Annotated in this window: 45 protein-coding genes (2 of these 45 running past the window's edge); 27 read left to right on the top strand and 18 right to left on the bottom strand. The window is 34.0% G+C overall.

All coding sequences use genetic code 11. The annotated features are described in order from the left end of the window. Nucleotides 1-508 carry the 3' portion of an alpha/beta fold hydrolase gene (locus SCB73_RS05435; RefSeq protein WP_320569078.1) on the top strand. Its footprint begins 266 nt before the window's first position, so 508 of the gene's 774 nt are visible here — the last part of the coding sequence; its start codon lies beyond the left edge, outside the window; the stop codon is at nt 506-508. Between the two features lie 553 nt (nt 509-1,061). Here the strand turns inward: SCB73_RS05435 and SCB73_RS05440 are convergent. The 7 genes from SCB73_RS05440 to SCB73_RS05470 form a co-directional block, all read right to left on the bottom strand. Beyond that, complete coding sequence (locus SCB73_RS05440) at nt 1,062-1,736, bottom strand: ATP-binding cassette domain-containing protein (RefSeq protein ID WP_320569079.1); 675 nt, start codon at nt 1,734-1,736, stop codon at nt 1,062-1,064. Between the two features lie 292 nt (nt 1,737-2,028). Then, nucleotides 2,029-4,791: a PD-(D/E)XK nuclease family protein gene (locus SCB73_RS05445; protein WP_320569080.1), complete on the bottom strand. Its 2,763-nt coding sequence runs from the start codon at nt 4,789-4,791 to the stop codon at nt 2,029-2,031. A 64-nt stretch (nt 4,792-4,855) separates the two neighbouring features. After that, nucleotides 4,856-6,334: an OmpA family protein gene (locus SCB73_RS05450; RefSeq protein ID WP_320569081.1), complete on the bottom strand. Its 1,479-nt coding sequence runs from the start codon at nt 6,332-6,334 to the stop codon at nt 4,856-4,858. Between the two features lie 113 nt (nt 6,335-6,447). Then, nucleotides 6,448-7,641, bottom strand: coding sequence for a glycine C-acetyltransferase (kbl, locus tag SCB73_RS05455; RefSeq protein WP_320569082.1), 1,194 nt, complete (start codon nt 7,639-7,641; stop codon nt 6,448-6,450). 79 nt (nt 7,642-7,720) lie between these two features. After that, a complete protein-coding gene (locus SCB73_RS05460; RefSeq protein WP_320569083.1) occupies nt 7,721-10,879 on the bottom strand; it encodes a UvrD-helicase domain-containing protein in 3,159 nt (1,052 codons plus the stop codon). Between the two features lie 139 nt (nt 10,880-11,018). After that, nucleotides 11,019-11,618 (bottom strand): lipoprotein signal peptidase, encoded by a 600-nt coding sequence (locus SCB73_RS05465; RefSeq protein ID WP_320569084.1) that lies wholly within the window; start codon nt 11,616-11,618, stop codon nt 11,019-11,021. A 122-nt stretch (nt 11,619-11,740) separates the two neighbouring features. After that, nucleotides 11,741-11,944 (bottom strand): hypothetical protein, encoded by a 204-nt coding sequence (locus SCB73_RS05470; protein WP_320569085.1) that lies wholly within the window; start codon nt 11,942-11,944, stop codon nt 11,741-11,743. 177 nt (nt 11,945-12,121) lie between these two features. Here SCB73_RS05470 and SCB73_RS05475 point away from each other — a divergent pair, with 177 nt between their 5' ends. After that, nucleotides 12,122-12,478, top strand: a complete 357-nt coding sequence (locus tag SCB73_RS05475; RefSeq protein WP_320569086.1) for a roadblock/LC7 domain-containing protein — start codon at nt 12,122-12,124, stop codon at nt 12,476-12,478. Between the two features lie 34 nt (nt 12,479-12,512). Further along, on the top strand, nt 12,513-12,893 hold the full coding sequence (locus tag SCB73_RS05480) for a hypothetical protein (RefSeq protein WP_320569087.1): 381 nt from the start codon (nt 12,513-12,515) through the stop codon (nt 12,891-12,893). 251 nt (nt 12,894-13,144) lie between these two features. On the opposite strand, the gene SCB73_RS05485 is transcribed toward SCB73_RS05480, so the two are convergent. The 5 genes from SCB73_RS05485 to gdhA form a co-directional block, all read right to left on the bottom strand. Beyond that, nucleotides 13,145-13,525: a TraR/DksA family transcriptional regulator gene (locus SCB73_RS05485; protein WP_012022792.1), complete on the bottom strand. Its 381-nt coding sequence runs from the start codon at nt 13,523-13,525 to the stop codon at nt 13,145-13,147. 6 nt (nt 13,526-13,531) lie between these two features. Further along, nucleotides 13,532-16,933 (bottom strand): isoleucine--tRNA ligase, encoded by a 3,402-nt coding sequence (gene ileS, locus SCB73_RS05490; RefSeq protein WP_320569088.1) that lies wholly within the window; start codon nt 16,931-16,933, stop codon nt 13,532-13,534. A gap of 130 nt (nt 16,934-17,063) precedes the next feature. After that, the gene (recO, locus tag SCB73_RS05495) at nt 17,064-17,777 is read right to left on the bottom strand and encodes a DNA repair protein RecO (protein WP_320569089.1); all 714 of its coding nucleotides are present in this window, start codon (nt 17,775-17,777) and stop codon (nt 17,064-17,066) included. Between the two features lie 72 nt (nt 17,778-17,849). Continuing rightward, the gene (gene porZ, locus SCB73_RS05500; protein WP_320569090.1) at nt 17,850-20,132 is read right to left on the bottom strand and encodes a type IX secretion system anionic LPS delivery protein PorZ; all 2,283 of its coding nucleotides are present in this window, start codon (nt 20,130-20,132) and stop codon (nt 17,850-17,852) included. Nucleotides 20,133-20,262: 130 nt separating this feature from the next. Next, a complete protein-coding gene (gdhA, locus tag SCB73_RS05505) occupies nt 20,263-21,606 on the bottom strand; it encodes an NADP-specific glutamate dehydrogenase (RefSeq protein WP_320569091.1) in 1,344 nt (447 codons plus the stop codon). 326 nt (nt 21,607-21,932) lie between these two features. On the opposite strand from gdhA, the gene SCB73_RS05510 reads away from it, so the two are divergent. Further along, nucleotides 21,933-22,724 carry a THC0290_0291 family protein gene (locus SCB73_RS05510; protein WP_320569092.1) on the top strand — a complete coding sequence of 264 codons (792 nt, stop codon included), beginning with the start codon at nt 21,933-21,935 and terminating at the stop codon, nt 22,722-22,724. 89 nt (nt 22,725-22,813) lie between these two features. Here SCB73_RS05510 and SCB73_RS05515 read toward each other — a convergent pair whose 3' ends face one another. Further along, entirely contained in the window at nt 22,814-23,956 is a 1,143-nt protein-coding gene (locus SCB73_RS05515) for a cystathionine gamma-synthase (protein ID WP_320569093.1), read from the bottom strand. Between the two features lie 199 nt (nt 23,957-24,155). Here SCB73_RS05515 and SCB73_RS05520 point away from each other — a divergent pair, with 199 nt between their 5' ends. Then, nucleotides 24,156-24,899, top strand: a complete 744-nt coding sequence (locus SCB73_RS05520; protein ID WP_320569094.1) for a DUF3298 and DUF4163 domain-containing protein — start codon at nt 24,156-24,158, stop codon at nt 24,897-24,899. A gap of 127 nt (nt 24,900-25,026) precedes the next feature. Here the strand turns inward: SCB73_RS05520 and SCB73_RS05525 are convergent, their stop codons facing one another. Together SCB73_RS05525 and SCB73_RS05530 are read right to left on the bottom strand one after the other, a co-directional pair. Beyond that, the gene (locus SCB73_RS05525) at nt 25,027-26,172 is read right to left on the bottom strand and encodes an ATP-binding protein (protein WP_320569095.1); all 1,146 of its coding nucleotides are present in this window, start codon (nt 26,170-26,172) and stop codon (nt 25,027-25,029) included. Between the two features lie 134 nt (nt 26,173-26,306). Next, nucleotides 26,307-27,062 (bottom strand): SDR family NAD(P)-dependent oxidoreductase, encoded by a 756-nt coding sequence (locus SCB73_RS05530; RefSeq protein WP_320569096.1) that lies wholly within the window; start codon nt 27,060-27,062, stop codon nt 26,307-26,309. 182 nt (nt 27,063-27,244) lie between these two features. On the opposite strand from SCB73_RS05530, the gene SCB73_RS05535 reads away from it, so the two are divergent. Further along, on the top strand, nt 27,245-28,054 hold the full coding sequence (locus tag SCB73_RS05535; protein WP_320569097.1) for a DUF4382 domain-containing protein: 810 nt from the start codon (nt 27,245-27,247) through the stop codon (nt 28,052-28,054). A 73-nt stretch (nt 28,055-28,127) separates the two neighbouring features. Here SCB73_RS05535 and SCB73_RS05540 read toward each other — a convergent pair whose 3' ends face one another. After that, a complete protein-coding gene (locus SCB73_RS05540) occupies nt 28,128-29,003 on the bottom strand; it encodes an aldo/keto reductase (protein ID WP_320569098.1) in 876 nt (291 codons plus the stop codon). 212 nt (nt 29,004-29,215) lie between these two features. Between SCB73_RS05540 and SCB73_RS05545 the strand changes: the two genes are divergently transcribed. The 8 genes from SCB73_RS05545 (at nt 29,216) to SCB73_RS05580 (ending at nt 38,625) form a co-directional block, all read left to right on the top strand. Beyond that, nucleotides 29,216-30,220, top strand: a complete 1,005-nt coding sequence (locus tag SCB73_RS05545) for an AAA family ATPase (protein WP_012022804.1) — start codon at nt 29,216-29,218, stop codon at nt 30,218-30,220. Nucleotides 30,221-30,299: 79 nt separating this feature from the next. Next, on the top strand, nt 30,300-31,163 hold the full coding sequence (locus SCB73_RS05550) for a DUF58 domain-containing protein (protein ID WP_320569099.1): 864 nt from the start codon (nt 30,300-30,302) through the stop codon (nt 31,161-31,163). Nucleotides 31,164-31,311: 148 nt separating this feature from the next. Continuing rightward, nucleotides 31,312-32,943 carry a phenylalanine--tRNA ligase subunit alpha gene (locus tag SCB73_RS05555; RefSeq protein ID WP_320569100.1) on the top strand — a complete coding sequence of 544 codons (1,632 nt, stop codon included), beginning with the start codon at nt 31,312-31,314 and terminating at the stop codon, nt 32,941-32,943. After that, nucleotides 32,943-33,944, top strand: a complete 1,002-nt coding sequence (locus SCB73_RS05560; RefSeq protein WP_320569101.1) for a vWA domain-containing protein — start codon at nt 32,943-32,945, stop codon at nt 33,942-33,944. Before SCB73_RS05555 ends, SCB73_RS05560 begins: the two co-directional genes overlap by 1 nt. Nucleotides 33,945-34,024: 80 nt before the next feature. Beyond that, entirely contained in the window at nt 34,025-35,059 is a 1,035-nt protein-coding gene (locus SCB73_RS05565; RefSeq protein WP_320569102.1) for a vWA domain-containing protein, read from the top strand. A gap of 141 nt (nt 35,060-35,200) precedes the next feature. After that, entirely contained in the window at nt 35,201-35,980 is a 780-nt protein-coding gene (locus tag SCB73_RS05570; protein WP_320569103.1) for a tetratricopeptide repeat protein, read from the top strand. A 131-nt stretch (nt 35,981-36,111) separates the two neighbouring features. Continuing rightward, on the top strand, nt 36,112-37,866 hold the full coding sequence (locus SCB73_RS05575) for a BatD family protein (RefSeq protein ID WP_320569104.1): 1,755 nt from the start codon (nt 36,112-36,114) through the stop codon (nt 37,864-37,866). Between the two features lie 15 nt (nt 37,867-37,881). Further along, entirely contained in the window at nt 37,882-38,625 is a 744-nt protein-coding gene (locus SCB73_RS05580) for a tetratricopeptide repeat protein (protein ID WP_320569105.1), read from the top strand. 183 nt (nt 38,626-38,808) lie between these two features. On the opposite strand, the gene SCB73_RS05585 is transcribed toward SCB73_RS05580, so the two are convergent. Beyond that, a complete protein-coding gene (locus SCB73_RS05585; protein ID WP_320569106.1) occupies nt 38,809-39,378 on the bottom strand; it encodes a 5-formyltetrahydrofolate cyclo-ligase in 570 nt (189 codons plus the stop codon). Beyond that, nucleotides 39,365-40,345, bottom strand: coding sequence for a succinylglutamate desuccinylase/aspartoacylase family protein (locus SCB73_RS05590; RefSeq protein ID WP_320569107.1), 981 nt, complete (start codon nt 40,343-40,345; stop codon nt 39,365-39,367). Before SCB73_RS05590 ends, SCB73_RS05585 begins: the two co-directional genes overlap by 14 nt. Nucleotides 40,346-40,479: 134 nt before the next feature. On the opposite strand from SCB73_RS05590, the gene uvrC reads away from it, so the two are divergent. The 13 genes from uvrC to SCB73_RS05655 all read left to right on the top strand — a co-directional run. After that, the gene (gene uvrC / locus SCB73_RS05595; protein ID WP_320569108.1) at nt 40,480-42,273 is read left to right on the top strand and encodes an excinuclease ABC subunit UvrC; all 1,794 of its coding nucleotides are present in this window, start codon (nt 40,480-40,482) and stop codon (nt 42,271-42,273) included. A 30-nt stretch (nt 42,274-42,303) separates the two neighbouring features. Next, nucleotides 42,304-44,565 (top strand): patatin-like phospholipase family protein, encoded by a 2,262-nt coding sequence (locus SCB73_RS05600; protein ID WP_320569109.1) that lies wholly within the window; start codon nt 42,304-42,306, stop codon nt 44,563-44,565. 314 nt (nt 44,566-44,879) lie between these two features. Beyond that, nucleotides 44,880-46,037 carry a homogentisate 1,2-dioxygenase gene (locus SCB73_RS05605; protein WP_308068048.1) on the top strand — a complete coding sequence of 386 codons (1,158 nt, stop codon included), beginning with the start codon at nt 44,880-44,882 and terminating at the stop codon, nt 46,035-46,037. Between the two features lie 142 nt (nt 46,038-46,179). Further along, nucleotides 46,180-46,539: a four helix bundle protein gene (locus tag SCB73_RS05610; protein WP_320569110.1), complete on the top strand. Its 360-nt coding sequence runs from the start codon at nt 46,180-46,182 to the stop codon at nt 46,537-46,539. Nucleotides 46,540-46,627: 88 nt separating this feature from the next. Next, nucleotides 46,628-47,788, top strand: a complete 1,161-nt coding sequence (gene hppD / locus SCB73_RS05615; protein ID WP_320569111.1) for a 4-hydroxyphenylpyruvate dioxygenase — start codon at nt 46,628-46,630, stop codon at nt 47,786-47,788. Between the two features lie 293 nt (nt 47,789-48,081). Then, complete coding sequence (locus SCB73_RS05620; RefSeq protein ID WP_320569112.1) at nt 48,082-48,852, top strand: DUF3108 domain-containing protein; 771 nt, start codon at nt 48,082-48,084, stop codon at nt 48,850-48,852. Beyond that, nucleotides 48,852-49,793 (top strand): tryptophan 2,3-dioxygenase family protein, encoded by a 942-nt coding sequence (locus tag SCB73_RS05625; RefSeq protein ID WP_320569113.1) that lies wholly within the window; start codon nt 48,852-48,854, stop codon nt 49,791-49,793. Before SCB73_RS05620 ends, SCB73_RS05625 begins: the two co-directional genes overlap by 1 nt. Before the next feature lie 25 nt (nt 49,794-49,818). Next, nucleotides 49,819-51,039, top strand: a complete 1,221-nt coding sequence (locus tag SCB73_RS05630; RefSeq protein ID WP_320569114.1) for a peptidoglycan DD-metalloendopeptidase family protein — start codon at nt 49,819-49,821, stop codon at nt 51,037-51,039. 35 nt (nt 51,040-51,074) lie between these two features. Then, nucleotides 51,075-51,695: a hypothetical protein gene (locus tag SCB73_RS05635; RefSeq protein WP_320569115.1), complete on the top strand. Its 621-nt coding sequence runs from the start codon at nt 51,075-51,077 to the stop codon at nt 51,693-51,695. An 8-nt stretch (nt 51,696-51,703) separates the two neighbouring features. Further along, entirely contained in the window at nt 51,704-52,132 is a 429-nt protein-coding gene (locus SCB73_RS05640) for a hypothetical protein (RefSeq protein WP_320569116.1), read from the top strand. Between the two features lie 42 nt (nt 52,133-52,174). Further along, nucleotides 52,175-52,831 (top strand): hypothetical protein, encoded by a 657-nt coding sequence (locus tag SCB73_RS05645; protein WP_320569117.1) that lies wholly within the window; start codon nt 52,175-52,177, stop codon nt 52,829-52,831. 133 nt (nt 52,832-52,964) lie between these two features. Continuing rightward, nucleotides 52,965-54,608: a glucose-6-phosphate isomerase gene (gene pgi, locus SCB73_RS05650; protein WP_320569118.1), complete on the top strand. Its 1,644-nt coding sequence runs from the start codon at nt 52,965-52,967 to the stop codon at nt 54,606-54,608. Between the two features lie 322 nt (nt 54,609-54,930). Beyond that, a protein-coding gene (locus tag SCB73_RS05655; RefSeq protein ID WP_320569119.1) for a TonB-dependent receptor crosses the window boundary here: on the top strand, nt 54,931-57,671 show its 5' portion. The gene runs 22 nt beyond the window's last position; 2,741 of the gene's 2,763 nt are visible here — the first part of the coding sequence; it begins with the start codon at nt 54,931-54,933; its stop codon lies beyond the right edge, outside the window.

The raw sequence follows: 57,671 nt of genomic DNA on the forward strand, positions 1-57,671 counted from the left end.
TCTAGGTCATTCCATGGGCGGTTATGTTGGTTTGGCTTTCGCCGAACTATTTCCAAACAAAATCAAAAAATTGGTTTTGCTGAATTCAACTTCAAAAGAAGACTCCGCCGAAAAAAAACTAAACCGAACTCGCGCCATAAAAGCGGTAAAACAAAACTATATTGGTTTTGTGAGCCTAGCTATTGCAAATTTATTCAGCGAAAACAACAGAATTCGCCTTGCTAACGAAATTGAAAAAGTAAAAGAAGAAGCCTTAAAAACGCCTTTGCAAGGAATTATTGCATCGCTAGAAGGCATGAAAATCAGAAAAGACAGAGAAAGTCTTTTACATGAAAACCGTTTTCCTGTTTTGCTCATTTTAGGAAAAAAAGACCCTGTTCTAAATTACGAAGACAGTCTTTCGCAAATTGAGGACACAACTGTCGAATTGGTTTCTTTCGAAGATGGACACATGAGCCATATTGAAAACAAAGAAGAACTCAAAAAAATTCTATCCGATTTTTTTTAATTAAAAGACAAAACGACTCTTTAGAAATCAGAAAAGGCCATTTCGAATAAACATCGAAACAGCCTTTTCTTCTTTTGTGGGGGCAAAAAATTATAATAAAGCAATCATGTCTTCTAAAATTTTGGCAAAATTGCTGTTGTTAATTCAAAAACGGTTTTCTTTTTAAGAAGCGTCAAAGATATTTTAATTAACATTATTGGGCGATAAACACTTGTTAAAAATTCATCGAAAAATGCTCTTAAAATCACTTTTATCTATAGTATAATAATTCTCATTTATTAAAAGAAGATGTATAAAAAAATCCAACAAGAAAAAGAGATTTGTTTAAAAACGTAACATTTTCTTTCATTAAATTCATTTAAAAAATTCACAATTTTCTGTAATTAACACGAAATGAAGTTTTTAATGGTAATTTTTCCAAAAAAAGGCGAAACAAAAACGTCAGGAGAGCATTGAATTTGATTTAAAATGGAAGAATTTTTATCTTAAAATAAAGACTTCAAATGCGAAAGACATAAAAGAAAGACTTCTTAAAAAATATTTAATTACGTTTTTAAATAAAAACCGCATTAACAAGATATCCTTTTTCTACCAGTTCGCTTTTTTCTTTTATTTGATGTGTCTTTCCGTCTTTAATTAAAACAAGCTTATTTGCAATTTTTAATACATTCTGATAGTTGTGATCCGTAACGATAACGCCTTTTTTGTTTAAGTTGGCCTTAATCATTTCGGTAACCTTTTCAACCATCAACGGAGAAAGTCCATTATAAGGCTCATCTAACAAAACAAATAATGAAGGATTGCAAAGCACAAGTTTTATTTCGAGATAACGCAATTCACCCATCGATAAATGCTTGATTTTCTTCCCGAGTAAACTTTTAATAAATTCATCTTTGCAAAAACTTGTTCTATTCTCTTTGTCAATTGATAACGAAATGACTTTTTGAACAGAGAAATGATTTGGCACAAATTGATTTTGCCCCAAATAACTAACCTTATTCATCAATACATTTTTAGCATTTAATGAATCCGAATTTATCCTAACACATCGATCAGGAGCATGTTCAAGTCCAGCTATAATTTTTAGCAAAGTTGATTTTCCAGAACCATTTCGCCCTAATATCCCAATTACTTCAGAAGTTTCACATTTTAAGTAAACATCTGAAAGAATTGATTTGTCGCCAAATCTTTTCTGAATTCCGCTGATTTCTAAAATGTGTTTCTTCAAATTAATTTATTTTTCAAAAAGATAATCAAACCTAATAAAACCGCTGTGAAAAAAGTCAAAATATAACTAAAGACCAACAATTGCACTTTAGAAACTCCATTATTGAAATAAAACAGATAATCATTTTTCCGATAATATTCCTTGTAAAGCAGACTTGCAATAAAACCAAAAGTCAGAAAATATATAAAAAAGTAGTCAAAACCGCCTAAAAAAACAGCCGCAAAGCAAACTAGTAAATTCACCCACAAAGTAGTCTTAAAAAACTCGAATACATTTAAAAACTTCCTCATTCTTAATTCATTTTTTCTTCAAAAGGAATTGTCACATCAAAAATTTCATTTAAAAGCAAAACGATTTCTTCCAAATAAGAATTTAGGATTTGATGGGAGACAATCATATCCAAATCCTTATCTTCTTTTAACGCAAAAGGCAAAAATCCCGATTTTAGATTTTTAAAAGAAATAATCCCGACTTCTATTGGCATTTCTCCAGCTTTTTTTTCATACATAAAGGCATAAGCCAAAACTTGAATAATTTTATCGTTTTTAAGCTCTTTTGTCAATCCATTCCATGTTTTCAGTACAACATTGTTCTTTTCAACTTTTCCGGTCTTATAATCAATAATTCTTATCTTGCCGTTTCGTTGTTCGATACGGTCCACATTTCCTTTTATAAGAACCGGAAATGGCAAACTTGGATGCATTAATTCACGTTGAAATGTTTGCTCCAAAGCAATGATCTTAATGGCATCTCCATTTTTAATTGCTTCTAATTCCATTTTCAGAAAATTAAAAACATTTCGTTTTGCTACTTCAAAAGCCAAAAGATTTCGGCCTTTTTTAATTTCGCCTTCTTTATAAACTGCCTTAAACTGTTTTAAAACTTCGCCATCAAGAAGTGCAAAACATTTTACAATATCTTCTTCTGATATAAACCGTCCGATGAAAGGCTCATAAAGTTCTTTTAGAGTTTCGTGAATAATAGTCCCCAGTGTATTTAAAGCAATATTCTCCTCTACTTCTTCAACTTCACGAATGCGGAGTATTTTTTGGAAATAAAAATCAATTGGATTTCGAATATAACTTGTCAATGCCGATGGGGAAAAACCTGCCGAAGCAATTTCTTTCAAACGAACCATAACTTCCTCTGATTTTGGAATCACCATAGGAAGATAAGCCGTTGTTGGCAAAACGGGATTATAAATATCAAAAGTCAATTTATGCTTGACTTGTTTTTCAACTTCCAACTGCGTAATAAATCGGCTTCGCTCTCCGGCATCCAAGCCATCGTTTTCAGTATTATAAATAAGATAAATATTTTTTGCTCTTTGTAACAAGTGGTAAAAATGATAGGTATAAATCGCATCTTTTTCCTTAAAGGTTGGCAAGCCCAATTCCTTTTTCACATCATACGGAATAAACGAATTTTGAGACTTTCCAGCCGGAAACTTCCCTTCATTCATCGATGTAATAATTACCGTATCAAAATCCAATACACGGCTTTCCAGAACTCCCATTATCTGGAGACCACGCAAAGGCTCTCCTTCGAACGAAACTTCAGCAACATCAATAATCTGTTTGTAAATAGCATGAAGCGTCTCAATATTATCAATGTGATTATGATTGGAATAATAATTAATCAGCTTGTTTATGACTTTAAAAACCGCATAAACAAAAGATTTTGCTATTTTTTCGGCATCATTATCATTGTCAAAATTTTTCTTGATCAAAAGCAAAAGTTCTGAAATATTTTCAAGAACCGCTATCGAGCCATTTTCCCATTTATTGAAGAGCAAATCAAATAAGTTTGATGACTTTCCATACAACTCCACAATCCTGGCTTGAGTAATGAATGTATAATTATTCTCCTTGATAATTTTCACCAAATGGTTTGCATTTGCGTAAGGCGCCACGAGAGGATGCGTCAAAATATCCAAAACATCTTTATAATAAAACACATAACTTTCTCCCTTTCGCGAAAGCGCATTGGTATGCATTTTAAATAATTTTGCAATCAAAATTTGTGACGGATTGTTTTTTCCCGAATATCCCATCGTAATATTCAAGGCGCCAACCGAAGAAGGCAGAGAATATAAAACCGGAATCAGCAAGTTTTCTTCACCCAAAACAACCGCAACTTTATCAAGCGATCCCAGAGGATTTTCATCAATAAGTTTTTCTATTATGCTTCCTGCGATTTTTGCCTGACCAATAGTTTTTGGAGATCCAATTACTTGAATGTTTTTAGATTGCGAAAAATCATCTACAATCCATTCAAAAGGATGAAATTTATAATGCTTCCAATTTTCTTTAAATCGTCTTAAAAAAAGCCCTGCATCATGATACGGATCATTCAAAAAAGTTTGATCGGCATCCCAATATATTTTCGCTTGATCTAAAGCCAATAAATGTTGCACAATTTTTTCTTCTGCAGCATTCAAAGCATTAAAACCAGCAAAAATAAAAGAGCGATTAGCGACTGAATTTGAAAAATGATTTAAATTGTTTACCGCTTCACGATAAATCAATCCTTGGTATCCAATTCCTTTATTTAACAAATGATTATACAACGCATCATAATACACAGGAAGTAATTTCCAGAAGTCAATATAATTTTCCAGAAGTTTGGTTTTATTTTCAACCTCTATGCCCCATTTTTTTATATCCTCAATATCTTTCAAATAAGATAAAACATACAATGGATCTAGAAGATATCGATCGATCTCATTAAAGTCCTGCAAAAGCGTTTTTGCCCAATTAGCAAATAATTCAAAAGATTGTTGATGTTGCTTTTCCGTAATCGACAAATACACTTCATAAAATTCGAATAAAAGCTCTATCGAATCTACCGATCTAATTGAGGCCACATCTTGCACAAAATCTTCAATGCTAACTATCTCAGGCGAAAGAATTGTTTTTTGAGTTTCTTTTTTCAAAGCTTCAATCAAAAAAACTTTTGCTCTTTTATTAGGTAGAATAATAGTTGTTTCTGCAAGCTTTTCTTCATAATTCTGAATTACAATGGCCGCAATTTTTTGTAGAAAAGATGTATTCATTTTATAAAAATAAAAAAAGCCATTCAATTAAGAATGGCTTTTAAGTATTTATTTAGAAAGTAAATTATAGTTTACCTTCGTATTTAGAACCAATGTGTCTAATTTCAGTTCTTCTGTTTTGTGCTTTACCTGCAGCAGTTTTGTTGCTTGCAACTGGCTGAGAAGATCCAAATCCTTTAGAAGTTAAGTTCTCTGGGTTAACACCTCTTTGAACTAATGCATCTAACACAGCTTTAGCTCTGTCTTCAGAAAGTTTTTGGTTGATTTTAGCAGAACCTGTACTATCTGTGTGTCCTTCAATAGAGAATTTCGCGTTTGGATAGTTAACAAGGATTTGCTTAATAGCATCTAATCTAGCTTGAGTTTCTTTATCTCCAGTTTTGAAAGTAGCTTTACCTGTGTTGAAGTAAACCGCTCTTGCTTGAACTTTAAGATCTTCTAAAGCTTCAGAAGTAACTTCTGGACAACCTCTGTTGCTAGCAGGTCCGTATACTGTAGGACAATCGTCATCTTTATCAGCAACACCATCTTTGTCAGCGTCTAAGAAAGGACAACCACCATTTTCTTTTGGACCAGCAACTGTAGGACATTTGTCATCTTTATCAGCGATTCCGTCACCGTCTGTATCAGGACAACCTTTTAAAGCAGCTAAACCAGCAACATCTGGACAAGCGTCATCTTTATCAGCAATTCCGTCTCCGTCAGTATCAGGACATCCGTTTAATGCAGCTAAACCAAATACATCTGGACACGCGTCAGAAGCGTCAACGATTCCGTCACCATCAGTATCAGGACATCCGTTGAATTGTTTTAAACCAGCAACATCTGGACAAGCGTCATCTTTATCATAGATTCCGTCTCCGTCAGTATCTTTACCTCCGAATTTGAAGATAAGACCAGCTGTGTGTTGGAAGTGAGATGGAGAATCGATTTCACCATTACGGTCATTTCTTCCTGGAACTCCATCACCTGCAGCAACAGCCCATTTGTACTTAGTAGCAAGCTCAAGACCAATTGCATCAGTAAACCAAAAAGTAACTCCTGCACCTGGGTTTACAACACCAAAACTATCATCTCCTAAGAAAACATAACCTCCACCAATAGATAACGAAGGATCAATTACTTTAGATTTGATTAACTCTTGGAAGCTGTATTTGATAGTAGCATCAATTCCGTAGTACATTAAATCACCAGGATTTGTAACAACCATACCTCTTCCATCATGACCTGGAGCAGTTGGTCTGAAGTAAACTGCTTTATCAATTTTGTTTACAGATCCTTGTAAACCAACTGAGAAACCATGTCCAACGTATCTATTTACTCCAATGTAAGACAAAGAAGGTAAAATGTTCCAGTTGTCTTTTACTGCAAATGGTTGAGAAAAATGTTGATCGAACCAACCATGTCCTCCGCCTGCACTTGTTCTTGTATCCACTGCATTAACTCCAAAAGAGATCGCCCATGGATTGTTGCTGTCTTGTGCGTGAGAACTTAAACCCATCACCATCATCACAGCAACTAAAAGTTTGTTAAGATGTTTCATACTTAATTTTTTTAATTACAATTTAGTTAATTACAAGCAAAAGTAACACCAAATTTTTTAAATACAAAATGAAATGTTAAAAAAAACCTACAAAAATTTACTGAATATGGTAATTATATAACTTTTAACATTTTACCTGTTAATGTAAATGCTTCTATGGCCTTGTCTAAGTGTTCTTTAGTATGCGCTGCAGAAAGTTGTACTCGTATTCTAGCCTTATCTTTTGGAACTACAGGAAAAAAGAATCCGATTACGTAAATTCCTTCTTTTAGCAATTCATTCGCCATAGTTTGCGACAATTTTGCATCATACAGCATAACAGGTACAATTGCCGAATCACCATCTATAATATCAAAACCGGCTTTTTTCATGCCTTCTTTAAAATAGCTGGTGTTCCATTCTAGTTTATCACGAAGCGTTGTATCTTTTTCTAGCAATTCAAACACTTTTATTGAAGCGCCAACAATTGCAGGAGCCAATGAATTTGAAAACAAATAAGGTCTTGAACGTTGACGCAAGATCTCTATGATTTCTTTTTTCGCTGTTGTATAACCTCCCATTGCACCACCCAAAGCTTTACCTAATGTTCCAGTTATAATATCAACACGTCCCATTACGCCTTTTGCCTCAAGGGTTCCTTTTCCTGTCGCACCTATAAATCCGGCAGCATGACATTCGTCAACCATTACCATTGCATCGTATTTATCAGCTAAGTCGCAAATTTTATCAAGAGGAGCCACCAAACCGTCCATTGAGAAAACGCCGTCAGTTACAATTAATTTAAAACGAGAACCAGCTTCTGTTGCTTTAATTAATTGCTGTTCTAAATCTTCCATATTGCTATTTTCATAGCGATAGCGAGCTGCTTTGCACAAACGAACTCCATCTATAATCGAAGCATGATTTAAACTATCAGAAATAATTGCATCGTTTTCTCCTAATAATGGCTCAAAAACACCACCGTTTGCATCAAAAGCAGCTGCATACAATATGGTATCCTCTGTTCCATAAAAATCGGCAATCTTTTTTTCTAAAGTCTTATGAATATCTTGCGTTCCGCAAATAAAACGAACAGAAGACATTCCAAATCCGTGAGTATCCATCGCATCTTTTGCTGCTTGAACAACTTCTGGATGAGAAGAAAGCCCCAAATAATTGTTCGCACAAAAATTCAAAACAGTCTCTCCTGTCGAAATTGTAATTTCAGCTCCCTGAGCCGAAGTTATGATACGCTCTTTTTTGAAAATTCCATTTTCTTCAATAGTCTGCAATTCATTTTGCAGATGCTCTTTAATTTTACCGTACATTTCCTTATATTTAAAACGTTAAAAATTAACAACTTATTCATAAAAAAGCCATTAATTCCTTAACTTCTGATTAATTTTTTCACAAATTTACTACATCGATTTCGGTTCCTATATACACCAAAGCCTTTTTTAACACTTTATACCCTAAATACTCAATTGCATCTTGATATTCTTGAATTTGTTGTTTATATTTCGGATTTACGGCACCAGTTTTATAATCCAACAAATAGGCATTTTTATCGGCAGTTAGCACAACGCGATCTGGTTTAAGGATTTTTCCTTCTTTTTGAACAATAGTCTGCTCGTTTAATATTTTATTGTTTCCTTCAAAACAAATGTCCAATTCAGCGTGATTCACAATCTCTTGTATCGTTTTAAAAACCTGATTTTTCTGACCAAACTTGATCAAACCTTCTTCAATTGCTTTTGTAACAGCCAAATCGACATCGGATTTATCTTTAACAAAAGCCATAATCTCGTGAATCACATTTCCATACGATATTGCTTCCTGCTGATGCGTTCCCCACATTAAAGCTTCGCGTTGGGCAATTTTTATGTTTTTTGGATTTAAAACTTCTTTTACAATCGGAATTTCTTTTACAGAATTTACCACTTCTACAGAAGCCGATAATTTCGCCGAATTTCCAAACTCATATTCTAGTTTTTCTGAATCATAAATATTCTGATGAATCAAATATTTAATAAAAAAAGAAGCCATATTATTCGGCAATTCACCATCTTTTCTTTCTTTCAAAGATTGCGAAATAACATACAACTGCTCTTCGGCACGCGTCAAAGCCACGTATAAAACATTGATATTGTCCAGAAGTTCTTCTTGCTTTTTCAAATTAAAAACTGCCGAAGCGCTTTCGCCAAAACCTTCAACCGCACTGCTGTTGTCAATCAAAGCTTTAGGAACATTTAAATCTGCATCTTCAGTGTCAAGCCATAATTTGTCTTTCGGTTTTCGATTATAATCTTCTTCGGCAAAAGGCATAATCACGACCGGAAACTCCAAACCTTTCGATTTATGAATCGTCATAATTCGGACCGCGTTATTTCCTTCTGGCGACGGAATACTGAATTTCTCTGCGTTTTTTTCCCAGTAAACCAAAAAATCAGCAACACCAGCCTGATTTCTGATATCTCTTTCCAAAACTATATCCATAAAAAACTGGACATAAGCATTTCCTTCAGAAGGCAAAATAAATTTAGAGATGATGATTTCTACGGCTTCATATAACGACTTTTTCCGAACATCTTCAAAAGACAACGAAACATCAAAAGTCAGAAGCCATTTTTCGAAATCAGCTTCTGCTTTATTGGACATTCCCTCAGCAATAAAATCATGAATAGGCATTTCAGAATTTACATTTGAAGCTAAAAAATGAAGGAAATTTGCTTTCGATTCTAAATCGGCGCTATTGTTCAAATATTTTAAAAGATGAATAATTAATCGAACTTCAGTCGCATTTTGAATCATCAAAGTTTCCGAAGATAATAGCGGAATATTTTGTTCTGTCAAATAATTTGCAATCGCAATTCCTTGATCTCTTTTTCGAGTCAGCACAACGATATCTCTATATTGAAACCCTTCTCGAACAACTTTTAAAATCGTATTCAAAGTTGCCAAAACATATAAATCTGATTTTTCAAGTGCTTCCTCTTCATCATCTGAATCTGTCTTTTCAATAATAGGAAGAAATGAGATATTCACATAACCGCCTTCTTTTGAATTTGCATTTTGAAAGCTGTGATTTTCATATAAATCTTTATAATCTTCATTTGAAAACTCCGAGGCAATCAGTTTAAAAAATTTATTGTTGAAATCAATAACTTCGCTATAACTTCTGTAATTGGTATTTAAATGCCGAATTTGCTTATCTGGATTATTAAACGGATTTGTGTCTTTGCTCAAATCAATAAACTGTTCTGCTTTTCCTCCGCGCCAGCGATAAATAGATTGTTTTGGATCGCCAACAATCATCAGCGTTCCTTTATTTCCTAAATCATCTAAACCAGAAAGCGAATTATCGATCAGCGGAATTAAATTTTGCCATTGCATTTCAGAAGTGTCCTGAAATTCGTCAATAAAAAAATGACGATACCGCTCACCTAAACGCTCATAAATAAACGGCGCCGGTTGATTTTGAATTTCGCGGTGAATAATTGCATTGAATTCTGAAATCGACAAAATATTTTGTTCAGATTGAATTTTTGCCAACTCATTACTCACTGTGTTTAGCAACGAAAGTGGCGTTATATTTTTAAGAAAGGCTTTGTAAAAATCTCTTTTTTCGAAATTCTTATAAATTTTGCTCAGAATTTGAAGCAGTTCTGGAATAATATTTTCAATTAAAGCCCTGTCTTTAGCCGTTTTATTAATAGCAATATCATCAAACTCGTGAAAAGTCTTATTTCTTGGATTGAATTTTCCGTCACGAATACTTTCCAAATGATTTGGAAAAGTACCGCGAGAAAAAGATTTTAAATCAATTCCGTTTTTGTCAATTAATTCAAGCGCTTCTTTTGCCCAACTTTCATTCTCTGATTCTAAATCTTTGCAAAGAGCAAGCATTTTCTTTTTGATCTCAATAAACTCTTCGATCGACTTATCGTGAAAATGCAAAATCTCGTTTCGATTATTTTCGTTCAAAACCAATCTTCCGGTTTCCAAAATTTCACGAGAAACATCCCAACTTTTGTCGTCGTCGGTTTTTTCCATTGTAAAATCGATGAGCAATTTTGTCAAAGTTTCATCTTGACCAGCCTGCGCAATAATCGCGTCAACCGCTTCGACCAATAAATTTTCAGTATCCAATGTAACTTCAAAAGTCATGGGAAGATTTAAATCATGGGCAAAAGCGCGAATCACTTTATGCGTAAATTTATCAATGGTAGAAATATCAAAAGCAGCATAATTATGAATAAGATGCTTTATGATATTTTGAGATTTTGTTTTGATTTTAATAATCGAAAGTCCGGTTTCTCGAGACAAATCCTCCATCAAGGCAACTGCTTTTTCTGAAGGTTCCTCTTTTGCAAATTCAGACAAATTGCCAACAATACGGCTTTTCATTTCATGAACCGCTTTGTTGGTAAAGGTTATCGCCAAAATATTTCGATAGGCATCATTTTTTGGCGAAGAAAGAATAATTTTAAGATATTCTTTAACCAAAGTATAGGTCTTTCCAGATCCTGCAGAAGCATCATAAATTGAGAAAGACGGACTTTGCATAGTTAGTTTTTTTTGTCTCGTAAAAATAGCACAAAATATTTAACCCCAATAATGAAAAATTCCAAATTCCAATATCTGTTTGCTGCGAATGCGCTAAATATTGGAATTTAGAATTTTGAAAATTTTGGAATTTTTAAATTTATGCGTGCTTTGGAAATGCTCTTTTATTGAAAACTAACAAAATACCAACTCCTGTAGAAATCGCCACATCGGCAACATTGAAAATGGCATTAAAGAATGCAAAATGTTTTCCGCCAAAAATAGGAAGCCAAGTTGGAAGATTTCCTTCCCAAATTGGGAAATAAAACATATCTACCACCAAACCATGAAACCAAGTTCCGTATGGATTAGGAGAAAAAAGCGTTGCAATATTATGTTCGCTGCCGTCAAATATAACTCCGTAAAAAACTGAGTCTATAATGTTACCCGCCGCTCCTGCAAAAATTAATGCAATTGCAACGATCAAATAAGTAGAATGGTGCTTTTTGACCGCATCTGCAAGCCACCACCCGATTCCGAAAACGGCGAAAATTCTAAACACTGTCAAAATCAGTTTTCCATATTCCCCAGGAATTTTTGTTCCCCAAGCCATTCCTTCATTTTCAATAAAGTGAATTTTAAACCAATCGAAAACAGGAAATTCATCTCCAAGGATAAAATTTGTTTTGACATAGATTTTTGACCACTGATCAACAATTAAAACTAAGAATATAAGGAAATACGCTTTTCGTAATGACATTTTATAAATTTTTGATGGCAAAAATAACAATTAAATCAAAAGAAACGCTCCATAAGGAGCGTTAATTCTTTTACAATAATAGCAATTACAGCCTTAACATTTATTCTAAGCTGTAAAAAAACTTATTTCTTATCTGAAGCGTGTGCCGAATCACCAAAAAAGCCAGAAATAGATTTTACCAAGCTTTTGTCCTCTTTTCCTGCATTTACTTTTTTAGCTTCATCCTTTTTAATAGCTGCCTTTAATTTTAAACGCATTTTTTCAAAATCCTTCATTCTATGCTCAACATCAGAATTTACATCTTTGAATTTCAATATCTTAGTCATAATATGAGTTTTTATATTAAAAATGAAATAATTAACAGTTTGGCATTACAATGATACATAATTTAATCTATATTTGTTCATAAATTTTAACAGTTGTTTATCAAACACCACAAATAAAGCCCCAAAACAGCCGTTAGCCCCAAAACAGTTGAACAATATTTCTAAATCCTACAAAACATGAATGAAATTACTTCTGCTTTAAACAACTTTTTAATTAATACCAAATCTACCTCTGCATTAATTTTAAACGGAAAAGGAAAAATGATTACTTCACTGCATGTCGATTACGGCGACAGTGTAGCAGCAATGAGTGCCGCCATTTTGTCAATGAGTGAAAAGTTTTTGACCGATTTAGAAAAAGGTCCTTTAAAACAACTTCTTCTAAAAACTTCAGATGGAGTTGTAGTTGGAAACAAAATCAGCGGTACCAATTTCATAATTGCTTTTTCAAAAGAGGGAAGCAATCTAGCTTTATTAATGCGTTCAACTGAGGAATTATCAGCTGAGTTGAGCAAGAATTCACTACTGAAATAACATAAATCTATTAACCCAACAAACCCACTAAATTATGAGCAACGATTTCTTAAATGTGTTTTTAAATGAAATGAAAACCAACGTAAATGGCTTTATAGCAGTAGCTGTAACCGAAATTGAATCAGGATTAAGCTTTGGAAACTTAACAATTGACCCTGCTTTTGACCCTGAATTGGCAGCAGCATACAACCTTGAAGTTGTAAAAGCCAAACTGAATGCTGTAAAAGCTCTAGGTTTAGACCAGAACATCGAAGATATTTTGATTACGCTTTCAAATCAAATTCACATTATCGACATTTCTCCAAACAAAAAATTCATGATTTACCTTGCTGCAGATTCAAGTAAAGCAAATCTTGGAATGACAAGAGCGATTTTGAAAAAACATAAATTAGATGTAGAGAAAAATCTAGCATAACAAATTTACTCCTTAAAAAAAAACCGTCTTAGTTAAAGGCGGTTTTTTATGAAATTATTCTAAAAAATCTTAGGCAATTCTACTTGCTTTATTCTTACAAAAAAAGCAAACATTAAAGCACCCGATTTCATTAAATTATAAATAATTTCTCTCATAAACTCCCATTATATGGTTAATTTTTACACCAGCAAACATTAAACAAAAAAGCCCCTAAAATTAGGAGCTTTTACGAAATTTAATATTTTAAAATATTATCTCTGCAAGTTTTTAGCTTCGATACTCATTGTTGCGTGAGGAACGATTTTAAGTCTTTCTTTGCTAATTAATTTACCTGTTACTTTGCAGATACCGTATGTTTTATTTTCTACACGGAATAAAGCATTTTTTAAGTCACGAATGAATTTCTCTTGTCTGATAGCCAACTGTGAGTTCGCCTCTTTTGACATGGTCTCACTTCCTTCTTCAAAAGCTTTAAAAGTTGGAGAAGTATCGTCAGTTCCGTTATTCAAATCGTTCATATAGGCACTTTTGATCAAATCAAGATCTTCTTGCGCTTTTTTAATTTTTGCTTGGATTATTTCTTTGAACTCTGCTAAATCTGCGTCAGAGTATCTTGTAATTTCATCTATCATTTTCTACTATTTTGAAATTAATATAATGGTTCTAATGTCATCAAACTCAATTTCTGTGCCGTTTTCTAACGTGTCAGCAAAAACGAGTTCGTCTGTTAATGTTTCAGACTTAATATAGTCTTCATTTTTTGAAACTGCATTTTCTAAAATACCGTCTCGTTTTATTTTAACTTTAATCTTATCCGTAACCTCAAAACCTGAATCTTTACGGATGTTTTGTATTCTATTAACTAATTCTCTAGCGATACCTTCATTTTTTAATTCTTCGGTAAGAGTAATATCAAGCGCAACTGTTATTCCGTTTGAATTAGCAACCAACCATCCTTCGATATCTTGTGATGTAATTTCTACATCTTCTAATGATAAAGTTACACTATTTCCTGCAATAACAATATCTAGCGTTCCTTGCTTGTCCAGCTGATTGATCTGCTCTGCAGAAAAACCTTGTATCTCCTTAGAAATCAAGCCCATATCCTTACCAAAACGTGGCCCAAGAGCTTTAAAATTAGGCTTAATTTGTTTCACTAAAATACCTGAAGCATCGTCTAAAAGTTCAATTTCTTTCACGTTTACTTCGGCTTTTACAAGGTCAGAAATTGCTTCAATTTCAGCACGCTGATTCTCGTCAAGTACCGGAATCATTACCTTTTGCAGAGGTTGACGAACTTTGATCATCTCTTTTTTACGCAGTGATAAAACCAAAGATGAGATCGTTTGCGCCTTCTGCATTTTGCTTTCTAACGTTTTATTAACAAAGTTTTCGACAAATTTCGGGAATTCAGCCAAGTGAACACTAGCAAAATCCTCGGTTCCCGTAGATGATGTCAAATCTCTGTATAATTTATCCATAAAAAATGGAGCTACTGGAGCGCTTAATTTGCTTATAGTTAATAAACAAGTATAAAGCGTTTGGTAAGCTGCAATTTTATCTTTGGCATATTCTCCTTTCCAGAAACGACGACGACATAAACGAACGTACCAGTTACTTAAGTTTTCCTGAACGAAGTCAGAAATGGCTCTTGTTGCTTTTGTCGGCTCGTAATCTTCGTAGCATTCGTCAACGAATTTGATTAACGAATGTAATTCAGAAATAATCCACTGATCGATTTCTGGTCTTTCGTTTAACGGAATCTCTGCTTCAGCATATTTAAATCCGTCAATGTTAGCATATAACGAAAAGAAAGAATAAGTGTTGTATAAAGTTCCGAAGAATTTACGTTTAACCTCAGCAATTCCTTCAAGGTCAAACTTCAAGTTATCCCACGGATTTGCATTCATAATCATATACCAACGCGTAGCATCTGGGCCGTTTTCTGCAATGGTTTTAAATGGGTCTATAGTATTTCCTTTACTCTTAGACATTTTAATTCCATTTTTATCCAAAACAAGACCGTTTGAAACTACGTTTTTGTATGCAATTTTATCAAAAACCAAAGTTCCGATTGCATGCAGAGTATAAAACCAACCACGAGTTTGGTCTACTCCTTCAGCAATGAAATTTGCTGGAAAATCTTTATTTCCATCAATTTTGTCTTTGTTCTCAAAAGGATAATGCCATTGTGCATAAGGCATTGCTCCAGAGTCGAACCAAACGTCGATTAGATCACTTTCGCGCTTCATTGGTTTTCCAGAAGCTGAAACCAAAGTGATAGCATCAACAACATTTTTGTGCAAGTCAATTAAATCATAATTTGACTCAGACATATTTCCAATCTCAAACCCTTTAAACGGATTTTCTTTTTGGAAACCTGCTTCGATTGATTTTTCGATTGCATTGTACAATTCTTCAACAGAACCGATAATAACTTCTTCTGTTTTATCTTCTGTTCTCCAAATTGGCAAAGGAATACCCCAATATCTAGAACGAGATAAGTTCCAATCATTAGCATTTTTAAGCCAATTTCCAAAACGTCCTTCACCAGTAGATTTAGGTTTCCAATTGATAGTTTCGTTCAGGTCGAACATTCTATCTTTTACATCGGTTACTTTGATGAACCATGAATCTAGAGGATAGTATAATAACGGCTCGTCTGTTCTCCAGCTATGCGGATAACTGTGCACGTATTTTTCAACTTTAAAAGCTTTGTTTTCTTCTTTCAAACGAATAGCGATTTCAACATCTACAGATTTCTCTGGCGCCTGTCCTGCATCGTAATATTCGTTTTTAACATATTTACCAGCCAAATCACCTACATGAGAAGTGAATTTTCCTTGCAAATCAACTAAAGGAACTGCTGTTCCGTTTTCGTCAAGAACCAACATTGGCGGTACTTCTGGTTTTGCTTCTTTTGCTACTTTAGCATCATCTGCACCAAAAGTTGGAGCCGTATGCACGATTCCTGTTCCGTCTTCTGTAGTAACGAAATCTCCGGAAATTACTCTAAATGCATTTTCAGCATTTTGATATGGCAATACGTAAGGCAATAATTGCTCGTAACGAATTTCTACTAAATCTGCTCCTTTTGCCTCAGTTAAGATTTTGTATGGAAGTTTTTTGTCGCCATTTTTCACATTGTCAAAATCAGCATCGTCTTCACTTACGAAATATCCTTTTCCGAATTGTTTTCCAACTAAGTTTTTAGCCAAAATCACATTGATTGGCTCAAAAGTATATTGATTGAAAGTTTTAACTAAAACATAGTCAATTTTTGGACCAACTGTCAATGCTGTATTTGACGGAAGTGTCCAAGGAGTTGTCGTCCAAGCTAAAATATGAATATCTCCAAAACCTTGTAAAAAGCTCGGAAGCGTTTCTGGCAAAGTTTTGAATTGCGCTACGATTGTAGTATCGGTAACGTCACGGTAAGCACCAGGCTGATTTACTTCGTGAGAAGACAATCCTGTTCCTGCTTTTGGAGAATATGGCTGAATCGTGTATCCTTTGTACAACAAACCTTTATCGTAGATTTGTTTCAAAAGCCACCAAACCGATTCCATATATTTTGGTTTGTAAGTCACATATGGATCTTCCATATCTACCCAATAACCCATTTTTTCGGTCAAGTCATTCCACACGTCCGTATAACGCATAACGGTTTTTTTACACGCTTCGTTATATTCTTCGATTGAAATTGTTTTACCAATATCTTCTTTTGTAATTCCTAATTCTTTTTCGGTTCCTAATTCAACAGGCAAACCGTGAGTATCCCATCCGGCTTTTCTTTTTACCTGAAAACCTTTCTGAGTTTTATATCTGCAAAAAATATCTTTAATCGCACGTGCCATTACGTGGTGAATTCCAGGTAATCCGTTTGCTGAAGGCGGACCTTCAAAAAATACGAAAGGTTCAGCACCTTCGCGAGTAGTTACACTCTTTTCAAATATATTTTCTTTCTTCCAAAAATCAAGAACTTCAGACGCTACAGTTGGTAAGTCAAGTCCTTTGTATTCAGTAAATTTTGTACTCATTTTATCCTTTTCTTAAACGAGGTGCGAAAGTAAGGAATTTTGAGGAAAATAGAGAAAAGATAACGGAAAAAAGACTACTTTGAGGTAATTTCAGGTAGATTCCGCAATAAATATTGCTGTTTTTATTGATTTAAGAGAAAACTTCCTTTAAAATCTCCAAAGATTTAGGTTTTTTGAATCCTTCTAAATGCAAACTATAATAATCGATAAGTATTTTCAGAAGAATTTGTCGCTCTAAAACATGGAAGACTTTTTGATCGTTGTCAAATTTTAATTCGACTAGTTTTTTAAGCAGATTGGTTTCTTGTTCTGATAAAACACTTGCTCCTTGAAAAAGTGTAAAAACGCCTTCATTCATTTCAAAATGAGGCAAATTTATTTCTGAAATGTCTGGATAAAAACCGAGATATTTTGTAATTTCTAAAAGCAAAATCAAATGAAAATTAGAAATTTCTTCATGATGATCCAGCCAAGTTAGAGCGGTTTCTAAAAAAAGGAAAAGCTGTTCATTTTTTTCTTCTTCTTGAATGGAATAATGTAGCATTTCAGACAAAAACATTACCATGGTACTTTTCACAATATCAGTATGAATGCTCTGAAATGGAACGGCACTTTTTATTTCTTTGAAATTTTCCAACGTTCCTTTATTTTTATGAACGGCCTCGATTTCTAAAATCGAAAAAGGCTGAAAATAAGCAATTTTCTGACTCGCTTTCCGACTCGAAAAAGCATCGCGCACAAAATACGATTTCAGTCCGCTTGAAAGCGTAAAACATTTTACGATCAAGCTTTTTTCCTGAAATTTTAATGATGAGATTACTATGGCTTTTGTTTTGACTAGCAAAGTTTTTGTTTTTTTTTGTTTCAAGTTTCAGGTTTCAAGTTTGAAACTGAAAACTGAGACTGCGACTGAATACTATCGAATAATCATCACTTTTTTGACTTTTGTCTCGCCTCCATCTTGTGCCGAAATAAAAATCATATAAACGCCTGAAGAAACTTTGTATTTTCCAAAAGCAGTTGTATCCCACTCTATTGTTCCGCCTTCTGAAGTGGCTTCGTAAACTAAATTCCCTTCAATATCTGTAATTTTAATATTGGCTTTATCCAATAATCCAGCAACTTTTACCGTTCCCGAATACGTTGGGCGAACTGGATTTGGGTACACATAAACATTACTCAAATCTTCGTTGGCTTCAGTGGCAATTCCACCAAAAGAAATCATTCCTTTATTGGTTGCTATAAAAACTTCACCCGTTGTGCTATTAATTTTAATATCATTTATGGCATTACTTGGCAAAGGCGAATTGCTGTTTGTAAAATGATATTTGGTTTCCTGACCGTTTGGCGAAACCATAAAAACTCCCGAATCACTTGTTCCAATCCATTTATTGTTTGCGCCATCGACAGCAATAGAAGTTATAAATTGCTCGTAAAGAAGCTCCTGAGCTAAATTATCTTCCATAATAATGATTGGATTTGCTTTTAGCTGACTTTCATTCTGAAAATTACTCACATTCGACAAAACTCGCAATCCTTTTGTTGTCCCAATCCAAAGCTGATTTTTATTGTCAATAGCCAATGCCCTAACATCAGCAATTGGGAGATTTCCCGCATCGGCACCAAAAGTCATTTTTTTAAACGTATTATTGGTTTCATTAAAACCAACCACACCGTCGCGATTTGTTGCAATCCATTTTACATTGTTTCGATCTACTAAAATTGCTCCATAACTACTGGCTTGAGCATCATCTAAAATTGAAGTCATGGCATAACTTCCCCATTGCCCATTGGTTTTTAAAACTTTCAAGCCATTTTTTATTCGGCTATTGGTCACCCACAAATTTCCAGTTTTATCAAAAGCTGTTGCATTGATACGAACATCAATATAATTTGGGCCTTCGGTCGTAATCGATTCTAAACCACTGTTTTTTTCGTTATATAAAAAATTCGGAACATTATTTTCAATTCGCAATAATCCCGAGAAAAAAGAACTCGCATAAACTTGCTTTTCATTCTTTGGATTCACAATAATTCTGGTCATTGATTTTGCATTATAAACATCTGAATACGGAATATTCAACCAACCAGAAGTATTGTATTTGCTAACTCCATAACTATCCAAATCATACGGATTATAATAGGTGTCATAATCTCCATAAACCGCCCAAAGCACACTTGGCGTAACATCCATAGAAAAAATATTATTTCGAGCCGGACCAGAAGGCGTATCATTAACAAAAGCAGTACTATTTGAAAGCGATGAAGAAAACAAACCTTTTTCTTTTGTTCCGATATAAATTGAATTTCCGACAGCAGTTGCAGCAGTAAAATTTATAGTATTATCTAAAACCTGTGTATTTGCAATTTGCCGAATTAGAACCATTTGATTGTTGTAAACATAAACTGTATTTGCAGTCGTAATAAACAAATTATGATTTTTTGCTCTTATATCAACTGCAGTTTGTGGCAATTGAGAAAAACCCACAAATACGCTTGAATTGAATCGATGTACATAGCCCGAATTATTAACTGCAATCAGCTCTGTATCTATAGTTTCTACACCATACCAGTTTCCTTGATTTACAACAGTCCACTGCTTATAGTCATTAAGATTTGCATTTGTGATATCTGCTTTTCTTATGCCACTGGAAGTTGCCACATAAATAAATCCGTTAAAAAAGGCCGTTTGTTTGACACTAATTTCGGCACCATTATCGCCAATAAAATAAGTATCGCCAAATTGTGAAGTCGTCAAATTAAATTGAACAATCCCGAAATCGCAAGAAACATAAACCAGACCATTATGCTCCATAAAATGATTGATCTTTTTAAGATTCGGCGCTAATTGCTTGTTTATAATATCGACTACTTTCAGCATACTGCCATCAGCTTCATTTACAACGATCATCAAGCCGTTTTCATAGCCAATAATTGTTTTTTTGAATGCCTCACTATAATAAACCGATGAGATTGTCTGTCCAGAAAGTCCGTCAATTGTAGTAGTTGTTTTGACCGTATTTGATGAAGCATTTTTAGAAAACAAAGCATTCTCTGAAGCCGCATAAACAGTTGTTGAAGATTCTGAAATATCTTTTATTTCGTTAAACGAAAAATAACCCTGCCATGACAATTTATTTTGCGAAAAGCTAAATTGAAACAGAAATAAAAACAAAATATACAGAAACTTTTCCTTCATTATTTTATGTATTCAGATAACAAATATACTACAAACGGAAGTATTTGTTTTTTGTTCTTTTTATAAATAAAAAAATGCCTTCAATTGTCAGTGACAAATGAAGACATTTCAAAAAAACTATAACTAAAAATTACACTACACCTTGAGCCAGCATAGCATCGGCAACTTTCACAAATCCGGCAATGTTAGCTCCTTTTACGTAGTTTACATAACCATCTTCTTCAGCGCCATATTTTTTACATTGGTTGTGAATTCCAACCATAATGTCTTTTAATCTCAAATCAACCTCTTCACTCGTCCAGTTTAAACGGATAGAGTTTTGAGTCATTTCTAATCCAGAAGCCGCAACACCACCAGCATTAGCCGCTTTTCCAGGAGCAAAAAGCACTTTATTATCTAAGAAAAGTTTAATAGCATCTAACGTTGAAGGCATATTTGCTGCTTCTGTTACGCATAAAACACCATTGTCAATTAATTTCTTCGCATCTTCTCCATTTAATTCATTTTGAGTAGCACATGGAATTGCAATATCAACTTTTACTTCCCAAGGACTTTTTCCTTTATGGAAAATAGCATTAGGATATTTCTCTAAATATCTTTCTGCTCTATTATCACCAGTTGCTCTCATTTCGACCATATGATCGATTTTTTCTCCAGAAATTCCCTCTTCATCATAAATGTATCCATCAGGCCCAGAAATAGTAACTACTTTACCTCCTAGTTCATTTACTTTTAAGGCAACTCCCCAAGCCACGTTTCCAAATCCAGAAATTGCAACTCTTTTTCCTTTGATTTCATGCCCAATAGTACGAAGCATTTGATCTGTAAAATATACCACGCCATAACCTGTAGCTTCTGGTCTGATTAATGAACCTCCGTAAGCCAAACCTTTTCCAGTTAAAACTCCCGTAAATTCATTTCTGATTCTTTTATATTGTCCAAACAAATAACCAATTTCTCTTGCACCTACTCCGATATCTCCAGCTGGAACGTCAAGATCTGGGCCAATATGACGACATAATTCTGTCATAAATGATTGGCAGAAACGCATAATTTCAGCATCTGATTTTCCTTCCGGATCAAAATCAGAACCTCCTTTTCCTCCACCCATTGGAAGTGTTGTCAAACTGTTTTTGAAAACTTGTTCAAAAGCCAAGAATTTTAAAACAGATAAGTTTACGGTATGATGAAATCTAATTCCTCCTTTGTATGGTCCAATTGCAGAGTTCATCTGGATTCTAAATCCTCTGTTTACAATGATTTCTCCTTTGTCGTCTACCCACGGAACTCTAAATATTATTGATCTTTCTGGTTCAGCGATTCTTAAAAGGATATTCTTTCCATCGTATTTCTTACGCTCAGAAATAAACGGAATTACAGTTTCTGCAAATTCTCTAACAGCTTGAAGAAATTCTGGCTCGTTTGGATTTTTTGACTCCACTAGAGCCATAAATTCATTTATTTTTTGTTCCATTTTTAAATAAATTATTCAAATAATAGTTTTTAGCTTAACATCAAATTAACGCACGAAAAATGTTCCAAGAAAACGTTTTCGTATCAACAAGCAAAGATAAGGCAAAACAATCATCAATTGTTATTTTTTTTCGTTTTTAGAAAAGAATTGTGTTATTTCTAAACAAAAATAAAAATACAATTTTAAGCCTCCGATTTTACATCAAATCACAACACTTAAAGTCAGAAAATTAAGTGTTTTGTTACTAATTTTTTAATAGCCTTATTTAATATTTTGTTTAGACAAGGTTTTTTATATATTTGCCTAGATTTCTAAGCCCAAATTTTATGCTCAAACCCGTAATTATCACGCTATTTGCCATTCTTGGCATAAGCACTGTTGCAAATGCTCAATCTGCTCTTGCACAAGAAATAGGAATTTTCGCAGGCCCCGTAACACTGCAGTCAGATTTTGGACAAAGAAACAATTTTGACACCAATGTGGGAAACACTGGATTTGGTGTTGGACTTATACATTTCATCAATTTTTCTGCCGCTAATAATCATGAAAGTTTTTTTACCGAGCATTTTAAAGTAAGATCTGAACTTTCGTATAGCCACACTGAATTGAAACATTACGGAAGATGGGTTGACAAAAAACCAGAAACCCCTGTTGTTACTATGCTTAAAAACATGAATGCAAGTTCAACTACAATAGGATTAGGCTCTCAATTAGAATTTTCGTTTATTAAAATACACGATTTTGAAAACTCAGTTGGTAGTTTTAGTCCGTATCTAAGTTTAGGATTTCAGGTAGATTATTATTCTGCAAAAGTGGGTTCTCACTTAGGAGATTTAACTCTTCCGAATATAACTCCTGGAAAATACTTAACTCCTTCTGATGGAAGACCACACGGATTTTCTACAGAAGATGGAATTGTTGTAGCGGCAACAGGAGGCGTAGGCGTGCATTACAAACTGACAACAATGAGCGATTTAATGTTTGAATCTCGTTTTAAAATGTATAGCAATGACTGGATCGACGGTTTGAATCCGAATAAAGATCTTTATAAAGAAAACAAATCTAACGACTGGCAGGTTTGGTTTAACTTCGGATACATCTATTATTTAGAGTTCTAAAAAAATTTAAATCCTAAAATATAAAATCCCAAATTCCAAAGTAATCAAAATTGGAATTTGGGATTTTAGTTTTTATTGGAATTTCTTTTTTAAGAAAGCGCTTGTTCCAAATCGGCTATTAAATCTGTTGCATCCTCGATCCCGACACTTAGTCGAACCAAATCATCAGTAATACCAACTTCAGCTCTTTTATCAGCAGGAATAGAAGCATGCGTCATCAAAGCTGGATGATTTGCCAAAGATTCAACTCCACCTAAAGATTCGGCTAAAGTAAATACTTTCAATTTCTCTAAAAACGCAATAGAATCTTCTTTTTTACCAGATTTGAAAGTAAACGAAACCATTCCGCCAAAAGCCTTCATTTGCTTTTTAGCAATTTCATGAAAAGGATGGTTTGCCAAACCTGGATAATAAACTGTATCTATTTTTGGATGGTTGCTTAAAAAGTCCACCACTTTTTCCCCATTTTCACAATGTCTTTGAACTCGTAACGCAAGTGTTTTAATTCCTCTTAAAACTAAAAAACTATCCATTGGCCCTAAGGTCGCACCAGTTGCAAATTGTTGAAAATGCAATTGATCACCTAAAGCCTCATCTTTTACAATTAAAGCACCGGCAATAACATCAGAATGTCCTCCTAAATATTTTGTTGCAGAGTGCATTACGATATCTGCTCCTAAATCCAACGGTTTCTGCAAATATGGTGTTGCAAACGTATTATCTACTGCAAATAAAATATTGTTTGCTTTTGTGATTTTGGCTACTTCTTCAATATCGGCCAATTTCATCAATGGGTTTGTTGGCGTTTCAACCCAAATCAATTTTGTATTTTCATTGATTAATGATTTCAATTTTTCGATATCAGTCATATCTACAAAATGAAACTTAATTCCTGAATCTTTATAAATTCGAGAAAACATTCTGTATGTTCCTCCATATAAATCATCCATTGCGATGATTTCGTCACCGGCTTTAAAAGATCTTAAAACACAATCCGTCGCTGCTAATCCAGACGAAAAAGCCAATCCACGCGTACCATTTTCAATACTTGCCAAAGCATTTTCTAAAGCTGTACGAGTTGGATTCGACGCACGGCTATACTCATAATCTGCCAAAGGTTTCCCTGGACTTGTCTGAATAAAAGTTGAAGTTTGATACACTGGAGGCATAACTGCTCCTGTACTTGGATCATGATGCTGACCACCATGTATTACTTTAGTATTGAATTTCATATAGTTACAAATTTTAAATCCTTAAATCTTGTACAAATTTACCGTTTAATTTATTCTAATCCTGATACAACTTCTTACCTTTGTATATAATTAACACTTTTTTGATCTGAAATCGCTACTAGCTAGAACTTTGCAAAAACAAAAAACACAAATAAAGTGCGATCCTACAAATAACGATTAACAAATAACTTTTACATATATGAAACATTATACTTTTTTAGTCTTTTTGTTTTTGATATTCACAAGTTGTAACAAAGAGCTTTCATTTGACAATGAAACATTTGAAAAAGAATCTGCTATTCCGTGCAAAAGCGATTGTCCAAAAATTACGATCGAGGTTCCAATTGCAAAAAATGCAAAAATCACCGCCGACAGCATCAATAAAAAGGTTTTTTCGGTCATAAAAGAAATCGTTTATTTTGGCGAAAATCCCGCAAAAGCAACCGATTATAAAATACTAGCTCAATCGTTTATAGACTCATATGAAGAAATGCATAAAAAATTTCCAAAAGAGACTTTTGGTTGGGAAGGAAAAATAATTGGAAATGTAGAATTTCATTCTGATGAAATTTTAAACATAAAAATTGACCATTATACTTTTACCGGAGGCGCGCACGGCTATCAAGGGTTTAAATCGTTATTGTTTAATCCTAAAACCGGAAAAACAATTTTTACAGATCAATTGTTTACCAACGAAAAAGAATTTAAGGCTTTCGCCGAAAAAAAATTCCGAGAGAAATATAAAATTCCCACAAAAGCCAATATCAATGCGACAGGATTAATGTTTGAAAACGACAAATTTCAATTGCCTCAGAATATATTTTATACCGAAGAAGGCCTGCTTTTATATTACAATTCATACGAAGCCGCATCCTATGCCGATGGTCCGAAAGAGATTCTTTTTTCATACGATGAAGTCAATAAATATTTGAAATATCATTAAAAGATTCTAAGTTTCTGAGATGCTAAGATTTTGAGCTTTCTTTAGAAATGCACTACAGCGCAATAAACTTTTAAGTTTAAGTAAAAAAACTTAGAATCTTAGCATCTCAGAAACTTAGCACCTTTTTTTACTGCACATCATATTTCATCTTTCTCAAAACTCGGAGCGCTTCTTTAAAGGACAAATAAACAGCTGGAAACGGCTTTAGCAATAATTTTGAATCGATTAATTTTTGCTTGGCTTCGTCAAAACCATTCAAATAACAAATCATAAAAGTTGATGGAAGATTTTCGAGATCTGCTAATTCTCGTGAAGACAACGCAAATCCTTTTTGCAGTTTTTGAAGCAATGCTATATTTGAATTGTAAATATGATAAAGCATTTTTCGATTGAATTCCGGAGGCTGAAAAAGCATTTCACGATCAATCTTATAATATCCATTATCAAAAAAATGTATAGTTTGTTTTTCCAAAGGATAAAAGCTTGTTTTGTCGTTTAATCCCAACGGAACATATTCTGTAATGGTAAAAGTATCGTCATTGTATTCGATAGTGACAACATCTAGCGCCGAATAAAATAGCTTGATCTGCTCATTGATCAATTCGATATCGACTCTAGAAAGAAACGTTTTATCTCGAGATTTTTTTGCAACTCCAGCCCAACAAATCACAAACAATTCTTTAAAAACGTGATATTTCGGCGACATATCTTTGTGCCTGAAATTCATAAAATCGATCACGCCGTCTAAAGTATATTGAATGCTGTTTCGAGAACTATTTTCAATTCCAATTACCGTTTCGGTATTTTGATAATTTTTCTCGACTTCCTCGTGCTCTTCCAAAGGAGTAGAATTGCTACCACGCCTTATAAAAATGCTATTCGCAAGAATAGTGTGAATGCCTTTTTTAAAATAAGAAATTTTGCTTTTAGGTTTTATGGTAACCAGACCGATTACTTTGTCTTTTGGAAGATTTGGAAAAGGGACGTTTTCGTATTGAATTTTCGGTGGATTTTCTAAAAAAGCATTGACCAGATTTTGAATTCGGCTGTCATCAAAAAAATCGTCGCCAACAATTTCATTGTCTTGATCTTCTACCCCAACCACGATATAAGAATTATTATTTGGATTGGAGTTGGATAATGCACAAATATGTTTTAAAAACTTCCCTTTGCCTTCTCGCGAATGAAGATTCAACTGCCTTTTTTTATCATAAAAACTGCTCTCATCATTATGAGCAAGGAGATTCTTTATCAAAAGGCGCTTGTTGATCATGGTCTATTTTTTTTCTGCCACTAATTGCACTAATTTACACTAATTAAAAACCCGCAAATCATTTTACTTCCAATTCATAATCTTAAAACGTAAAAAAGACGCACAACAGTGCGTCTCTACAATAAAATTTTCTTTCAAATATTTTTCTTAACAATTGTCGCCGAGGCTTGTGCTGTTGGATAAACAATCAAATCGGCAATATTTACATGATATTTTCTCGAAATCACAAAATGAATAATGTCGGCAATATCTTCTGCTTGAAGCGCATCTAAACCTTTGTACACATTTGAAGCTCTGTCAGCATCACCTTTAAAACGCACTTCGCTAAACTCGGTTTCTACCATTCCTGGATGAATTGCGCCAACTCGAATTCCGTACGGATTCAAATCCATTCGCATTCCGTTATTGATCGCATCAACGGCATGTTTTGAAGCGCAATACACATTTCCGTTCGGATATACTTCTTTTCCTGCAATGGAACCAATATTGATAATGTGGCCCGATTTTCTTTCAATCATTTGCGGAATTATAGCTTTTGAAACGTACAAAAGACCTTTTACATTAATATCGATCATGGCATCCCAATCATCAACATCTCCATTCTGAATTGGATCCAAACCATGTGCATTTCCCGCATTGTTGATCAATACATCAATAGCAGAAAAATCAGCTGGTAAAGAATTAATTTCTGAGAAAACAGCATCTTTATCACGCACATCAAAAGACAAAGAATGTACTTCTGTAAAAACAGAAAGTTCTTTTTCTAATTCTTCTAAACGCTCTTTACGTCTGCCGCAAAGAATAACTTTATAATTGTTTTTTGCCAATATTTGCGCGGTTGCTTTTCCTATTCCGCTTGTTGCTCCAGTTATTAGGGCTGTTTTTTTCATTGTAACTATTTATTTTTTGCCACAGATCAAGTAGCATGTCAATATTTATGACTTGAATTTCTTTTAATACTAATCTCTCTTTCCTTAAGATTTAATTAATTTCAATACAAAATTACTGTATATAAGCACTAAAATAATTTTATTATGCGTTATTAATTTACTAATTTAAAAAAAAGTGACTTATGAAAAAAGTAAACCTCAAATTACGAATTTTTCTTCTGGCCTCATTGTCATGTTTGTTAATAACAAGCTGTAATAGTACTGATAGTGATGACAGTTCACAAACTTCAAAAGTAAGTGTACGAATGACTGATGCGCCTGGTGATTACGATCAAGTGAACGTCGAAGTTTTGGACGTTAAAATTAAAAGCAATTCTGAAACTAGTGAAGACGGCTGGGTTAGTATCGGAAATATTAAACCAGGAATATATAATTTATTGGATTTAACAGGTGGGGTAAATGTGCTTTTAGCAGATAACGAAGTGCCTTCTGGATATTTAGGTCAAATACGATTAATTCTTGGAGAGCATAATACTGTTGTTAAAGACGGCGCAACTTATCCTTTGAAAACACCAAGCGCCCAACAATCAGGTTTAAAATTAAAAGTTAACCAAACATTGACAGCTGGTGCAACTTATGATTTTCTATTAGATTTTGATGTAGAGCATTCTGTTGTTGTTGAAGCCGGTAATTCAGGCAACTTCAATTTGCATCCTGTAATCAGAGTTTCAACAAATGCTACATCTGGAATAATTAAAGGCATTGTAACACCTTTCACTTTCCAGTCTTTAGTTTCGGTGCAGGTTGGAGATACAACTGTTTCAGCTTATACAAATGAATCAGGAGTATTTCAGCTAAATGGTATCCCAGCAGGAACTTACTCGGTAACAATTACACCAGATGCAAGTTCACAATTACCTGCTTTGGTGGTTCCTAATGTGGTCGTGGTAAATGGACAAATTACAAACATGAACACTCTAATTTTAAAATAAAAACTTTTAATCCTAAAAAAACAGCTATCCTACCCTTTAGGACAGCTGTTTTTTTAGGATTAAATTTTAAAAATTAAGGCACATCATCGCCCATACTTTCTGTCCAGATCGCGAACCAATCTTCTTTGTCCATATCCAATTCTACTGCTTTTAATAAAGCTTGAATTCTAGCAACATTCACTGTCCCAGCAATCGGAATTACTTTAGCTGGATGCTTTAAAATCCAAGCGAGCAAAATCGTATCTGCTCCTAAATGATATTTTTCCAATAACGTCGAAAACAGTTTTTTCAAACGGCGTGTTTTCTTAGTATCTTCTCTAAAAACAGTTCCAAGCGGATTCCATGACAACGGACGAATTCCGTGCGTCTGCATATAATCTAAACTTCCGTCCAACATTGGTTCGTAATGCGTTGCCGAAAATTGCACTTGATTATAGCTTACTTCCGTTTTTTGACGAATCAATTCGGTTTGAGAACTCGTAAAATTCGAAAGTCCGAAATCGATAATTTTTCCTTCTCCTTTTAACTTTTCTACTGCTTCTGCGATTTCATCAGCCTGCATCAACGGACTTGGTCTGTGAAGTAAAAAAACATCTACATAATCTGTTTTTAAATTCTTCAAAGATGTTTCTACAGACTTAATGATATAGTCTTTAGAATAATCGTAATGTTTGATTTTGTTTTCGGGGCGTTTATCAGCAATCATCTGAATTCCGCACTTGGTAATTAATTGTAATTTTTCACGGGCAATCTTACTTGCGTGAAAGGCTTTTCCAAAATCGGCTTCGGTCGTATACGAACCGTAAATATCCGCGTGATCAAAAGTCGTAATTTTGTTTTCGATACTTACCTGTATCATGTTTTCCATTTCTTTGGTTGTAAGGTTTTTATCCCAAACTCCCCAATTCATAGTGCCTGAAATAATAGGCGATAAGACTGTTTTGCTCATAATAATTATGCGTTATTTTTGGTAATAATTATGCTTTAATAAAACATAATCATCAAAGTTCTTAAAAATATAAAAATAGATTCACAATTAGTCCTTAAAATTAAGTCATTGGTCGAAGTTTTAACCATTCTTTAACATCTTACTTCTCAAAAAATATTCAATTTGCACTCTCAAAAATTAGGCGTAAAAATCAAGGTTTTAAAAATATTTATATGGAAGAAAATACAACGACTTTAGACATTAGAGCGATAAATGAAAAAATTGAAAGAGAAAGTGCTTTTATAGACCTTCTTACAATGGAAATGAACAAAGTTATTGTGGGTCAGAAACATATGGTCGAGCGTCTATTGATCGGATTACTTGGACAAGGGCATATTTTATTGGAAGGAGTTCCTGGTCTGGCAAAAACTTTAGCCATCAACACGCTTTCACAAGCGGTTCAGGGTTCTTTCAGCCGTATCCAGTTTACGCCAGATTTACTGCCTGCCGATGTTATCGGAACCATGATTTACAATATTAAAGCAAACGAGTTCTCAATTAAAAAAGGACCAATTTTCGCCAATTTCGTACTTGCCGATGAGATTAACCGTGCTCCTGCAAAAGTTCAATCAGCACTTTTAGAGGCAATGCAGGAAAAACAAGTTACAATTGGTGATTCTACATTCAAATTAGATCGTCCTTTCTTGGTATTAGCAACGCAAAACCCTGTTGAGCAAGAAGGTACTTATGCACTTCCAGAAGCGCAAGTTGACCGTTTCATGCTAAAAACTGTAATTGATTATCCAAAAATCGATGAAGAGCGTTTTGTAATTCGTCAGAACTTAAAAGGAAGTTATGAAAAAGTAAATCCGGTAGTTTCTGTAGATCAAATCTTGCGTGCGCAGGAAGCAGTTCGTGAAGTGTACATGGACGAAAAAATCGAAAAATACATCTTAGATATTATTTTCGCTACACGTTACCCAGAAAAATACAAATTAGCCGATTTAAAACCGCTTATCAGTTTTGGAGCTTCTCCACGTGGAAGTATCAACTTGGCTAATGCTGCAAAATGCTACGCTTTCATCAAACGTCGTGGTTATGTAATTCCAGAAGACGTTCGTGCAGTTGTTCACGATGTTTTGCGTCACAGAGTTGGAATTACTTATGAGGCCGAAGCTGAAAACATTACTTCTGTAGACATTATCAACAAAATCGTTAACGAGATTGAAGTACCTTAAAAAGTTGATGGTTGATAGTTTTTTGTTGATGGTTTATACACCATCAACCATAAACCATAAACCATAAACCAAATCAAAAATGGATACAAAAGAGCTTTTAAAAAAAGTACGGAAAATAGAAATCAAAACGAAAAGACTGAGTAATCATATCTTTTCGGGAGAATACCACTCTTCATTTAAAGGACGAGGAATGACGTTTAGCGAGGTGCGTCAATACCAATACGGAGATGATATTCGTAACATCGATTGGAACGTAACTGCACGCTACAACGAAGCTCACGTTAAAGTATTTGAAGAAGAACGCGAATTGACCATGGTTTTGATGGTGGATATTTCGGGTTCTGAAGGTTTTGGATCAAAAAGCCAATTTAAAAAAGACATCGTAACCGAAATTGCGGCAACGATGGCTTTTTCGGCTACACAAAATAACGACAAAATCGGATTGATTTTATTTTCTGATAATGTCGAATTATACATTCCGCCCAAAAAAGGCCGTTCGCACGTTTTGAGAATCATTCGAGAATTGATCGAGTTTGAACCAAAAAGTCACAAAACCGATATTTCTGAAGCTTTGAAATTTTTATCGGGAACTCAAAAAAAGAAAGCCATTGTTTTTATGATTTCAGATTTCATGTCTGAAAATTATGAGCAAACATTAAAAATTGCTTCAAAAAAACATGATTTAACGGGAGTTCGCGTTTATGACATTCGCGAAGAAAAAATTCCGAATCTTGGAATGGTAAATATGCTTGATGCTGAAACTGGAAGAACAATTTTGGTCGATACAGGTTCTAAAGCTGTCCGAATGAATTACGAGAAACATTATCATGAAAGAGTTAATTATTTCAAAGAAACTTTCAGCAAATCTGGCGCCGGTGTAGTAAATACCAGAGTCGATGAAAATTATGTTACTAAATTATTGGGCTATTTCAAATCACGTTAAGATTGTTATCCCGAGACTTCGGGATTAGATTGTTAGAATATTAGATTTTAAATGCAATAATTCCAAAATATAATCCGCTTAAATCTGCGTCATCAGTGTCCCATTTTTAAGCTTTAGTTTTAGACTAGAATCTGAAATCAAAAATCAAATGAAATTAAAATTTTACATATTTCTATTTTTGCTTACATCGGCGGTTTTTGCACAGCAAAAACAGGTAGAAACAAGTATTGATACCACAAAAAATAAAATTGGTGCCGAGTTTAAACTTACGCTTAAAACAGTCGTAAGCTCAAAATCGAAAGTTGTTTTTCCACAGCCAAAAACCATTGGTTCATTAGAGGTTATTCAATCGTATCCAATTGATACGGTTAAGAAAAACGATACTTATGAATTGATTAAGAAATATGGCTTAACGCAATTTGATTCAGGAAAATATACCATTTCGCCGGTTCAAATTTTGATTGACAAAAAACCTTATTTCTCAGATTCTATCAAAGTTGAAGTTGCCGCTGTAAAAGTTGATACATTGCAGCAAAAAATGTACGACATCAAAGACATTTCTGGAACAGATAGCAGTTTTGGAAATTGGTGGCTCTATGTACTATTGCTTGTTCTTATTCTTGGAATTGGCGCTTTTGTTTATTTTGACACCAAAAAACGTCAGAAGAAAAAAATTGAAGAAGAAGTTTACAAAACACCTATTGAAAAAGCAACTAGTTTACTTAATAGCCTAGAATCAAAAGAGCTTATTCAAAAAGGTGAAATCAAAGAATACTATAGTGAATTGACCGATATTGCCCGAAATTATATTGAAGAGGCAATTCATATTCCAGCAATGGAAAGCACAACATCTGAATTGATCGCAGCAATCAAAACTGCATCGACTAAAAAGAAAATGACTTTGACGCCAGAAACGGTTGAAAATCTAGAGCGTGTTCTCCGTCAAGCGGATTTGGTAAAATTTGCGAAATCAAAACCGTTAGATTTCGAAATTACTGAGGACCGAAATAAAATTCAGAAAGTAATTCTAACATTGGATAATGCAATTCCGACAGAAATTCCATCTGAAGAAGACGAATTACTGAACGAAGCACAAAGACAAAAGCAAATCAAACTTCAGCTGAAGAAACAAAGAAACAAACGAATTGTTCTTGCTGCTGGATCTGTTGCGGTCTTACTGTTTTTAACAATGGCGTTTTTTATCGCTACCAAAGGTTTCACCGCTGTAAAAGATACAGTTTTATTGCACCCAACTAAACGACTTCTAGAAAGCGAATGGGTAAAAAGCGAATACGGAAACCCAGGTGTTTTAATCGAAACACCACAAGTTTTAAAACGTATGGATGCCCAAAAAGTGCTGCCAAAAGATGCAATGGCTTTGATTAAAGAAATGCAGCTTTTTGTTTATGGAAGTATGATTGAAAATTTTTATGTCGCGGTTTCAACCACTAAATTTAAAACCCCGACTGACATTGATTTGTCAAAAGCTTTAGAAGGTTCATTAAAAGTTATTGAAGCGCAAGGAGGACAAAATATTATTGTAAAACAAGAAGATTACCAGACTAATGAAGGCGTGCAAGGTATAAAAGGATACGGCACCATGACGGTTATAAATCCAGCTACAAAAACCAGTTCAAAAGTGTATTACGAAATTCTTATTTTCAAGCAAGAACAAGGTTTACAGCAAATTGTTATTTCGCACGAAGAAGGCGACACTTATGCCAACACAATTACAGACCGAATTTTAAATTCTGTTGAACTTAAAAAAGCAAGCAACTAATGGGAAAAATCACTTTTTTAAATCCAGAATTCTTTTGGCTTTTCCTTCTGATTCCGGTAGTAATTGCTTGGTATTTTTGGAAACGCAACCAGCAGTCGGCGACTTTAAAAATGAGTTCGACGCAAGGTTTCAAAAACAGCGAATCGCTGTTGACGAAATTAAAGCCTTGTTTGTACGTTTTTAGAATTATAGCTTTATGTTCTTTGATTATTGCTTTGGCAAGACCTAGAACAGTAGATATCAGCAATCAAACTAAAACAACAAAAGGAATTGATATTGTAATGGCAATTGACGTTTCTGGAAGTATGTTGGCAAAAGATTTAAAGCCAAACCGTATGGAAGCTTTAAAAAGAGTTGCCGCCGACTTTGTTGGAGAAAGACCAAATGACCGAATCGGATTGGTTTTATATGCTTCTGAAGCTTATACCAAAACTCCAGTTACAAGCGATAAAGCGATTATTCTTGAAGCAATAAAAGGCATTAAGTACGATACAGCATTACAAGACGGAACTGGAATTGGAATGGGATTGGCAACTGCCGTAAACCGACTAAAAGACAGCAAAGCAAAAAGCCGCGTTATTATTTTATTGACAGACGGTGTAAATAATGCCGGATTTATTGAGCCGGAAACAGCTGCTGATATTGCAAAACAATACGGAATCAAAGTGTATACAATTGGTTTAGGAACAAACGGAATGGCTGAATCGCCTTATGCATACGGACCAAATGGCGGTTTCTTATTCAAAATGCAAAAAGTAGAAATCGACGAACAATTAATGAAAAGTATTGCCCGAAAAACGGATGGAACGTATTTTAGAGCAACAAGCAATGACCGTTTAGCTCAGATTTACAACTCGATCAATAAATTAGAAACAACAGAAATCCAGGAATTAAAATTCTACGATTATGACGAAAAATACCGAATTTTCGTTGCATTGGCAGTCTTTTTATTATTGCTGGAAGTTGGTTTAAGAAATACAGTTTATAGAAGCTTTATTTAATATTTTAGTCGCAGTCACAGTTTACAGTTTACAACTAAAAACTTTGACTGAAAACTGCGACTGAGAACTAGAATTAAAAAATGGAATTAGACGAAAAAAAATATTTATACCTTTTATTCTTGCTGCCAATAGTGGTATGTATTTTCCTTTTCAATGTGTATTGGAAACGAAAAAAACAACGCGAATTTGGTGATTTGGAAATGGTCAAAAAACTGAGCCCAGAAAGTTCCGTTTTTAAGCCTGTTTTAAAATTATCAATTATACTTCTAGCGCTTGCTTGTTTGATTATCGGACTTGTAAATCCGAAGATTGGAACAAAAATGGAAACCGTAAAACGTGAAGGTATTGATATTGTTTTTGCTGTCGATGTTTCTAAAAGTATGCTTGCTGAAGACGTTGCACCAAGCCGTTTAGAGAAAAGCAAACAAATTGTTTCGCAAATCATCAATCAATTAGGAAGCGACAGAATTGGAATTGTCGCCTACGCAGGAAGCGCTTTCCCAGTTTTGCCAATTACTTCTGATTACAGCGTTGCAAAAATGTTCTTGCAAAGCATGAGTCCAGACATGGTTTCATCTCAGGGAACTTCGCTTGATGAAGCAATCCGATTATCAGCAACTTATTTTGATGAAAAAAGCAAAACAAGCAAATTGCTTATCTTGATTTCTGATGGAGAAGATCACTCTGAAGGCGCAACAGCCGCTGCCGAAGAAGCAAACAAAATTGGAATGAAAATCATCACAATTGGTATTGGAACTGAAAAAGGAGGCACTATTCCATTAAAAGAAAATGGCATCGTCAGAAATCATCAAAGAGATCAAAACGGAGAAATTGTCATCACAAAACTGAATCAGGAAGGTTTAAAAACGATTGCAAAAGCAACAAAAGGAGGTTATGTTTACGGTGGCAACACTAAAGAAGTTTTAGATTACATTAAAAATGCCTTGAACAATATTCAGAAAACAGAATTTGAAGCGACACAAATGGCCGAATTTCAATCGCAATTTCAATGGTTTCTTGGTTTTGCTTTTCTATTACTATTCTTAGATATTTTCCTTTTGGAAAGAAAAACAAATTGGATCAAAGAGTTGAATTTATTTAACGAAAAGAAATAATAAAGTTCGCCACTAATTACACGAATTTACACGAAAACAATCACTTTAAATTAATCTGTTTTGTGAAATTCAAAAATATGCAAACGATAAATTAGCGATAATTGGTGAGATTCGTGGCCAACAAAAAAATAAAAATTTAGAATGAAAAATTTACTTCTTTATATTTTACTAACGTTTTCTTTAGCAGTTTCTGCTCAGGAAAAAGACAAAACATTGCCAAACGGGAACGAAGAATATAAACAGAATAAATTTGTTGATGCCGAAGCGAATTATAGAATTTCGCAATCAAAATTTCCAAACAAAGCGACCGCTTCATACAATCTCGGAAATACAATTTACAGACAAAATCAGATTGCAGAAGCCAAATTTGCTTTCGCGAAAGCGATAAAAAACGCCAAAACCCGACCTGAAAAGCATAAAGCTTATCACAATTTAGGGAATGTTTTCATGAAAGAGAAAGATTATACGCAAGCCGTAGAAGCCTACAAACAAGCATTGCGAAATGATCCAACCGATGATGAAACACGATACAATTATGCTTTGGCCAAACAAAAGCTAAAAGAAAATCCTCCTAAAAACGATAACAAAGACAAAAACAAGGACAAGGACAAGGACAAGGATAAGGATAAAAATAAAGACAAGGACAAAGACAAGGATAAAAATAAGGACAAGGACAAAGACAAAAATAAAAAAGACGACAAAGGCGACCCAGACAAGGATAAAAAAGATGGCAAAAACGATCCTAAAAAAGACGACAAGTCTGATAATAATGGACAGCCAAAACCACAACCTGGAGGAATATCTAAAGAACGCGTTCAAAATTTATTAGATGCCGTTAACAATGAAGAGAAAAAAATTCAAGACAAGGTAAACGCGCAAAAAGTAAAAGGAAGTCCGAAAAAAACAGAAAAAGACTGGTAGATTGATTGTTTGTTGTTTTTGGTTTATCGTTATGCTTTTTACAAATTAAGCAAAGCATTTATAGACAAAACAACAACAACAACAAACTAAAAACTATAAACAACAAACAAAAAAACCGATTAAACGAATAAATGAAAAGATTTTTAATTTTATTTCTATTCACTTTTCAAGGACTTTTGGCACAAGTTCAATTTGAAGCCAGAGTCAGCAAAAATACGCTCGGGCTTAATGAGCGAATTCGAATTGACTTCATCATGAATGTTGATGGAGATAACTTTGAACAGCCTAATTTTGATGGATTTAAAGTTGTAGCAGGACCAAGTCAGCAAATAAGCCAATCTTGGATAAACGGACGTAGTTCTTTTCAAAAAATCTATTCTTATATACTGCAACCTACTCAAAAAGGAAATGTTGTCATCAAACAAGCTGCCATTGAATTTAATGGACAGATTTACAAAACATCTCCTATAAAAGTTGTGGTTACAAATGCCGTTGCTCAAGAAAGAGATCCAAGCGACAGGCAACAACAAGGAGGTCAAGGAAGTGAAACATTGAATCTCGTTGCCGAAATTTCAAAAACAAATCCATATTTGAACGAGCCAATTACAGTGGTTTACAAATTGTATTTCAATAATATTGGTGTTACTGGCTTTAAGGAATTAGCAAAACCAAAATATAATGATTTCTGGAATCAGAATATCGACATCAAACAATTGGCAATTGAAGAAGGAAGCTTCCAAGGACAAAGATGCTATTTTGTGATTTTGAAAAAAACGATTCTATATCCTCAAAAATCAGGCAAATTAACCATCGAGCCACTTTCATTAGACATTGGCGTTGAATTGCCTACAGATCGCCGAAATATGTTTGGCCAGATGATCACAACAATGGATAATAAAGTAGTTTCGGCTGGAGCCAAAACCATAAATGTACGACCACTTCCTGAAGCTGGAAAACCAGCAGATTTCAGCGGAGCCGTAGGGAAATTCAACTTTGTGGTTACGCCATCTAAAACAAGTGTAAAAAGTGGTGAAGGTTTAGACTTAATCGTGAGCGCTTCTGGATCTGGAAACATGAAATTATTTACACTGCCTAAACCAGTTGTGCCAAATGCATTAGAAATGTACGATCCTGTTCATGACGAAAAAGTTACGACTTCGCTAACTGGAATGTCTGGAAGAATATCTGACAAGTACACTATAATTCCGCAGTACAAAGGAAAATACATCATTAAACCGATGCAGTTTTCTTATTTCGATTTAGGCACAGGCTCATACAAAACCATCACTTCGCAAGAAATTGCAATTGATGTTTTAGACGGACCAATGCAGGCTGAAGCAAACAGTACTGCAAACGCGGCGAAAAATGTAATTTCTAAAACAGATCAGTTTAAGTATATCAAATCAAAAACGACTTTGGTTTCGATTGCTAAAAATGATTTTTACGGTTCTGACTTGTATTATGCATTATTGTTTGCGCCTTTCATCATTTTGCCAATTATCATTATTGCTAAGAAGAAAAAAGAAGCAATTGACGGCGATGTAGCAGGAAACCGAATCAAGATGAACAATAAGCTGGCTAAGAAATATTTATCTGAAGCTAAAAAACAGCTTAACAACAAAGAAGCATTTTATATTGCACTGGAAAAAGCAATGCACAATTTCCTGAAAGCAAAACTGCATATTGAAACCTCAGAAATGAGCAAAGACAATATTCGCGAATTGCTGTTATCTCGAAATGCAAATCCAGAATCAGTTCAAAACTTTATTCATTTGACTGAAAACTGCGAATTTGCACGATATGCTCCGGCATCAAGCGCTTCTATTCAACAAGATTTTGATAAAGCTGTTTTGATTATTTCAGAATTAGAAAAGCAAATTGTTTAGATTAAAGAAAATAAAATGAAAAATATAGTATATCTCTTTTTATTGATCACACAGGTTTTCTTTGCTCAAAGCTTTGAAAAAGGAAATGCCATGTATCAAAGAGGCAATTATCAAGAAGCTATTCAGGCTTATGAAGCTGTTATAAAAGAAAACAAACAAGAATCGGCTGAATTGTATTTTAATTTGGCAAACAGTTATTATAAGCTGAACAAAGTGGCACCGGCAATTTACAATTATGAAAAAGCTTTAGTTTTAAAACCTCATGATCCTGAAACGCTGAACAATTTAAAATTTGCCAAAAAACTGACTATAGACGAAATCAAAGAAGTGCCAAAAGTAGGTTTCGCAAAATTGATTCAGAATTTTACTGGCATTTTTGATTATAATACTTGGGCCAAAATCTCTGTTGGAATTGCGTTTCTTTTTCTTTTGAGTTTTATCGGGTATTATTTTTCACAAATTACGCTTACGAAGAGAATTTATTTCATCGGAATGTTTGTTCTTTTACTTGTTTTAGGATTAAGCGTTTCAGCAGGAATGTCTGAAAAAAATCATTTTGACAATGACCGTCCGGCAATTGTTTTTGCAGAATTAAGCGAAGTTCGCAGCGAACCACAAAAAGGTGGCGCCGCTATTTTCTTATTACATGAAGGTGCAAAAGTTTATGTAACCGAAGTTTTAGGCCAATGGAAAAAAATCGAATTAACTGACGGAACCGAAGGTTGGATTGATAGTTCGACTATTAAAGAAGTGAAGTAAAAGTTTTAAATTTTCAAAATAAAAAAATCCCGAATTCCAACTTTCAACTTGGCGTTCGGGATTTTTTTATTGATATTTTTTCAAACCGCTTTTTTTTAAAAATCACCAATCATGATATAACAAAAACCGCTTTATAAAAACCATTGAATCTAAATTAACTTATATCATTTATACGGTTAAATATTAAAAAGTATAGATTTTTAAAGGCGTCACACAATAATCCAATTTTATATCCGATTCAAAAACATCCTCAATCTGATTTTCGGCTTTAAAAAAAGAAAGTCCGATTTTTATAGTTTCTGGTCGGCATTCTGATAAGAATTTATCATAAAACCCTTTTCCGTAACCAACCCGATTTCCATTTTCATCAAAAGCCAGAAGCGGTACAAAAACTACATCAATATTTGAACTCTGAACTTGAAGTCCGTTTACAGGTTCTGGAATATTATATTCGTTCTTTTTGATTTTTGTATTATCGGTCAAAAGAAAATGCGTCATTTGGCGGGTTTCAAAATCACTTTTCGAAATCACAATTTCTTTGTCTTTTCCTGAAAGTAGATGTAAAATAAACTCGGTATCTACTTCTTTATGTTCAACTATGGGAAGAAAAACATGAAAATAGGTTTTATCCCAAATTGGAAGCTGAATTAAATTATTGGCTATAGCCAAACTTTTTTCTTCAATTTCCTCTTCAGAAAGTGTTTTACGAAGATTTTTATACTGTAGTCTAAGTTCTTTTTTATTCGTCGCCATCTATTGGGCTATTTTTAGATAAATGATAAATTGCATCGCCCTCGTATACAATAGGAGAATGATTAGCATTGATTACAAATCCATCGTGAGGTGCTTTTACCTTTTGCTCAAATTTTCCAAACGGATCTGTAATAATAGCCAAGATAGTACCTTTAGTAACAAATTTCCCAACTAAATTAAAATCATGCAGCAAACCGGAACATTTCGCTCTTAGCCAGAACGAATATTTTATATAAATAGAAGGCATTGGTGCAGCTTCGACAAGCTGTTTTGAATCGAGCATTTCCAAATAATGCAATAGTCGTTTTACTCCCAGAACACCTTCGTTGGCAATATCATTATTGATGTCCAAAGATTTTCCACCTTCAAAAAGCAGCATTTTTACATTGGCACTTTCAGAAGTTTTTCTAAAAGAGCCACTTATATTTTTAGAATACAAAGTAAAAGGCGCATTAAAAACATCAGCCAAAACTTTCAATTCGGGATTATTCTCGGTGATTCTAATTTGTGGCGCATTGAATCTGCTGGCGCCTCCGGCATGAAAATCAACTGCATAATCCAAAATTGGCAAAATTTCTTCTACAATATGATAGGCAAAACGGCTTGCAAGTGAACCTTTTTTGCTTCCCGGAAAAACTCGGTTTAAATCCCGTCCGTCAGGAAACTCACGTGACTTGTTTACAAAACCGTACATGTTGATAATAGGAATACAAATAATAGTTCCTTTAGCCGGTTTATTTATTTTTTTGCTGATAATTTGCCTTACGATTTCTACTCCGTTTATTTCATCGCCGTGAATTCCGGCTGAAAATAAAACAACTGGACCTTCAATTTTTGAACGGCGTACAATTACCGGAATATTAAGTTTTGTTGTAGTGTGCAATCTTGCGATTTCAACGTTAATTGTTCTGCTTTCTCCCGGCAAAATTGTTTCGTCGAAAATAACTAAGGGCTTATTATTTTTCATGTAGAATTATAAAAGCTAAATATAGAAATTATTCTTTTGATTTCGTAAATTTGATTCTAAATCAGTGTTAAGCTTTTTTCAGAAATTGAAATGATTTTTGAACGCTTTTTCACAATCTTCAGAAACAAAACAGAATGCAAAAACCGTCCTTAGATCTTCAAATTCTTACCTTGCCTGACAATCCGGGCGTTTATCAATATTACGATAAAGACGGGAAGATCTTATACGTTGGGAAAGCCAAAAATTTAAAAAAAAGGGTTTCCTCCTATTTCAATAAAATTCACGATACAGCCAAAACGAATGTTTTGGTCAAAAAAATCGTAACCATAAAACACATCGTAGTTCCAACGGAAACGGATGCGCTTTTGTTAGAAAACAATCTAATCAAAACGCTGCAGCCACGTTATAATGTATTGTTGCGTGATGACAAAAGTTATCCTTGGATTTGCATTAAAAAAGAACCTTTTTCGAGAATATTTTCAACACGAAGAATGGTCAAAGACGGATCTGAATATTTTGGCCCTTATACAAATTTCAAAACGGTTCACACGATTTTGGAATTAATCAAAGAATTGTATCCGTTGCGAACTTGCAATTACGATTTAAGCAAATCCAATATTGATTCTGGCAAATTCAAAGTGTGCTTGGAATATCATATTGGCAATTGCAAAGGTCCGTGCGAAGGTTTGGAACCGTTGGAAGAATATCAAAGACAAGTGAATGCGATTCGCGAAATTTTGAAAGGAAATTTCAAAGAAAGCTTAAAGGATTTCAAAAAGATAATGAATAATTATGCGCAGAATCTGCAATTTGAAGAGGCGCAAAAAATCAAAGAAAAGATTGAAGTTTTGGAAAATTACCAATCCAAATCTACGATCATCAATCCGAAAATTACCAATGTTGATGTTTTTTCAATTGTTTCTGACGAAAGCGCCGCTTATGTAAACTTTCTGCAAATTTCCCACGGCTCAATTATTCGTTCGCATACTTTGGAAATGAAGAAAAAGCTGGACGAAAGTGATGAAGAATTATTGGAACTTGCCATTATTGAACTTCGTGAACGTTTTGAATTATTATCAAAAGAAATCATCGTTCCGTTTGAAATTGATTTGGGCGAAAACATCAAAACAACAGTGCCACAACTTGGAGACAAAAAACAGATTCTGGATTTATCAATCAGGAATGCAAAATTCTACCGAATCGAACAATTAAAACAATTGCAAATTGTAGATCCGGACAGACATACAAACCGAATCATGGCGCAAATGCAAAAAGACTTACGTTTGCCTGTTGAACCGCGTCACATTGAATGTTTTGATAACTCGAATATTCAAGGAACAAATCCCGTGGCAGCCTGTGTGGTTTTTAAAGACGGAAAACCAAGCAAAAAAGATTATCGCCATTTTAATGTAAAAACCGTTGAAGGTCCTGATGATTTTGCTTCGATGACCGAAATCGTGGGCCGACGCTATAAAAGATTGTTAGAAGAAAATGAACCTTTGCCACAATTAATCATTATTGACGGTGGAAAAGGACAACTTTCAGCCGCATTAAAAAGCATAGACGAATTGGGTTTACGCGGAAAAATTGCCATTATCGGGATTGCAAAACGCCTTGAAGAACTATTTTATCCAGGCGATTCGATTCCGTTATATTTAGACAAAAAGTCCGAAACTTTAAAAGTGATTCAGCAATTGCGTAACGAAGCACACCGATTCGGAATCACATTTCACCGCGATAAACGAAGCAAAGCCGCACTAAATTCATCTGTTGAAAGCATTCCTGGAATTGGAGAAAAAACAATGCTGACTTTGATACAGCATTTTAAAAGTGTTAAAAGATTGAAATTAGCAACAGAAAAAGAAATTTCGGATGTTATTGGGGTTTCAAAAGCCAAAAAAATTGTCGACTTTTACAAAACCAACTAGCTGTTTTTTATGTACTTTAAAAAAGTGTTCATGCCAAATATTCGGTCAAAAGGATTTCCTTCCAAATTTATCTGGAACGCAGTGGTCGTATTTTTTGCGCTAATTCTTCTGCCTGAAAAATCATTTTCTCAAGACATAAAACAAGACAGCATAAAAAGACCCAAAATTGGCTTGGTTTTGAGTGGCGGTGGCGCTAAAGGGTTTGCCCATATTGGGGTTTTGAAAGTTCTGGAAGAAGCAGGAATCAAAATCGATTATATTGGAGGAACTAGTATGGGAGCGGTAATTGGCGGACTTTATGCTACTGGTTACAACGCTACGCAAATTGATTCCATTTTCAAAAAAACCAATTTTGATGAATTGATAAACGATTATATTCCGCGTTCATCTAAAAACTTTTACGGCAAAAAAAACGACGAATTATATGCTATTACTTTGCCTTTTAGCAATTTCAGAATAGGAATTCCAGAAGCACTTTCAAAAGGAACATACAATTACAATCTTTTGAGCAGTTTGACCAGAAATGTTCGTCATGTTCGAGATTTCAATAATTTGCCAACTCCGTTTTTATGTATTGCAACAAATATTGAAACTGGCGAAGAAGTATTGCTCAATAAAGGAAATTTGGTACAGGCAATGATGGCCAGCGCCGCATTTCCATCGTTATTCACACCTGTCGAAATTGATGGAAAACTTCTAGTCGATGGTGGCGTGGTAAACAATTACCCAATTCAGGAAGTGCGCAATCTTGGTGCCGACCTTATAATAGGAGTCGATGTGCAAGATGATTTGCAAAACAGAAAAGGCCTAAAAAATGCTACCAGAATTTTGGTTCAGATCACGAATCTGCAATCGATCGAGAAAATGAAAAGCAAAAGAAAAGAAACAGATATTTATATCAAACCCGATATTCGCGATTTTGGTGTAATTTCATTCGACCGAGGCGAAGAAATTATCCGAAAAGGCGAAGAAGCAACTTTTGCAGTTTATGAAAAAATCAAAACATTAGTAACCGAAGAAACTTTTTATAAAAAACCAAAACTAAAAGTCGACAATGATACTTTAGAAATACAAAAAATCAATGTCGATAAATTAGACAATTATACCAAAGAATATATTAACGGAAAACTCCGTTTTAAACCGGAAAGCACAATTACCTATGATGATTTAAAAACGGGAATGAATAATTTGGACGCGACCCAAAACTTTAGTACAATTTCATATTGTTTACAAGCAGGAGATGAAAACAAAGATAATTTAGATTTAGTACTGAAAGAAAACCCAACGCAGACTTACTTGAAACTCGGACTTCATTACGATGGACTTTATAAAAGTGCTATTTTATTAAATTTAACGCACAAAAAAACCTTCATGAAAAATGACGTTACCTCCTTGGATATTATTTTAGGAGATAATTTCAGATACGATTTTAATTATTACATAGAAAACGGATTCAACATCAGTTTTGGTTTTCGTTCAAGACTAAATCAATTTAATCGAAATGTAACTACAAGCATAAGCAGGCTCGAACAATCCAATCCCGATGTCAATCTTATCAATGTTGATTTTTTTGATCTTACCAATCAGGCTTATTTTCAAACCATATTTGTCCAAAAATTCCTCATGGGTGGCGGTTTAGAATATAAATATTTGAAAATCGATACACCAACACTTGCAAACGAAGGAAATATAATTGACAAAAGTAATTACTTCAGTGTTTTTGGGTATTTGAAATACGATTCATTAGACAAGAAAACCTTTCCGCGTTCAGGATTGTATTTCTCTGGTGATGTGCAAACTTATTTAGCATCATCTGATTATACGAATGCTTTCAAACCGTTTTCGATGGCTAAAGCCGAAATTGCTTTTGCCAAAACATTCTTCAAACGCGCAACTTTTAAAATTGGCGCCGATGCCGGATTTAATATAGGAAGTGATAGCGTACCTTTTTTCGATTATATCTTGGGAGGTTATGGCTATAATAAAATCAACAATTTCAATTATTTCTACGGTTATGACTTTCTAAGCATTTCGGGAAACAGTTACATCAAAACTGATATCACGTTAGATTATGAAATTTTCAAGAAAAATCATGTGAACTTTTCTGCCAACTTTGCTAATCTTGGCGATGATATTTTCGCAACAGTAGATTGGATTTCAATGCCAAAATATACAGGTTATGCTTTAGGTTACGGATTAGAAACTATCATTGGACCAATTGAAGTCAAACAATCGTGGTCGCCAGAAATGTCGAAAAGCTTTACTTGGTTTAGCATCGGATTTTTATTCTAACGCTTAAACAAAGAATTATTCAATAAAATCGCGCTATTTTTTTGCTATCAAAAATTTATATCGAAAAAAAATAAAATAATTAGTGTTATAATTAATATAATTTATAATTTTACTCGGCAAAAATTACGACATTTGTTATAATGAAAACAAAATGGACAGGTTTATTAGAGTATCTTCAATTCCTCATCAAGAGAAATCCTGAGTGAAGCTATCGAATTGAGATAATTAGTCAATACTAAAATTGAGCTAATTGTCTGTTCACGCAATTCAAATTTTCGAATTATCTAATTCATAAATTATCTAATTGAAAAGCCATGCCATTATATCATAAACTTGGAGATTTTCCGCAAAAAAGACACACCCAATTTGAAAAACCAAACGGAGGGTTTTATTACGAGCAATTGTTTGGAACCGAAGGTTTTCACGGACATTCGTCATTGTCATATCACGTACACAGACCTACGCAGGTTAAAGAAATTTTAAATTCTTATTCGGTTGAGCCAAAAATTGCAATCGGAAAAAATATAAAATCACTTCTTTTTAAAGGTTTTGAACTAAAACCAGAAAACGACTTTCTAGACAGCCGAAAAGCAATGTTAGTTAATAAAGACTGCATTATTGGTTTGGCTGCGCCGAAAGAATCGCTTCGAAATTATTTCTACAAAAATGCCGATGCCGATGAAATGCTTTTCATCCACAGAGGAAAAGGAAAATTAAGAACCATGTTAGGAAATATTCCGTTTGAATATGGCGATTATTTGATTATTCCACGCGGTATTATCTATCAAATTGATTTTGAAACGGAAGATAACAGACTATTTTATGTCGAATCGTATTCTCCATTTTATACTCCAAAACGTTATAAAAACCAATCAGGTCAGCATTTAGAACATTCTCCGTTTTGTGAGCGTGATTTTATTTTGCCAAATGAATTGGAAACACACGATGAAAAAGGTGATTTTTTAATTAAAATCAAAAAAGAAGGCATGATTCACGAAGTGGTTTATGCTACACATCCTTTTGACGTTGTGGGTTGGGACGGATATAATTTCCCATACGGGTTTTCAATTCACAATTTCGAACCTATTACGGGACGCGTTCATCAACCGCCACCGGTACATCAAACTTTTGAAACGGCAACTTTTGTCGTTTGTTCTTTCTGCCCAAGACTTTACGATTATCATCCGAAAGCCATTCCGGCGCCGTACAATCACAGCAATATAGATTCTGACGAAGTACTATATTATGTTGATGGCGATTTTATGAGCCGTAATAATATTGAGCAAGGTCATATCACTTTACACCCTAAAGGAATTCCGCACGGACCAGCGCCAGGCGCAATGGAACGCAGTATTGGTCATAAAGAAACTCAGGAATTAGCCGTAATGGTGGATACTTTCAGACCATTAATGGTTACGGAAGAAGCTATGGGTCTGGATGATGGACAATATTATAAATCCTGGACGGAGTAATAATTAGAAAATGTGGCAATTAGATAATTAGAAAATGCTTTTGAAACCACATAAATTAGAAAATTCAAATAATTAATTTGTAATTTTAAACCTACAAATTAAATTATCTCATTTTCAAATTTTCTAATTATGACATTTTAAAATGACCTTCAACGAAAAATACAAAGACAACGCTCTTTTAATTAAAACTTTCAATTTCGCATTAAATATAATTGACTACACAACCGAACTTCAAGATCAAAAGAAGTTCGTAATTGCAAATCAACTATTAAAAAGCGGAACATCAATTGGAGCAAATTCAAAAGAGTCGCAAAACGCAGAAAGTAAAGCAGATTTTATTCATAAATTAAAAATTGCAATTAAAGAGGCAGATGAAACAGAATATTGGTTGTTTTTATGTGATGCTCATAGAGAATATCCAAATTGCAAGCGTCTAATAAATGATCTTTCAGAAATTTTAAAAATTTTAAACAAAATAATATCAACATCTAAGAGAAATTAGAAAATTAGAAAATGTGTCAATTAGAAAATTATTTTTAATTATCTGCATTTAAAATTATCTCATTTTCTCATTATCAAATTATCTAATTATGAGCAAAGAAGTAAAATCAGTAGAATACGGATTAGAGAAAATATTCGAAGGAGCACAAGATTTCCTTCCATTATTAGGAACAGATTATGTAGAATTCTATGTCGGAAATGCAAAACAATCTGCACATTATTATAAAACCGCTTTCGGATATCAATCTTTGGCTTATGCCGGATTAGAAACTGGAGTTAAAGACAGAGCATCGTATGTTTTGAAGCAAGACAAAATCAGAATTGTCTTGACAACGCCATTAACAGCAGATTCGCCAATCAATGAACATTTGAAAAAACATGGCGACGGTGTAAAAGTTGCCGCACTTTGGGTTGAAGATGCTACCAAATCGTATGAAGAAACTATGAAACGTGGTGCACGTTCTTTCATGGAACCAACTGTTGAGGAAGATGAATTCGGTCAAGTTGTTCGTTCAGGAATTTATACTTATGGAGAAACCGTTCACATTTTTGTAGAAAGAAAAAACTACAACGGAGTTTTCCTTCCAGGTTACAAAGAATGGAAATCAGACTACAACCCAGAACCAACCGGATTAAAATACATCGATCACATGGTTGGAAATGTGGGTTGGAACGAAATGAATACTTGGGTAAAATTCTACGAAGACGTTATGGGATTCGTGAATTTCCTATCATTTGATGACAAACAAATTACTACAGAATATTCTGCATTGATGAGTAAAGTAATGTCAAACGGAAACGGAAGAATCAAATTTCCAATCAATGAGCCAGCTGAAGGAAAGAAAAAATCTCAAATCGAAGAATATTTAGATTTTTACGGCGGTCCTGGAATTCAACATATTGCCATTGCGACAGATGACATTATCAAAACCGTATCGCAACTAAGAGCTCGTGGTGTTGAATTTTTATCATCTCCTCCTCATACTTATTATGAAGCAATTCCTGAAAGATTAGGCGTTCATATGGAAATGATGAAAGAAGACATTAACGAAATTGAAAAATTGGCCATCATGGTCGATGCTGATGAAGATGGTTACCTTTTACAAATATTTACGAAGCCAGTTCAAGACAGGCCGACACTTTTCTTCGAAATTATTCAAAGAATGGGTGCAAAAGGATTCGGTGCAGGGAATTTTAAAGCCCTTTTTGAGTCTATCGAAAGAGAGCAGGAATTGAGAGGAACACTATAAAAACGCTGAATTTTTACATTATGCAGAAAAATTCTCTGTAAAACGTTGATTTTTATGCAAATGTTATGTTAAACTTGCCTTTTGCTATTTCTTTTTTGAACTTTCTATCTATCTTTGCACTCGCAAAACAAAAGGGGTGGTTTCCTTTTGGATTGATATAAATTTCATAATTTATAGTTTTTTGGTTAGTTAATAGCATAAAAACTCAGTCATTCCTTGACTGAGTTTTTTTGTTTTGGTACATTTGGAATAGAATTTGCAATTATCCTCATAAATATTTGTAAAACAGTACTATGAAAAAATTCATCCTCGCTATATTCATCCTCACAGCCTTTAGTTTTGATTCACAAAAAGAAGATGCGTTCGATACTGGAGAGTTCTTTAAATTCAGAATTCATTACGGAATCATAAACGCAGGATATGCCACACTCGAGATAAAAGATGCAACAATAAACAATAAAAAAGTATTTCATGCCGTGGGTAAAGGTTATACAACCGGCATGTCTAAATTTTTCTTTAAGGTTGAAGATTTATACGAAAGCTATTTTGACAGAGAAACCGGAAGCCCATATCGTTATGTGAGAAAAATTGATGAAGGCGGTTACACCAAAAATCAGGAAGGTTTTTTTAACCAATCAGAAAACAGAGTTTTAGTGAAAGATTACAAACGAAAATCTGAAAAAACCATTATAACTACTGATAATGTGCAAGATATTGTTTCATCATTTTACTACTTAAGAAATCATCCAAATATTGATAAATTAAAATCAGGAGAAGCCATTACAATTGACATGTTTTTTGACGATGAAATCACAAAATTTAAGTTAAAATATATAGGCCGTCAAGATATTACGACTAAATTTGGCACCGTTTCTACAATGGTTTTTAGACCATCAGTACAGAAAGGAAGAGTTTTTAAAGAAGAAGAAAGTTTAACGCTCTGGATTACAGACGACAACAACAAAGTTCCTATTAGAATTAAAGCAGATCTTGCCGTAGGATCACTCAAAGCAGATCTTGATGAATATAAAGGATTAAAAAATCCATTTAAAGCAAAAAAATAATGAACCTTACTGATCATTCAGAATCAATTTTAAACGAAATTGATCAAAAATTCCAAGCTATAAATCAAAAAACTGAAGTTCAGTTAGAAGGATTACTTTGGTCTAAACCAATTACATACTGGGATTACATTCAAACTGACGCACTTTTAAACCTACAAATACAACGCACCACGCTTCCTGACGAAATGGTTTTTATCATGTATCATCAGGTAAACGAATTAATCTTTAAAATGATCTTATGGGAAATTGACCAGATTGCAGAAACAGAAAACATTCAAGTTGACTTTTTCAGCGAAAGATTATCAAGAATTACACGTTATTTTGACATGTTGACCAACTCCTTCAGCATAATGGAAAAGGGAATGGAGGTTGATCAGTACATGAAATTCAGAAACACGCTTACTCCCGCAAGCGGTTTCCAAAGTGCCCAATACAGAATGATCGAATTTGCTTCGACTGATGTGATCAATTTGACCGACAGAAGATACAAAGCAAATTTTGATGAAAACACCGATTTAGAAACCAGTTTTGAGCATTTGTATTGGCAAGCTGCTGGAAAAGATTATCAAACTGGAGAAAAATCATACTTGTTGAATGAGTTTGAGAAAAAATACAAAGAGCAGTTTTTAAGACAAATGTCATCGTTTAAGACCAAAAATCTTTGGCAAAAATTCATACAGTTGCCTATTGCGGACCAACAAAATACAGAATTAGTTAATGCAATGCGTCATTATGACAAAACCGTGAACATTACTTGGGTAATGCAACACCTTAATACCGCAAGAAAATACATTCTAGAAAGTGGAAAAGGCAATGGTGAAGCGACCGGAGGAAGTGACTGGCAAAAATATATGCATCCAAAATACCAAAGACGCATCTTTTTTCCTAAATTGTGGACCGAAGAAGAATTGTCCAATTGGGGAAATGAAACTGATGTCTAATTTCACCACAAAAAATTTATAAAGTTTGAAAAAAGCAGTCGTAATTTTAATTGTCTTGTTTTCTATTTTTTCATGTAAAAAAGAAGAAGAAAAAGTAGAAGCAAAAATTACTAAACCAACAACCAAAAAAATAGAATTCGGTTTTAATTACGCAGACTTTAATGTTGTTAATGACACTATTTCAAAAGGAGATTCTTTTGGCTCAATTATGCAAAGCCAAAACATTGGAGACAAAAAAGTAAATGAGATTGTTGAACAGGTAAAAGATTCTTTCAATGTCAGAAGCATTCGTTACGGCAAACCTTTTACATTGCTTCGCGCAAAAAACAAAATCAACAATCTCGAGGTTTTCATTTATCAGCCTGACGCGCTGACCTATTATGTTGTCGATTTGAGAGACAGCATTGCAAAAGCATATAAAAAAATAAAACCTGTAACTTTAAAAAGAAAAATTATTGGTGGCGTTTTAAAAAGCTCTCTATCTGAAACTTTAGGAAATGAAAGTGTCGAAACAGCTTTGGCAAGCCGAATCACAAAAGTATTTTCTTGGTCAATTGACTTCTTCAAACTTAAAAAAGGCGATCGCTACGGATTAATTTTCACAGAAAGATTTATCAACGGAAAAACATATGATGGCGTCGAGGAACTTGAAGCTGCATTTTTTGAATATAAAGGAAAAATCGTTTATGCTTTTCCTTTTGAAAAAGACACACTTTCAGGAAAAATCGAATATTACGATGATCAAGGAAGAACACTTAAAAATTTCTTCTTAAAAACGCCAATCAAATTCAGCAGAATCACTTCTCGTTTCACCATGAACCGTTTTCACCCGGTGCAACATACCTGGAAAGCGCACAAAGGAACTGACTATGCGGCGCCAACCGGAACTCCAATTTCTACAACCGCATCAGGTGTTGTTGAAGCCACAGGATATACTGCAGGAAACGGAAACTTTGTAAAAGTAAAACACAACGGAACCTACTCTACTCAATATTTGCACATGTCTAAAATCTTGGTTCGCCGCGGGCAACGCGTTACGCAAGGACAAACTATCGGACTGGTTGGAAGTACAGGTTTAGCTTCTGGACCTCACGTTTGTTATCGTTTCTGGAAAAACGGCGTTCAGGTTGATGCACTTCGATTGAATCTTCCAACTGGAGAATCTTTAACTGGGAATGATAGAACTCGTTTTATGACACAGATTGAGCCTCTGAAAAGAGAATTGGACAGCATTGGGAATTTGTAAAAATTCAAAAAAACACTTTCTTAAAATAGCAAAACATGAAAAACGCTCGGCTTAAAGCAATTTACAATGAAACTTTTTCTGGTTTAAAACTATTTTATAGAGATACCAATTTATCGGAACATTTAATTTCAAATTATAAAATCGGACAGATCATTCAGGAAAAAGGTTTTACTGATATGACTTCTCTTGGCGGAGGACTTTCTGGAAATTTCAGATATTTGATTGCAAGTTCTCATCCTAAAGATTTATCAAAATTCAATCCTGATTCGGGAAAAATTGGACATTTTCTTTTAGACTCGATTGCTTATTTTAAAGTATTGGATATTTACAAAATTGGAGATAAAACTCAAGTTTTTCTTTTGAATATTCCTGACAACTCTTTGACGCTTTTTAAAAATTCATCTTCAAATCTGGAAGAAGAAATCACAGAAAAGGCAAGAAAAAAATTCAGTTCTAAAATTGATTCCGAACTGATTCCAGAATTACAAACAGAAGATTGGAAAGAAAGAACTAAATCTCCTTTAGGAATGAATGATAATGGCGAACTATTTTTTGATGATTCGAAAATTAAAACTGAATCTCAAAAAAGAATTGATGTCGATGTTTCGAAGAAAATCATAGAAATCAAAAAAAAACCTTGGTGGAAATTTTGGTAATCTGACTTATGAAAAAACTGCTAAAATATTTTCTCCTTTTTGCTTTTATTTCATGTCAAAACAAACCGTTTGAAATTAGTTTTGACACCTATAATGATTATAAAAAAGAAACAAATTTAAGATTAACGGGTTGGTTCCCCAATATCATCAAATCAGATTCTTACAATCTAAAAAGCGCTTCTCACCTTGGTACTTGCAACTTTGTAAAATTCAAGTACTCAAACAATAAGAGTTACGATTCCTTATTCTTGAACAGCACAAAAGTTTCACTACTTTCATTTCAAAAAAAAATAAAAAAATACGACGAACTAAAACCAAATTGGTTTCCAAATTATAATGAAATAAATAACACCGATTTTGAAATTATAAAAACCGACAGGTATGATATTGCAAGAAAGAAATCTACGCATGAAATTTTCTGCTTCTGTGAAAATTAAACTTTTAAGAATAGAATAAAACATTAAAAACAACCCCAAATAATGACTGAAAATTTTATTGCTTTTAAGAATTTCCAAACTCGGATCCAAGCTAAAGAAGTTGAAATATTATTAAATAATAACAACATCAAAACAGTTCTAGCAGATAATATTGCGCCTGTCGATATAACTTTTTCAGGAAGCACCTTACAAAATCAATATGAAATAAAAATTGATCCAGCTGATTTTGCTAAAGCTCAAGAAATTTTAGAAAAAGACACCGAAAACCTTCTAAACCAAGTTGACAAGGATTACTATCTTTTAAGTTTTTCGGATGAAGAATTATACGATGTTCTTTTAAAATCGGACGAATGGAATGTTTTTGATTATAAATTGGCACAAAAACTTTTGACAGAAAGAGGCAAAAATATTGATTCTGAAATGTTGGCATCTTTAAAAAAAGAACGTTTACAAACTTTAGCAAAACCAGAAGAACCTCAAAAATCATGGATTACTGCTGGTTATATATTTTCTCTTTTAGGTGGTTTCCTTGGAATCATTATTGGATATCTTCTTTGGACTTCTAAAAAAACATTACCAAACGGCGAGCGCATTTATTCTTATAATGAGAACGATCGAAAACATGGAAAAACCATTTTTATTCTTGGAACGATAATTTTTCCATTAGTCCTCTTAATTAAAATTCTCAATGCAGATTAATTTTAAGAATTTGAAATCACACATAAAACGTTTTCGTAACTAATTGTTATATAATCGTGAACCGTTAAGGTATTACAAGTTATTTCAGTATTTTTGTGTTTCTAAAAAAAACAAACCACATAATAAAATACAAATGGCTTTAAACACAACAAACCCAACTGGGACTGAGGCGTGGAAAAATCTACAAAACCACTATAACGAAATTCACGAAACTACGATACAGGAATTATTTCAGCAAGATAATGCACGTGCAGAAAAATTCAACTTGCAATGGAATGACTTTTTAGTTGACTATTCAAAAAACAATATTTCTGAAGAAACGCTTTCTCTTTTATTAGAATTGGCAAATTCTATCGGATTAAAAAATGCGATTGCTGATTATTTTGGAGGAGAATTAATCAACAAAACAGAAAATCGCGCGGTTTTGCACACGGCTTTGCGTGCACCTGAATCGGCAGTAATTAATGTTGACGGAGTAAATGTGATTCCAGAAGTTTATGAAGTAAAAAACAAAATCAAAAATTTCACTGAAGAAGTTATTTCTGGCCAAAGAAAAGGTTTTACAGGAAAAGCTTTTACTGATGTTGTAAATATCGGAATTGGAGGTTCAGATCTTGGTCCGGTTATGGCGGTTGAAGCTTTACAGTTTTACAAAAATCATTTGAATTTGCATTTCGTTTCAAATGTTGATGGTGATCACGTAAACGAAGTAATTAAAAAGTTAAATCCTGAAACTACTTTATTTTTAATTGTTTCTAAAACTTTTACTACTCAGGAAACATTATCAAATTCAGAAACTATTAAAGAATGGTTTTTGAAATCGGCTACTCAAGAAGATATTGCAAAACACTTCGTTGCAGTTTCTACAAATATTCAGAAAGTAACAGAATTCGGAATCAATCCAGACAACGTTTTCCCGATGTGGGATTGGGTTGGAGGAAGATTTTCTCTTTGGAGCGCCGTTGGTTTGAGTATTGCTTTGGCAATTGGTTTTGACAATTACAACCAATTATTAGTTGGAGCTCACGACATGGACAACCACTTCAAATCGGCAGAATTTGATGAAAACATTCCGGTAATTTTAGCTTTATTGAGCGTTTGGCACAATAATTTTTATGGTGCCGAAAGCGAAGCTTTGATTCCGTACACACAATATTTGTCAAAATTAGCTCCGTACTTGCAACAAGCAACAATGGAAAGCAATGGAAAAAGTGTTGGACGCGACGGAAAACCAGTAAATTACCAAACGGGAACCATTATTTGGGGAGAGCCAGGAACAAATTCACAACACGCTTTTTTCCAATTAATCCACCAAGGAACAAAAAGAATTCCGACAGATTTCATCGGATTTGTAAAACCACTTTACGGCAATGAAGATCACCATGATAAATTGATGTCAAACTTCTTCGCGCAAACCGAAGCTTTAATGAACGGAAAAACTCCAGCACAAGTTCAAGCTGAATTTGACAAACAAGGACTTTCAGCGGAAAAAGCATCTTATTTATTGCCTTTTAAAGTTTTCACCGGAAACAAACCAACCAATACAATTTTGATTGACAAACTTACTCCAAAAAGCTTGGGTTCATTAATTGCGTTGTACGAACACAAAATTTTCGTTCAGGGAATCATCTGGAACATCTTCAGTTTTGACCAGTGGGGAGTTGAATTAGGAAAACAGTTAGCAAATTCAATCTTAGATGAAATAAATTCCAAAACTGTTAAGACACACGACAGCTCAACAACATTTTTGCTGAATCACTTTTTGAAAAACAAATAATTTTCAAATTTCATAACAAACTGTAACGCCTTGATTTAATTAAAATTAAGGCGTTTTTTCGTATAAAAATGCTATAAAAAGCTCAAAACGCAACCCAATTTGCAAGTTTCCCGCTACACCATTGCGAAATTCATTGCCATTTTAACAAAAATCACTATTCAAAATTAAAAAAAGCGTTATTTTTTTTAATGAAAAAAGAAAAAATCATTTTAATGCGCAGCAGAAAACGTAAAACTAATTTTTCTTAACATTTTGATAACATTATCTGATTTTATTGTTATAATTTTGCCAAAAACAATAAACTAAATAACAAATGAAGAAAATGAAAAATTGGTTACTTACTGGACTATTTTTTATGATAGTTTCAACCGTATTTTCTCAAGGAAAAGTTACTGGTACAATTACCGACGGATCGGGTTCATTACCAGGAGCGAACGTAGCGATTAAAGGTACATCGACAGCTACTTCAACAGATTTTGATGGTAAATTTACCCTCAATGCATCAGGTTCAGGAGAAATTGTTGTATCTTTCTTAGGTTACGACAATAAAACTGTAAAATTTACAGTTGCAAATGGATCAACTACAAATTTGGGAGAGATTGTTTTAACATCTAGCTCTAACGAATTAAGCGAAATTGTAGTAAAAAGCAGTGTAATTGACGTTGCTAAAGACAGAAAAACTCCGGTTGCTGTTTCTACAATTAAAGCTGCTGAAATTCAAGAAAAATTAGGTTCTCAGGAATTTCCAGAGATCTTGAAAAGCACACCTTCTGTATATGCTTCAAAAGCAGGTGGTGGATATGGAGATTCAAGAATTGCGATTCGTGGATTCGACCAAAAAAATATTGCTGTAATGGTTAACGGAGTGCCAATCAATGACATGGAGAACAGTGCTGTTTTCTGGAGTAACTGGGCAGGTATCTCTGACGTAACTTCTGCAATGCAAGTACAAAGAGGTTTAGGAGCTTCAAAATTGGCTATTTCTTCTGTTGGAGGAACAATCAACATTGTTACAAAATCATCTGATGTTAAAGAAGGTGGAAATATTTCTTCTAGTTTTGGTAACAACAACTACTTAAAAACACAAGCTTCTTACAGTACAGGTTTAATGAAAAACGGACTTTCTGCTTCTGTATTATTCAGCAGAACTGCGGGTGACGGATATGTTGATGGTACTAAATTTGAAGGATATAACTACTTCATGGCTTTTGGATACAAAATCAATGACAAACATAGTTTAGAATTCACATTTACAGGAGCGCCACAATGGCACGATCAAAGATCTACTTCTCCTCTTTTAAGTGATTTCTTAAAATACGGAAGTGATGGTAAAACACCAAATATCAAATACAACTCTGATTGGGGTATGAGAAATGGTGAAGAATATAACTTGAAAACAAACTACTACCACAAACCTGTAATGTCTCTTAACTGGGATTACAACATCAACGAAACTACAAAATTCTCTACTGTAGTTTATGCTTCATGGGGTCGTGGAGGAGGAACTACTTCAAATGGTGGTATCAAAGGAAACAACCCTTACTCTACAAACAATGCTTTAAGAACTGCTGACGGAACAATCAATTTTGATTTGATTCAAAACTGGAACTCAGGAGTACCAACATCATTAGGTACAAGAACACAAACTAGTGGACAATACCAAAACAGCACTGCTACAGGAAGTGCAACAAATTTAAGCACAGGTATTACTCAAATCGCTTCAGTTAACTCACACAACTGGTACGGAACTGTTCTTAACTTAGACAAAAAACTTACTGATAACTTAACTTGGGATATCGGAGTTGAAGGAAGAATGTACAAAGGTATTCACTTCCAAAACTTAATTGATTTGTTTGGTGCTACTAATTACAAAGACACTGCAAACATCAACAACAACCCAGCTTATTTCAGCACAACTTATGCTCCAAGACCAAACGGTAACCCATTTGTTAGTACTGATTACCAAGAAAGAATCAACTATTGGAATGATAGTGAAGTAAACTACTATGGTGCATTTACACAATTAGAGTATTCTAAAGATAGCTTCACTGCATTCGTACAAGGAGCAATTTCTCAACAAGGATACAAAAGAATTGACCATTTCAAATATCTTGCTGGTACGCCACTTGCTGAGACAGATTTCAAAAACATCGTTGGTGGAGATGTTAAAGCTGGTGCAAACTACAACATTAATGAGCACCATAACGTTTACTTAAACACTGGTTTCTATTCTAAACAACCATTCTTTAATGCAGTTTTCCCTAACAATGCTTCTATCATCAATGATAACCTTGTTAATGAAAAAGTTAAAGCTGTTGAAGTTGGATACGGTTTCACATCTGGAATCTTCAATGCTAAATTTAACGGATACTACACTCAATGGAATGACAGATTTACACCTGGAACAGATCCTGACGCAGCTTCAAACCCTGGTGGATACTACACTTTCTCAGGAGTAAATGAAACACATACTGGAGTTGAGCTTGAAATGACTGCAAGAGTACTTGCTAAATTGAGACTTAACGGTATGATCTCTCTTGGAAACTGGAAATACGATGGTAATGCAACTAGTAATCGTTTTGATGCATCTAACAATCCTTTCCCAGGTGGAACTGCACAAACATTATACTTAGACGGAGTTAAAGTTGGAAACAACGCTCAAACTTCAGTTGCAGTTGGAGCAGCTTATGAAATCATAGATGGTTTAAATGTTGACGCTAACCTTAACTATTTTGAGAAATTATACGGAAACATTTCTCCAGTTAACTTCTTAAGCGCTACTAACAAAGGAGCATTAGAATTACCTGGTTACGCTACTACTGACGCTGGTGTTTCTTATAAATTCAGATTTGGAAAAGATAAAGGTCAAGCTTTTAACTTCCGATTCAACGTAAACAACCTTTTTGACAGAACATACATCAATGAGTCTTTCACAAACATCTTCGCTAGTGATGTTAAGCCAGGAACAACTCCTGCTAAAACTTACGAAGAGTTAGGAGAAACTTACAAAGGTCTTGCTACTGCAAACAAAGTTTATTTCGGATACGGAACAACTTGGAACTT

Origin of the sequence: Flavobacterium sp. KACC 22761, from assembly GCF_034058155.1 — a bacterium.
Classification (GTDB): domain Bacteria; phylum Bacteroidota; class Bacteroidia; order Flavobacteriales; family Flavobacteriaceae; genus Flavobacterium.

Bases quoted from the DNA above. Each gene is read 5' to 3' on its own strand.
- SCB73_RS05445 (WP_320569080.1), bottom strand. From the start codon at position 4,791: ATGAATACATCTTTTCTACAAAAAATTGCGGCCATTGTAATTCAGAAT.
- SCB73_RS05450 (WP_320569081.1), bottom strand. From the start codon at position 6,334: ATGAAACATCTTAACAAACTTTTAGTTGCTGTGATGATGGTGATGGGT.
- kbl (WP_320569082.1), bottom strand. From the start codon at position 7,641: ATGTACGGTAAAATTAAAGAGCATCTGCAAAATGAATTGCAGACTATT.
- SCB73_RS05460 (WP_320569083.1), bottom strand. From the start codon at position 10,879: ATGCAAAGTCCGTCTTTCTCAATTTATGATGCTTCTGCAGGATCTGGA.
- SCB73_RS05465 (WP_320569084.1), bottom strand. From the start codon at position 11,618: ATGTCATTACGAAAAGCGTATTTCCTTATATTCTTAGTTTTAATTGTT.
- SCB73_RS05470 (WP_320569085.1), bottom strand. From the start codon at position 11,944: ATGACTAAGATATTGAAATTCAAAGATGTAAATTCTGATGTTGAGCAT.
- SCB73_RS05475 (WP_320569086.1), top strand. From the start codon at position 12,122: ATGAATGAAATTACTTCTGCTTTAAACAACTTTTTAATTAATACCAAA.
- SCB73_RS05480 (WP_320569087.1), top strand. From the start codon at position 12,513: ATGAGCAACGATTTCTTAAATGTGTTTTTAAATGAAATGAAAACCAAC.
- SCB73_RS05485 (WP_012022792.1), bottom strand. From the start codon at position 13,525: ATGATAGATGAAATTACAAGATACTCTGACGCAGATTTAGCAGAGTTC.
- ileS (WP_320569088.1), bottom strand. From the start codon at position 16,933: ATGAGTACAAAATTTACTGAATACAAAGGACTTGACTTACCAACTGTA.
- porZ (WP_320569090.1), bottom strand. From the start codon at position 20,132: ATGAAGGAAAAGTTTCTGTATATTTTGTTTTTATTTCTGTTTCAATTT.
- gdhA (WP_320569091.1), bottom strand. From the start codon at position 21,606: ATGGAACAAAAAATAAATGAATTTATGGCTCTAGTGGAGTCAAAAAAT.
- SCB73_RS05510 (WP_320569092.1), top strand. From the start codon at position 21,933: ATGCTCAAACCCGTAATTATCACGCTATTTGCCATTCTTGGCATAAGC.
- SCB73_RS05515 (WP_320569093.1), bottom strand. From the start codon at position 23,956: ATGAAATTCAATACTAAAGTAATACATGGTGGTCAGCATCATGATCCA.
- SCB73_RS05520 (WP_320569094.1), top strand. From the start codon at position 24,156: ATGAAACATTATACTTTTTTAGTCTTTTTGTTTTTGATATTCACAAGT.
- SCB73_RS05525 (WP_320569095.1), bottom strand. From the start codon at position 26,172: ATGATCAACAAGCGCCTTTTGATAAAGAATCTCCTTGCTCATAATGAT.
- SCB73_RS05530 (WP_320569096.1), bottom strand. From the start codon at position 27,062: ATGAAAAAAACAGCCCTAATAACTGGAGCAACAAGCGGAATAGGAAAA.
- SCB73_RS05535 (WP_320569097.1), top strand. From the start codon at position 27,245: ATGAAAAAAGTAAACCTCAAATTACGAATTTTTCTTCTGGCCTCATTG.
- SCB73_RS05540 (WP_320569098.1), bottom strand. From the start codon at position 29,003: ATGAGCAAAACAGTCTTATCGCCTATTATTTCAGGCACTATGAATTGG.
- SCB73_RS05545 (WP_012022804.1), top strand. From the start codon at position 29,216: ATGGAAGAAAATACAACGACTTTAGACATTAGAGCGATAAATGAAAAA.
- SCB73_RS05550 (WP_320569099.1), top strand. From the start codon at position 30,300: ATGGATACAAAAGAGCTTTTAAAAAAAGTACGGAAAATAGAAATCAAA.
- SCB73_RS05555 (WP_320569100.1), top strand. From the start codon at position 31,312: ATGAAATTAAAATTTTACATATTTCTATTTTTGCTTACATCGGCGGTT.
- SCB73_RS05560 (WP_320569101.1), top strand. From the start codon at position 32,943: ATGGGAAAAATCACTTTTTTAAATCCAGAATTCTTTTGGCTTTTCCTT.
- SCB73_RS05565 (WP_320569102.1), top strand. From the start codon at position 34,025: ATGGAATTAGACGAAAAAAAATATTTATACCTTTTATTCTTGCTGCCA.
- SCB73_RS05570 (WP_320569103.1), top strand. From the start codon at position 35,201: ATGAAAAATTTACTTCTTTATATTTTACTAACGTTTTCTTTAGCAGTT.
- SCB73_RS05575 (WP_320569104.1), top strand. From the start codon at position 36,112: ATGAAAAGATTTTTAATTTTATTTCTATTCACTTTTCAAGGACTTTTG.
- SCB73_RS05580 (WP_320569105.1), top strand. From the start codon at position 37,882: ATGAAAAATATAGTATATCTCTTTTTATTGATCACACAGGTTTTCTTT.
- SCB73_RS05585 (WP_320569106.1), bottom strand. From the start codon at position 39,378: ATGGCGACGAATAAAAAAGAACTTAGACTACAGTATAAAAATCTTCGT.
- SCB73_RS05590 (WP_320569107.1), bottom strand. From the start codon at position 40,345: ATGAAAAATAATAAGCCCTTAGTTATTTTCGACGAAACAATTTTGCCG.
- uvrC (WP_320569108.1), top strand. From the start codon at position 40,480: ATGCAAAAACCGTCCTTAGATCTTCAAATTCTTACCTTGCCTGACAAT.
- SCB73_RS05600 (WP_320569109.1), top strand. From the start codon at position 42,304: ATGCCAAATATTCGGTCAAAAGGATTTCCTTCCAAATTTATCTGGAAC.
- SCB73_RS05605 (WP_308068048.1), top strand. From the start codon at position 44,880: ATGCCATTATATCATAAACTTGGAGATTTTCCGCAAAAAAGACACACC.
- SCB73_RS05610 (WP_320569110.1), top strand. From the start codon at position 46,180: ATGACCTTCAACGAAAAATACAAAGACAACGCTCTTTTAATTAAAACT.
- hppD (WP_320569111.1), top strand. From the start codon at position 46,628: ATGAGCAAAGAAGTAAAATCAGTAGAATACGGATTAGAGAAAATATTC.
- SCB73_RS05620 (WP_320569112.1), top strand. From the start codon at position 48,082: ATGAAAAAATTCATCCTCGCTATATTCATCCTCACAGCCTTTAGTTTT.
- SCB73_RS05625 (WP_320569113.1), top strand. From the start codon at position 48,852: ATGAACCTTACTGATCATTCAGAATCAATTTTAAACGAAATTGATCAA.
- SCB73_RS05635 (WP_320569115.1), top strand. From the start codon at position 51,075: ATGAAAAACGCTCGGCTTAAAGCAATTTACAATGAAACTTTTTCTGGT.
- SCB73_RS05640 (WP_320569116.1), top strand. From the start codon at position 51,704: ATGAAAAAACTGCTAAAATATTTTCTCCTTTTTGCTTTTATTTCATGT.
- SCB73_RS05645 (WP_320569117.1), top strand. From the start codon at position 52,175: ATGACTGAAAATTTTATTGCTTTTAAGAATTTCCAAACTCGGATCCAA.
- pgi (WP_320569118.1), top strand. From the start codon at position 52,965: ATGGCTTTAAACACAACAAACCCAACTGGGACTGAGGCGTGGAAAAAT.